We start from the raw sequence: 57671 nt of genomic DNA, 5'->3' as shown, positions 1-57671 counted from the left end.
TCAGCTAAAACCGACATCACCACAATACGCTCGGCAATGCTGAACTGTGCATTCAAGGGCCATATATCCCTCCACCGAGGTGACACTCCACGGTCCCTGACGTTCTTTTTAAAATCAGCCATTGCCTACATAATGGCCACTGATAACGGGGCTGATATCAGTCATTATGAAGAGGCGGCGGGACTATCGGCTATTTATATGACCATTCGCCTGATTTCCCGTATTGATCCGCAGTGCAACCTGCAGACAGAAGCGCCTTTTCTCCATAGCTGGATGCCTCATTTTGATCTTATCCGATACCGCCTTGAGACTGCCAGCCTGAAAACATTGCTCTATGCCATCAAGGCTCAACGAGCTACCGAAACACTATGGACTCACAGCTGGTTTACCTACGCCTACAGCAAAACAGCCACACTGATGGGGCATACACTGCCTGAGTCTTTTGAGACGTTTAAGTCGTTAATGGATCACCAGACAAAATTCCTGTTTGATCATGGCAGCCCCATTCAGGAACTCCCGACCCACAATGCCAGGCAAAAACCCGATACGACAGACACAACCTCTCTCGTCGCCAGAAACAGTAAGGAATACAGACTGGCCAGCTCTGCCAGTGGTAATAAAACCCAGTGTCCAGACCCGGTATTGCAGGCAAAGTACAAAATCAGCGAGAAACTGGAAGCAAAAAAACAAACCAGAAAAGCGGTAGAGATTGTTCGAACCCTGAAACAACGTGTTGACACTTTGTCAGCTGACTTTATTAAGTTATATCAGGATGCCAATCCCAGAAAAGCAAGAAACGCTACCAATATTTATGTCCGGGCCATTCTGTTACTTGACCAGAGCATTGAACTGGCCACCCGGGATATCCCCATCATTACCCGCGAACTCGAAAACGCCTCCAAAAACAGGGCAAAAAACAATTTTCTGGAAAAAACCAAAATGCAAGAAGCCATGTTAACCTACAACACGCTGTTCGGTTTTGCTGCACTGGCTCATATTAAAGAAGAGCTACTGTTTGAACAGGAGGTGACGCAGAAATTAGTAGAATTTCACAATACCCTGCTTACCAAAGAGTCAACAGAATACATTACCGTCAAAGAACATCATAAGCTGGAAAAACTGGTAGCCAACTTCATCGAATTGCTGGACCCATTACAGCACGCCGATATATCAGAACAATTCTTAAAAAACATGGTATTGATATTGGTTTCCTGTAAGCGCCTTGTTGCAAACTTTATAAGCGATAGAAATGTCGCCCCCATACAAGCTCTGATCAAACAGTGGATAGCCCATTGCCACGATGAAAGCAATCTGCTGGAGACACTGGAGCTGATCATTACACTGGACTTGAGAGACTATGAATTCATCACACAGTTTAACCCTCTTATTGATACAATATTGCTGAAAATTCAGTACTTAACTGCAAAACAAGACGATAGTTATGATCAAGAGGATCAACTGATTCTCTACCAAAATGTTGAAAAAATATTGAAAAAATTTAATTCAACCGAGCAAATCAATTTTTACCAGTCCATCTGGTCACCCCAATTAGAAAGACTCAAAAAAATGACCAGTCAGGAGCTGGAGATTAAAAATGCCAAAGCAGAAAAGTATTGGAATATTTTAATCAAAGAAGAGCAGGAAAATAATGCCAGGGAACAGAAAAAATTAGAATCCATTATCAATCGCAAACTGTCAACAATAGCCTCAGGACAAAAGAACCAAAACACTGTGGAACCCGATGAATCTGACAGCGAAGAATCCACCTCAGGGGAAAATCATCAACCACCCTGCAGTGCCAGTAGTGATCACGTTGATGAAGACATCGCTTCTCTGGACATCGAAATTGGCTCACAGGATTCACTGAACATGGCATGGCGACATTTTGGGAGTGGTCAGCTATCACAGGCCAATACCCTTGTATTGGAGATGCTTAATAACCCGCCGGACGACTCACTATTGATTGTTCAGATAAAGTCGTTACGATCCGAGATACTGATTAAGCAATTTTTTGATGTCGTACTTCAGGGTATGCAGAGAAGCCGGGGTATTTTAGTGTGCTCCACTGACTATCTGAAAAAAGTGGAAGCCGATCTGGCCAGACAAAAAGAGCGGTCAAAAATCGATAAAAATACAAAAATCACTGTACAAAAACAGCCGATACGGAATCTCAGTGATAAAGTCTTTGAACTGGCAACATTATTCTCAACACATCAACAAATACTGCAAGATGCGTTTACGCTACAAAAAGAGATCATCGATGTACTGCAACTATTCACCTTCGACAGTGATCAGGAAACACAGGATTTATCACTGATCAAATGTGACCTTGAACTGATTATCCAGGCACAGGATCGTATTACCTGCTTTGTATCCAATATAAAAACAGCCAGTGAAAATCTGATAGAGCTCCTTAACTGCCGAAGGCAACTGCTGGCGCTTATCAAGGAAGTAATGGCCAGGAAATCAATTTCAGGTCAGCCCGGTTTGCCAGCCACCGGCTATGACGCCTCGAAAAACAGGCCATCTGGTGCGAAAAGTCTTAATGCAGCCCCGGAAGAAACCCTGCCCGAAAATTCCATCACTGAAATCCGCAACAAAATGGAAACGCTTGCCCAGGCGATGGAAAATTTCAAAGGTCGCCTGCTTAGGCCGCAACAGAGAAATTTTGTACAAAGGCTAATCGGAGCATCATGACAAAGAGCCGCATAGCGGCTCTTTGGATCAGAAACGGGCTACTTAACCACTTTTAAATGAGAACGCCCCGGCTTTTTCGGTGGTTGAGGAGGCTCATCATCCGGCACTTCTGCCTGAATCTCTTCCACCTCTTCCTCAATGGGTTCCGCCTCAAAGACCATTCCCTGACCATTCTCCTGGGCATAAATAGCCATCAATGCCGAAACAGGTACGGTAATCGTCAGGGCGCGACCACCGAAACGGCCGTCAAACATGATGTAATCATTACCAATATTCAGAGCCCGTACCGCGGTTGGCGAGATGTTCAGAACGATCTGACCATCCTTGACGAACTCCTGGGGCACCTCAACGCCACGGCGATAGGCATCCACCAGAATATAGGGTGTGCAATCATTATCAAGAATCCATTCATACAGTGCTCTGGCAATATACGAACGGCTACTGGTCATTGTCATAACAGCCTCCGGACAAACACTTCACGCCGCCAGCCAGGTTACTCACGCATTTCCTTTTCGATTTCAGAAAGGCTTTCCTGGAACGACTCACGCTCAAATAAACGCTCAGCATAGTCCAGAATAGACTTACCCTGTTTCGGCAGCTCAACACCCAGCAACGGCAGACGCCAGAGAATCGGTGCCACACAGCAGTCCACCAGGGTAAACTCTTCGCTCATGAAGAACGGCATTTCAGCAAAAACAGGCTCAACCGCCAACAGACTCTCCCGCAACTCTTTACGAGCACGGGCCGCAGGTGTCTCCTTGGTTTTGGGATCCAGAATAGTATCCACCAGGACACACCAGTCTTTCTGAATGCGGTGCATGATCAGTCGGCTCTGGGCGCGGCTGACTGGATAAACCGGCAGCAGCGGTGGATGTGGGAAACGTTCGTCCAGATATTCCATCATGACGTTTGGTTCATAAAGAACCAGTTCCCGGTCAACCAGCGTAGGAACGTTGTTGTAGGGGTTCAGATCGGAAAGCTCCCGAGGAAGGTTTTCCGGATTTACATTCTGAACGTCAACCGCAACGCCCTTTTCTGCCAGCACAATACGAACCCGGTGACAGTAATGGTCAGCTGGATCCGAGAAAAAAATCATGGATGACTTTTTGGCAACTACAGCCATGAAGTACCCCCGCCTTCATGCAAAGGATGAGAGAGTTCGGCAACAATCCCGGCCATGACAATAGCCGGAGAATGACCACAGGCTACCGCATAACGGGTAAAACAGCCGCCCGCGAAATAACGCACTATCATAGCAAACTTTGTACCTGCCATAATAGTCCCAGCAACGCAAATACTTACTTTATTCCTGTTGTTATTTTGGCAGAGTGTCACTGACAAGCACATAACCGCGATGGACATTGCCATCCCTGGCTGCCATTGCCTGAAATAATAGATCACTGGAAACCCATACCCAATTATAAGTAGCTGGCCATATGGAATCATATATTTCTGGCTACTTGGGCAGGTGCTATGCGAGGCACAACGGAGGGAGCATAGCCGTAGCTATGTGACCGGAGTTGTAACGAAGCAGAGTGCCTGAACAAGGAGTCAGAAATATATGATTTCATATGGTTAGCTACTTACTTTGCCGGGGCTACATCAATGACCAGAAAAGAATCCGATGGTTTGTGATAAGCACCTGCAGGAGAGATATGGCCACCGGGCTCCTGACCGAAAACCTCACGGGCATAATTGATAATGATGTATTGGTCAGTTTTTTTTCAAAGCTTCAATTAACTTCTGTTCAGAATTCCGAGAAAAACAACCTGATCTTTCGCCACAGGAAATTATCTTTTAGTGTGGTAATTCATAAGAAACTTTTTGGGAATAATTAAGTCAGATATTTTGTCTGCCCGCAGCCAAAATTATTGCTAATAAAAATTATGGATCGTAAGTAACAAATAATCTGAGGATAATAAGGTATATGAATGTCTCTCATGCTAGGTCTTTTACGGTGACAACAGAACCTGAGGCTCACCGGTTATGTGACTACACCCTTAATTGTGAGCGAATTAAACAAGATCGCTTTGCGTGTGGCATCACTACACCGTTGGCTGCCGGTGGAGGTGCTGCTATTGGTGGTGTTGTAGGCTATAATACTGCAGGCACAATTGCCAGCACTGTCATTGGTGTCTTCGGCGGCCTGTCTGTTGGCGTTTGCTTTTCTTTCTCCGTGTGTCTTTGTGTAAATTGCTGCTCCGATGACTGCGATTACATTAAGCTTCGTGATCGAGAAATCACCACCTCCACCGAACTGGCCCCTCTTGCAGTTGGGCAGCAACATAAACAGGAACCACTATCGGCTGAACCTCCGCATTACCCGGGAATTGGTTGCAACCCTACAGAGTCTGTTCGGTTCCTGTCAGAACCACCTCCGCCTTACTCGGGAACTGGTTCCATCCGCACAGCACCAGTTCAGTCACAGCCAGGACTGTACTCTTCTCCTCCATCGCCAAGCATCGGTAATGTTTGCTCCATTCACCCCACTACTTATGCTATCTCTGAAATCGTTAGTGGTAGATCAACCTCGGAAGTAGCGTCCGGTGCCTACAGGCTGACTTCTGGCGGCTCAACCTCTCTGGGTTTACCGGGCTTCGGCTTTTGGTAATTAATAATGGGGGCTTTCGCAGGTTGGCTGATGAAAAGTGAGGGGCTAATAACAGTGTCGAGTAATCTATGATTATCTTGGTTAATTTGAACAGATCAAAAAAAACCAGTGTCAAAAATCAGGGTCAGGTCCTTCATTATGGACAACAATTGACGTTTTAGTGATAAGTAAAGATATCCGCACAATGAAAGACTTGGCCCCAGCTTACTATGACAAAAAGTAAATATTAAAACGGCTTCAGCACTCGAATAACTGAAATTGTTGACCCGGCGATTAAGTCAGGTCACAGCCATTTAAAACAAGCTTCGTGAATGATAAGGAGGATAAAAGCGGCCAATTATGATAGTTCGATACCAAGAGCTGCTTTGAATAAGGCTTCTATTCTCGCTTTAGCCTGATTATCCCCGCAACGAAAAGAAGGAATATCTAAATCATCCATTAATAGTTCTTTTGCATTCTTTGGGTTATCCGCTGCTCGATAATCATCAACATTCAGACATGCGTTAGAAGCGTACGGATCAAGATCCTTAAAACGGTCACATTTGTTGTTTACGTTAATTAACTCCTGCTGAACATATGTTTCAACAAGATTACGCAAAAAGATCAAGTTTCTTCGTGTAACCTCTTTCAACACGTCCCTACCATGGGATATACAACTTGAAATTTCAGCAATTTTGCTATCCATATCTGGATATTTCTGTTGTATTTTCTGTCGCGTCTTCTCTGCAACTGATACACTGCCAGAAGAAGTCTCTTGAGTCACTGATCCGCGAGATAAGCAGTAGTTTTGACTGTGCCGAGCATTATGTGCCTTGATCAAATAATCGAGCAAATTTTTGCTCTGTAATTCCGTGGCATATCCACCTTTGGATTCAATAAATCGGCTAACCTCTGGACCTAATGTCTCTGCCATAACAGCTTCATAGGCAGGCGGTAAGCTTGAAGCGTTACTTAAATTAGATACATTCATAATTTACCGCTTTAAATTAAATATTCGATTTATAGGACAGGGTATGCTAGGAATAGTTCCTCATACATAAGCACTAAATCATATGCTTTCGAATAGAATAACTAACCAATTGATAACTGCTTCCTGAACCTCCTGATGTACTTCTGCCTGACTGCGGCTGCTGCCATCATCCGTGGTCATGGTCTGGCTCAGGATCACTTTGCTGATGGCCTTGTCCATTCGCTGGCGAAGGGCATCATAGTCAGCGGTGCCCGATCTGGCCGCTTCGATCAACTCAATAATGACGTTATCGGGAATCACTACACCGCTGTCGCTTTGTATGGGATCCAGTGCCTGCAGTGCTTTCTCTCGCTCAATGGGGTCTTGAGCCTGCCCGGGAGTGAGGTAGAGAAAAAGCTTGTCCAAAATTGTTTGATATTGGAAAAATTTTCGGGCAACTTGTTACGCAGCCTCGGAAAGTTGTTGTGCAAGAATATAGAGCACCTTTTCTGACTGGGTTAGCTGCTGCGAGAGTGGTCAAAAAACAGTCGATATCAGTAAAGCTGTCTGACCTGATGCTCTCCCTGATCACCTAACGGCTTATCCACAACATTGTCCACATAAAATCTGGATGATTGCTAGGAGCCTGTCCGAGAATAGACTACCCTACTGCGGTGGCAGCAAATTAGTCTAAAAAGTCGGAAATTTTTAGCAAATAGAACCACTATTCACTAAAAATTTCCGACTTTTTATCCTCAATTTTCTGCCATCCTCGCTACGGGCGCTATTCTCGGACAGGCTCCTAGGCAGCAATACTCCCACAATTTATCATCAGGCATCTTGTGCAATGACAGCATCTTGTATAGGCAAACTATCCACACCGGCAAGAAGGGCGAAAACTTCGGACTCTGATAGATCGTGCCAAGCACCCTTCGACTCCGCTCAGCGTGAACGAAGATTGTGCACGTCAAACTCATTGAAACCATGTACCGGGAGCCTGAAGGGAGTAGCAAGACAAATCAGGAAGTATGATCACCTATTTCATTTGCTCCGTACACTATCGTTTAACAGCAATAAGTCATGGATATGCTGTTTCTCTTTAATGAAGCACACCATACTGTTTAGTGCTGGTTCTGCTGACGGCTAACTGATTGCTCAACGCCCCACACACCAACATTCAGGAGAGGAAACGTGGCTGAGAATACTGCGAGTCAAATAGACCACAGTGTCACCCCGGACGATCATCCAAAAAAAATAACACGAACTATAGTTCTAAATGACGGCAGCCCTGAGAACAAACGACAGGAGTTATTAAATTATTTCCACCAGACGTTTGATCAATATGAGCTGCTGTTTGCAACCCTGGCCTGCCAGGAAGCCTGGTACAAAAAGGCAATACCCCTTCGTCACCCGTTGATTTTCTATTACGGGCACACTGCCGCTTTTTTTGTGAACAAACTGATAACCGCAAAACTGATCTCGGAACGAGTTGACCCTTATATTGAGTCCACCGTTGCCATTGGTGTGGATGAAATGTCCTGGGATGATCTGGACGACAACAATTACCAATGGCCAACCGTGCAACAGGTCCGCGACTACCGCAGTAAAGTCAGGGCACTGGTTTCCGGTTTTATCCGGAACATGCCACTGGAGATACCCATCAACTGGGAGAGTCAGGCCTGGATCATTCTGATGGGCATTGAACATGAACGCATTCACCTGGAAACCTCATCAGTACTGATTCGCCAGCTGCCAATCGCCTGCGTCAAGCCACACAGTTACTGGCAACACTGTCCAGACACAGGGTCAGCACCGGACAACCGCCTGATTGAGATGCCCGGAGGATCACTTCGCCTGGGTAAAGATTACGATGCTTCGCTCTACGGCTGGGACAATGAATATGGCCGCTGCGAGGTTGAGGTGGCCCCCTTCAAAGCCAGCGAATACCTGGTGAGCAATCAGGAGTTTAAAGCCTTTATTGATGCCGGTGGTTATGACAATGAACGCTGGTGGACGGATGAAGGCTGGGCCTGGAACACGTTCAGCAACACGGATGGTAAAGTGCGCCACCCCGAATTCTGGATCCCCGATGGGGACAGTTATCGCTACCGCACCATGCTGGCAGAGATCGATATGCCCTGGAACTGGCCGGTAGACGTCAACTGTCATGAAGCCCAGGCCTTTTGTCGCTGGAAGTCAGAAGTGACCGGCAAACAGATTCAGCTGCCCAGTGAAGCCGAATGGTACCACCTAAGGGAGACCATCAGTACTGACCAGCCCTGGTGGGATAAAGCCCCCGGAAATATCAATCTCGAATACTGGTCTTCATCTTGCCCGGTTGACCACTTCAGAACCGGAGAACTATATGACATTATCGGGAATGTCTGGCAATGGACCACCACCCCCATTGACGGTTATGAAGGCTTCCGTGTCCACCCCTGCTACGATGATTTCTCAACCCCGACCTTTGATGGACGACACAACCTGATTAAAGGAGGTTGCTGGATATCAACCGGCAACTACGCTATTAAAGAATCCCGCTACGCCTTTCGCCGCCACTTCTTCCAGCATGCCGGTTTCCGTTACGTAGAGTCCAGTGCCATGACCAATACCTCCAGCAACCCTTATGAGAGCGATGCCCTGGTTGCCCAATATCTGTCGTTCCATTTTGGGGAGTCTTACTTTGATGTACCCAACTACCCCAAAGCCTGTGCCCGCCTCTGCCATGAAGTCAGTGGCGAGACACCCCGAACACGGGCACTGGACCTGGGCTGTTCAGTGGGACGCACCAGCTTTGAACTGGCCCGCTGGTTTCAACATGTGGACGGCATCGACTTCTCTGCCCGATTCATTTCTGCGGCGGCCGAGTTGCAGGAGCGGGGGAAAATACGCTACCACCTGACCACAGAAGGCGAACTGGGTGATTACTTTATTGCCGATACCACGGAGATGGGGCTGGATGATATCGATACCAGCCGTATCCGCTTTACCCAGGGGGATGCCTGCAACCTGAAACCCATGTTTAACGACTATGATCTTGTTTTTGCCGGTAACCTGATTGATCGCCTGAATAACCCCGCGCAATTTCTGGACATGATCCATGAGCGCATACGCCCCGGCGGCATCCTCGTGATCACTTCGCCCTATACCTGGCTGGAAGAGTATACGCCCCGGCAGAACTGGCTTGGAGGCATCCGTGAAAATGGTGAAGCCCTGGACACCTATACCGGACTGCAAAGAGCGTTGAGCAAACATTTTGAAGAGGTACGCCCCCCCCTCGATCTCCCGTTTGTGATCAGGGAAACAGCCCGGAAATATCAGCATTCGGTTGCCCAGTGCACAGTGTGGCGGCATAAAACGCTGTAATCCGGCCCCGCGCCTCACTTGAAGGCCGGTTGTGTAAGTTTGCTCACTACCGCTACTACAAACTTGCTCAAACCGCCTTCAACGTCAGGCCATGCAGGTAACATTCCCCTTTGAAGCGCGCTATCATAATCTTGCCATCCGGACAATCCGTGTAAGCCTTGACCACCGCATCCGGTGTCACCGGCTCGCCATACAACGGCAGGCCCCTCAGGCAACATCCCTCTATGAAGCCCGCTCTCCTCACCTTGCCTTTCGGAGTATTCGGGAAAGCCTCAACCACTTCTTCCGGGGTGACCGGCTGGCCATAAAGCGACTCCTCTCTCAGGCAGCATTTTACTTTGTAGTGCACCAGCTCCAGCTGGCCTTCCGGAGTATCCGGGAAAGCCTCCACCACCATTTCCCGGGTGACCGGCTGGCCATACAGCGACAACTCCATCTTGCGACAGTCCACTTTAAAGAGGGCCAGCGCCAGATGGCCTTCCGGAGTGTCCGGAAAAGCCTCAACCACTGCTTCCGGGGTGACCGGCCGACCATCCAACAGCGTGCCTCTCAGGCAGCATTTTGCCTTGAAGTGCAGTATCCCCATCTTGCTTTGTGGACAATCCGGAAAAGCCTCGATCACTGCCTCCGGTGTGAGCCGCTGATCATTCCATCGCTGGCAGCCCAGGTAACATTTCGCTTTGTTGTTCGCCCTTTCCACAAGCAGCAATGTCATGGATGTATCGCGGTCAAAAATTTCTTTAATCAGGGAATCTGACCGGAGGCACGACACATGGCGTGTATGCGTCGCACTGAAATTGACGAAATCAGAAAAACTCAACTGCCGGGCAATGAGTTCCAGTGCTTTGTCAGGAAGTGCCGCCAAATGACAGGTATCCGGTTGGTTACGTACTTCCTGCACATGCACCTTCCTGAAACCGAAAAAAGCAAATGGAATATCTGAATCCTCTATTTGAGGATTAAGAATAAATGATTTTAGCTGGAGCGAAACATCAGCGGCTTGATGCATAAGTCAACCTTTGTCTTTTATTCCGGGTTGTTTTGAGCCCGGGCCCAGAAAAAAGTTCCACTTCCGAAAATTTCTGGTTACGCAAGATGATTGCCATGCAATCAGGAACGGGTCTTGTCCCATGTTTCCGGCTTGCCCTGATACACCGTAAACGGAACCTAACCGCTATTTTGAAGTCCAATGATGGTATTTATTGTCTTGTTGTGAAGGGTTTATTTTGCCAGCCACAGCATCAACCAGATCCCACCCAAAACCTGCGGGCCTTTATAACCGACCTGTTGGCTCAAGCCGGTTTAGTGACCACCCCGGAAGGGCCTTTAACGGTAAAAAAGTTGAAAACCATCCATCTTACAGTAGAGGCACAGCTCCCCCCCCGGATCATGGCAAATGTACTGAAGATGCCTTCTGGGAAAAAAAAACATTACAAGGACGCCAAATCACCCCGGCTGATGTGCTCACAGCCTATGGAAGAGACACCACATCGCTTAGAGGTGGTTTCTTCCTGCTAAAACTCTGCTTAAAGAACATTCTTTATGATGATAAAAAAGTCACCCCGGACCAGGTCATTCGGGAATTCAACCGCAAGCCAGGTCGAAATCATAAGTACAAACTAGCGATAGCACGCTTCAAATCGGAATGTTGCCTGAACGGCCTGCTGTTGAATGGTCAGCGGGTAACACCGGAAACGGTGGTTCAGAATTTTCGGGCAATCGGGGCAGCATTGGAGCTGGCACGCTTCAGGCAACATTGCTGTCTGCAGGACCTGGCATTGTTCGGCCAGAAGGTCACGCCGGATTCGGTGGTCAAGGCTTTTCCGGACAGTCCGGAAGGCAGGCTCGGGATAGCGCGCTTCAAAGCAGAATGTTGCCTGAGGGGCCTGCCGTTGTGCGGACAGCAAGTCACACCGGATGCGGTGGCCAGGGATTATCAGGCAATCAGGGCAAAACTGGAGCTGGCGCGCTTCAAGGGGGAATGTTGCCTGAGGGACCTTCCGTTAAATGGCCAGCAGGTCACACCAGCTGAGGTGGTTAAGGATTTTCAGGCGATCAGGGCAATACTGGAACTAGCGCACTTTAAGCAACACTGCTGCCTTAAAGGTCTGGCATTGAATGGCCAGCAGATCACACCGGATGCAGTGGTTAAGGATTTTCTGGCAGCCGGTACACCACTGGAGCTGGCCCGCTTCAAAGCGGAATGTTGCCTGCAAAAACTGCCGCTAAATGGCCAGCTGGTGACACCGGATGAGGTGGTTATGGATTATCAGGCGGCGGGGGCTCCACTGGAGCTGGCGCGCTTCAAAGCGGAATGTTGCCTGAAAGGCCTTCCGTTAAACCACCAGCAGGTCCCACCAGATACGGTGGTCAGGGAATATCTGGCTGTCGGGGCAACACTGGAGCTGGCGCGCTTCAAAGCAGACTGTTGTCTGAAAAACCTGGCGTTGAATGGCCAGCAGATCTCACCGGATGCGGTGGTCAAGGGTTTCCCGGATAGTCCGGAAGGCAGGCTGGGGATAGCGCGCTTCAAAGAGGAATGTTGCCTGGAGGGGCTGCCATTGAATGGCCAGCAGGTGACACCGGATACGGTAGCCAGGGATTATCGTGCAACCAGAGCAATATTGGAGCCCGCACGCTTCAAAGCGGAATGTTGCCTCAGGGGCCTTTCGTTAAATGGTCAGCCGATCACGCCGGATGAGGTAGTCAATGATTATCAGGCAGTTAAAGCAATACTGGAGCTCGCGCTCTTCAAAAAACAATGTTGTCTGAGGGGCCTGTTGCTCAATGGCCTGCCGGTCACGCCGGATGAAGTGGCCGGGGCTTACCCTGATAGCCCGAAAGGCAAACTGGGAATAGCTCGCTTCAAAGCGGAATGTTGCCTGAAAAACCTTTCGTTGAATGGCCAGCCGGTCACGCCGGAAACGGTAGTCAAGGATTATCAGGCAGCCAGAGCAACCCTGGAGCTCGCGCGCTTTCAGGAACAATGTTGTCTGGCAGGCCTGCAGTTGAATGGTCGACAGGTCACTCCGGACCTGGTGCTTAAGGGTTTCCCGGATACTCAGGAAGGCAAATTGGCAAGAGCACGCTTCAAAACCACATGCTGCCTGAAGAACCTGTTGTTGAATGGCCGACAGGTCACGCCGGATGAGGCGGCCAGGGATTTCCCCGATAGTCCGAAAAGCACACTGGGGCTGGCATTCTTCAAAGCGGAATGTTGCCTGAGGGGCCTGATGCTCAATGGCCTGCCAGTCACACCGGAGGCGGTAGTTCAAGATTATCAGACCGCCAGAGCAACAATGGCGCTGGCGCGCTTTAAAGAGCAATGTTGCCTGAAGGGGCTGACGCTAAATGGTCGGCTGGTCTCCCCGGAGGCAGTGGTTAAGGCTTTCCCGGATAGCCCGGAAGGCAAACTTGAGATAGCACGCTTTAGCGCAGAATGTTGCCTGAAGGGTCTGGCGTTAAGTGGTCGGCGGGTTACACCGGAGGCGGTGGTCAAGAAGTTCCCGGATAGCCCGGAAGGCAAACTGGGGTTAACGCACTTTAAAGCAGAATGCTGCCTGAGAGGCGTGCCGTTGAATGGCAGGCAGGTCACACCGGATGAGGTGGTTCAGGGTTTCCCGAATAGCCCGGAAGGTAAACTGGGCATAGCGCGCTTCAAAGCAGATTGCTGTCTCAGGAGCCTGCCGTTAAATGGCGAGCAGCTCACACCGGATCTGGTCGTTACGGCTTTCCCGGATAATCCGGAAGGCAAACTGGGGTTAGTGCGCTTCAAAGCGGAATGCTGCCTGAAAGGCCTTCCATTAGCTGGCCAGCCGGTTACACCGGATGCGGTGGTCAAGGACTTTCAACGCGGTGGCTGGTTGTTCGAAAGCGCTATTTTTTATGCTCTGCTGGCATTGAATGAAAGAGCATTGAATGGCAGCTATCTGGATAACCAGAAAGTATTATCAGCGTTTAATAAAGCCCTCGGGAATTATTCGTTAAAGCAAGCCGAATACCTGATACAAAGGTTGGTTCAATCTCAACGGTACAATGCCATCAAAGAGGCTCAGGAGATCATTCACCAGGCCTGGCAAATCTTAAACAGCGTACCGGTCAAAGAAGAGCAACGTCGCCTGCAATGTATTCTGCAATTCATAGCTATGCAGCTTGAACTACCAATTGACCATCAAAAAGTGTCGGCAGCACAGGTATGGCAATCCATCCAAACCCTCAGGTGCTCATTTCAGAAATCTCAAATCCATTTTTTCTTCCTGGCACACTGCTGTATCACCGGCCAGCCTGTTAATGAACGACAGATCCATAAAGATCAGGTACTGGAATACCTTAAGAATTTTCCTGAAGGCAGCAATCTGCGTAAGGCTTTAGGCTCATGGTTTGAACAATGCCGCTCCGAAGACAGTGTACTGGATTGTTTACTGTTTAAACGAGAAAATGCCTTTATCAGTGATTCTCCTGATGGATGCGCAGTCTTTGCAAGTCAATATATAAGCTTCAGCTCACCCTGACACACCATGAGTGGAACCTGATAATCATTTTCAGGTCAAATCGCAGTATTTATTGGCCAATGTCTTGAGGATGCTTTTTGGGGCAACAAGCCATTGCAGGGACGAAAAGTTACCCCTGCTGCGGTGCTTGCAGCATATAGCAATGGTACATCATCTCTGAGAAGTGGCTTCTTCCTGCAAAAACTCAGCCGGAACTAATTAATGTCTGACTGGTCATACTCACAGCATTGTTCTGCATGCAAACAATCAAATAGAAATTCTCGCACCAATTAATGCCATATATTTGAGGAGAACCAACAATGATTTCATCTTCTGCGCAACTCATACCAACTCCATTAACAGGGGCGAAATCACCTGTCAGTACCACAGAAAATACCCAGACTGAGAAAGCCGCCGTAAACCCGGAACTTCAAACACTCCAGGATGTTTTTTCAGACCGATTAAAAAAGGCAGAGAGCCTGTTAAGCGATAACCTTTACGTGATAGATGCAATCTTTGATCTTTTCAGGGGTATTGCCCCTTCTCATAACGCTGACGACAGTGACCGCTGCATAGAGCAGGATAATCGTAATTTCGCGGCTCTTGCTCTGGCCCAGTGTAATCTTGCCAGTATTGAGGGTATTTCAAAACTTCAGCAAGTTTGTAACATTCAAAATAATATTTTCAAAAAAGTCCTTCTGCTTGAGGATCCATCAGGTGCAACAAGTGAAGAACCCACACTAGAAGCACTGGAAAGAGATCTGGGAGCCATTTCAAGGGAAGATAATCAGATCAAGTCCGAGTCAGGTTCTTATTGCATGGGCATTGAACGGCAGGGCTTTGCAGAACAGCAAATCGAAGCGTGGTTTCAGGAAGATAAGCAGCAACGCGTTAAAGATGCACTGATGCTGTTAAAGAATCAGATAACATCAGGTGGCGATATAGGCCGTATCGAGGCACAAATTATGAAGCTGAAGCTTGAAACAGCTGGAGACCTGGCCACTTTTTCTGCTCATTTCAAATACCCTAATCCTGAGATTTTCAGCCAGGCAAGAGAAGAACTTCTGAATAAATCCAGTGATTTAGAACAGCATTTCACCAATAAGGAAAACCTGACCCGCGCTTTACAGGGCAACGTTCCAGAAGACCAAATGGAGCAATTAATTCAGGCGTTATCCCACCCTGTATCTGAGATGACCACAAAAGCAATGGTGCTGGCTTCAATCATCACGCACCACACGGAGAAACACCTGAAGTCTTACTTGAAAGCTGCCCAGATTTTGTCACTGAAAACACAGGCGCAGGCAGACAATCCAGCACTCTCAGACAGCACTGCCCTTGCAATGGGTCTGGAGCGCAGTGATGCAATGGTTAGAGAGCATTATCAAGGCGGCGCAAAATCCGCCGCCAGCAGTGCTGCTGACGCGCTGATTAATAGCCTGGCACCATTGCCTGAAGATCTGACGGCAATGGCTTAAGCCTATCCGATTCCGTGGTGCCCTTTGATATTTTCAAGGGGCACTTAAACCAGTTCCACCTTTTTCTTTCTGATCCAGTAAGAAAAAACAGCATCCGTCTCTTGATGCTGAAGAAGCTGGTGCTCCAGGAAATTACAGAACTTGGGGATATCACGTTTCGTGGAAGGGTCAGTCGCCAATACCCGAACCACCTCACCGGAAGCCATATCCCTGATTTTATTATGCAGCAGCATAACCGGCTCCGGACAGAACAGGCCACAGGTATCCAGCTCATGCTGCACTTCAATAGTGCCAGCGTTCTCTTCAAGCAACATGTCTGACATCAAACGTTAAACCAGTCTTTCAAACCAGCTCCTCATAAAAGGTCATGTCGGGCTGCAAACCAGACATCGTTGTTACTAAAATGGCGATACACCCAGATCAGTCCCAGGCCCCGGGCGGCCATAAAAACCGTGTAAGCAAGCCACAGGCCCTGATTTCCCATATCACGAAACAGGAACCAGACCGGGAGAAACACCAGAACCGTGGCGATCAGCATCGTGCTCTGCATCATATCGGTTCTGACCGCGCCAATAAAGACGCCATCCAACCAGAAACACCAAACGGCAATCAGCGGCATGGCTACCAGCCAGGGCAGGTAAACAGACGCTTGTTCTGCAACCTCCGGGATATTGGTCAACCAACCCAGCAAAGCCTTCCCCCCAAGGCCAAGCAACAGACAGAACAGCCCGCCACAGATCAGGGAACACCAGCCGGTTACCCGCACTACCTGATGAAACTGTCGGCGATCACCTTTGCCAATGGACTCACCGGTCAGGGCTTCAGCTGCGTGCGCGAATCCATCCAGGCCATTGGAAATCAGCACCATCAGATTCAGCAACAGCGCATTGGCAGCAAGCACTTCATCCCCCAGGCGAGCGCCCCGGGCGGTAAAAAATGCCTGTACTGATAACAGACACAATGTACGGACAAACAGGTGGCGATTGAGCATGATCAGCCGACGAAACGCAGCCATATCAAACACCATGTCAGCACTGAACCGGCCATCATCACCGGCCAGAATTTGCCTCACCAGCAACAACCCAAGAGCCAGCGCCAGATAATCAGCAATCACCGTTGCCAACGCGGCACCCTGGGTTGCCCAGCCCAGACCAAGGACCAGCAACAGGTCCAGCACAATATTGACGGCATTACCCACAACCAGGATAAACAACGGCCCCTTCGGCATTTGCATTCCTATCAGCCAACCAATCAACGCATAGTTAACCAATACGGCTGGTGCTGAAAATATCCGGATCTGAAAGTAGATTTCAGCCTGCCTAGCCACCACATCACTGGCTGCAAATAAAGGCAACGCCAATTGTAAAATCAACGGGGAGCAGAGAATCAGCAGCAAGCCTGTGAGAACCGCAAAAACCACCGACTGTAACAGCCACTTTCTCAGGGCATAACGGTCATTGCGGCCCTTTGCCTGGGCAACCAGCCCGGTGGTCCCCATTCTCAGAAAACCGAAAGCCCAGAAAAGCATGCTGAACAGGGTTGCCGCAACGGCAACACCACCCAGATATTCCGGTGCAGAGAGATGACCAAGAACAGCCGCATCCACCAGCCCCAGCAGCGGTACCGAAATATTGGAAATAATGGCAGGCCAGGCAAAATGCCACACCCGCCGATAAGTTGCCGAAGCCGATAGCAAGGGGTCAACTCCTTCTGCGCCTTAATCACAAGGGAGTATTTTATAGAGCGTCTTTATGAACAGAAATAAGTAATCATTCACGTTCATCACTTACACCATTTTCTCCTATAGCAGTAAGAATAAGAACTTTTTCATTCTAAAGCTGTCTAACTGTTAAGTAATTTGCAACTGCAAGAATCAATTCATGAACCTGAAAAGTCTTTTTTCACATTGTCTGCCGTTTTGGCCAAAGCGTTTGCCAGATATCCCTTCTCAAACCAGTCCACCGGCCTCAGCAGAACATAACCACCGACAGGAAACAGTGTCTCCCTGCCGACAACAGGCAGCAACCGGAAACACCCGGGAAGGAAGGAGTGTCAGGCAAATGGTTCCATTGCCCAAGTGCAGCCCCACAGGCATGCGTCTGGAAGGCATGAAAAGAAATAAGTATACCTGCGTCTCTATCTGCACCACCTGGGATCCGAACAAAAGCAGTCACAATATTCGCATCAACGATGGGGTGCCATCAAAATTACATCGTGAGCCTGTTTTCCAGAGTACCGACCTTGCCATGTCAGATACCGGCTTTTCAAAAGGCATACATATTCTGGATGTTGAATGGCCGACAAAGATGCGAGGATCTTATGCAGTGATTGGGGTTGCACTGGCAGGAACCCCTAAAAATGAAATCTTTTATACCAATCTTCTTGGTAGCACAGAGTCCTCCTGGGGCTGGGACATAAAAAACAATAAACTGATTCATAACGGCCAAACCATGGGCAATTACCCCAAAGACAAAGCGGATGGGGTATTTACTGCACCCAGCAAAATAAGCTGCATAATAGATATGAATACAGGAACAATCGGCTTCAAAACCAACGAGAAATATTTGGGAGACGCGTTTTCTGGGCTAAAACATAAAACCGTTTTCCTGGCTGTCTCCTCTGTTTGGGGGGACGCAGAAATCTCAGTCGCCTATAACAAAGGCTGTAACCCCACTCCTCTCTTGCTGCAAGACCTGTCAAAACTGGCATTAAGAAACCGGCTGGAATTTGCAGAGCAGATCGACCACCTTCCTACCTCTCCGGGACTGAAAAGACTCATTGCTGACAAATCAATAACTGACCTTGATAGCATTGATGAAAATACTCACCCGCAGAGTGAATAATCTTCACTGGTTGCTTTCATCACCAAAATGATTCACCCCTGACGTCTATACAACATTGATCCCTGACAGTAACAAATGCTCCGTGGTGGTAAGTAGTTAACCAAATGAAATCATATATTTCTGACTAAGTTGTCAGTCACTCCCGGCAACTGCTCCTGCGTTGCTCTATCTCCTGCATCCATGCAGTCGTGCGGCGTTGCAACTCCGGTCACATAGCTACGGCTATGCTCCCTACGTTGCGCCTTGCATAGCAACTGCCCACTTAGCCAGAAATATACGATTCCATTTGGCCAACTACTTAATATAATGATCAGACCACCACAACCAGACACCGATTTTATTCGATACATAGACTTTCAAGGTTCAAGACCATGCCAACGCCTCAGTCCGGCATCACTCCGGATGCCAATACCAACGCTCAATTTCTGATACTGACGATCAAAGAAAACGACAGCGATAGTCTATTGAAAATCCGCCAGACGCTCTCCGGCATTCCAGAGCTTACTGAAACTCTGGCGAGGCAATACCCCGATGCCAGGCTCAGCTCAACCATCAGTATTGGCAGTGCTGCCTGGGACCGGCTTTATTCCGGCAGCAAACCCGGGGCTCTGCGCCCTTTTATGGCCATCAAAGACGCTGATCGGGAAGCGCCTGCAACTCCCGGCGACTTGCTGCTGCACATTCGCTCAGACCGAAAGGATATTAATTTTCTGCTGATGAGCCAGGTGCTTCGTCTGCTGGGCAATAACGTGCAGGTTCAGGAAGACATCAGCGGTTTCCGGTATCTGGACAGCCGTGATCTGACCGGATTTGTCGATGGCACAGAAAACCCTGAAGGTGAGCACCGTGCAGATGTCGCGCTTGTGGGGGAAGAGGATAGCCCGTTTGCAGGGGGCAGCTATATCCACACCCAGCGCTATGTTCACCATTTAAAAGAGTGGGAACAGTGTCCGCTGAAAGATCAGGAAACCATTATGGGGCGCACCAAGGAGGATAATATTGAGTTCAGTGCTGAACAGAAGGCTCCCATAGCCCATATCAAACGGGTCAACCTGAAAGACGAACACGGCAACAGTATGGAGATTCTCCGCCATAGTATGCCTTATGGTGACGCCAGGGAGTCAGGCCTGTTCTTTATTGCCTATGGCAAGACACCAAAACATTTTAATCTGATGCTGAAAGCGATGATTAAAGCCGATGCCCATGGTCACTATGATCATTTGATGAATTTTTCAACGCCAGTCACTGGCTGTGCTTTCTTTGCGCCCTCTCGTGAATTTTTGGCATTGAATAATTGAGCGAAAATCAGTAACCACTGTCAGCACCTCTTCTGAGGTGCTTTCTGATGAATTTTTTCATACCCGTTACGCTTTCTAAATATGATAACGAACAAACCATTCCAGGCATCTGGGCAAGGCGGAATGAGGAGTAATAATCGAATGTTAAGCAGTTAACCCAATGAAATCCATTTAGAGTCAATCCATTGGTTAATCTTTAACGGATGGGAGTCGAACCCACTGGATTTCAACGAATGATTTCAGTTTATAAAACTTCCCACATTCTCAGGCTCGCCTGTCGCAATCAGGATTTAACCAAATTTATTGGACGGTAATTAAGCCTGAAATCCTGTGGAGCACGGGATACAGTGACAATATAACAGGTTTTATGAGTACTAATGTTCTACATAATTGCAGGTATCACATTGTTACCATAACTGACTTACTGGTTAGTGATTTATGCGAAAGAAAATCGTTAACTACTCAGGTTAAATAACCAGTCACGAATCGTTAGTCGCTTACAAGCATATTCATTTGGAGTTAAAAAAAATGATTTCACTCTCTTCTGACGTTAATTTCCAGCGATCAATGGCTGTTCCTGCAACGAAAGAGGCCTCTACTTCAACTGCAACGGTGGATGTTAAATTCGGGGATAAATTCTGGACTGTACATAAGGTTGTCGGTGAGGAAACGTTTAAAAATGCCAACGAGGCTATAAAGAAAGATTCTGCTTATTTTATTGAAAATTCCTCTTCTTCATCTATGAAATCCAAATATTGCTCACAAGTGGTAAGAGGAATTAATAATTCACAATACGCTCTTCCTTTAGTTCGGATTGATGGTAAAACCAAAACAACAGTGAAATTTGATCATCAATGTCAGATTATTGATCAGAAAAGCTTTGAACATCAATTACAGACCAGTCATCCGGCATTGATTAAACTGGCAAGAGAAGGTGTAGAGACTTTGGCCAGGCAATTCTCATTGCATAATCAGCCAATGGACATATCCCGGGTGTCGATATTACGGAATTACATTTCCAGAAAAGGTATATCTGGAGGTAGATGGCATCGTGACGGGGGGGATTATAGCCTCGTGATGTTGATGAATGATGATTCGGTTATTAAAAAGAATGCTCCGTATTACACAGGAGGAGGATTGCAAACAGCAAAAATTAAAACGGGTTCTATTTTTTCATTCTTTGCTGATGAGGGGACTGATGAAGAGCACGAATACCCACTTAACGGTGGTGGTTTTGCTTTCACAAACAATCAGGGTCATCTTGTTCATCGAGGTGCTGATTGTAAGTATGTTCCGGTTGAAACTGGAGAGCATCTGGCTACACCTCTGGAGAAAAGGTTACTGCTTGTCGTTATGTCTCATCCAAAGCCAAAGTGAGGAGTGCCACTCTCTCCAGACAGCTTAATGAAACTAATTCGGTAGTCAATGGTCTACGATAGTGTCCGGATTGCTGCAACGCAGGCAGATGGACACAAAGACCAACCGGTTTATACCCAAAACATTGCCAGTTTTGACAATAAACCATAACAACAAAACTCCTACGAAACAGGTGGTTACATGCACGTTGAATCTGCAAAAGTCCCATTACCCTTATCAACTCAATCAACCGAACAACCGGCCCCAGCAGCACAATCAGTCCCTCAGTTTACGGCTGACAGCTTCGACAATCAGCCGGGAGCCGAAATGCTGGCAACCCGATTGAACGCATTCAACGAGAATATATCGGTCATCCTGAATGCTAAAAAGTCTGAAACTGAAAAGACAGGTACTGAAAAGCCAGATACTGGAGGGCTTGACGCTAGCGATATTGCACTAATGTGCCAAAATTTCACCAGTGCTTTTAATCTGGATAATATCCTGGTTCAAGAGTCCACCCAGCTCAAAGCCATTCAAATCCTCCTGACCCTCACCAACTGCCATGATATTGATTCCCTCAAAGCGTTTGCTAACAGCAAACTGCATGAGAATCCTGACAATCAGGATGACTGCCAGAAGTTAAAGGATAGCGCCGACATGGACAACGATAATCCGATTACCCTGCCTCCGGGCTATGGCATGACATCGCAAAATTTCAGTTTTTTTCGGGATAAGTTAATGAATAGTTTTATTGACTCCCAATTCTCGGAAGCAAACTTTGAAACGAAAGAAATGGATCAACTGAAAGATGCACTAAGGATGGCCAAAATGCAGATCGCTGGCAATACCGGAATCGGTAACTTCAAAGAGTCAATAACTTTTGACCAATTCGACCGGGAACAAGTCAGCAAGCTAACTGGAAGCCTGATCTACCCACGGCAGAAGCTGTGTGCAGATAATTTGGCAAAAGAGATCATGGCGTTACAACAACAGCTGTTCGACTCCGACTCAGAGCTGATCGACATGCTGGGCAATAATGAAGACATCACTAAACTGCTGCAGGGTAATCAACCGTATCACCTGAAACAATTACTGGCCAGACAGGGTGCAGACAACCGCGCTACCCTGACCAATGATGCAGCCTTGCTGGTTTCATTTGTCGCAAGAAATTCAATATTTGCAGACAAATTTGCCAAACTTGGTATCAATCCGGAGAATCTTACACATTTAGCCAAAGCACACAGCATACTGAACCATGGCCAGGCTGACGAGCAGAAAGAACTCAGCAACGAGATTGCCGCTAAGGGCCTGAAAGGTAGTGATGATTTCACCAGAACGTTCTTCAAAAGCGAGACTGCCAATAAGTACAAGGCTGAGCCACCGTTTGCCAGAATTGCCTTATGGCTGGCGGAGTCCAATCAATCCGGTTGAACCAGGCGTTTACGGATCAGATAGACAAACTGACGTTTGGGTCAATCTGATCCATTAGCTTGGGAGGCTATCCGGAAAATTGCAGAACCCGGGGATATCTCACTGGGTGGAAGGTTCCGTTGCCAGCCCCCTGCCCCGTGACATATCCCTGACTGGCTGTCCGTCATCATCACCGGTTCCGGGCAATCCAGCCAGGTACCCGGCTCTTAAAAAAGCTGACAGAACACACCAGTAAAGACCGAAAAAGCATTAGCAGCCACTCTTATATTTCTGTATGATTGCCGCGGGATCGGCGGAGTATATGCTCCCGATAACCAGATGAGGACATAAGAAAGTCAGAACTGTCGGTACAGCAAAGCCTGTTTAGAAGGTTGGCAAGGGGAAAGCAGGGGTGCTTTTGATTTTCCAATGGAGTTGTGCACTCAAGTGCTCTGGCAACGGGGCCAGGGTAGTTAACTAAACAAGCACTATCATAAGGAAAAAACGCTAAAAAACAGCACACACATTCCGCTTTTTCCTGGAAAAAGTCTGCAACTCCCGGGGCGTAACCCCCTACCTTTGAACAGAAGCAACTGGCTCATTTTTTGACCGGATATTGATCCGTATCAATACAATCCCATTTCGGTTTACCCACAATAACCATCAAATCTTATAAGCATAACCCGAAGGTAACATGGAGCATGAGCACTGCAACGTTACAGCCGACCTATAACTACAAAGTAGTTCGGCAGTTTGCCATCATGGCCGTGGTCTGGGGAGTTGTTGGTATGGCGGTAGGCCTGCTGATTGCCTCTCAGATGGTCTTTCCCGAACTCAACCTGGGCTTACCCTGGACCAGCTTTGGACGCTTGCGGCCACTGCACACCAATGCGGTGATTTTTGCGTTTGGCGGCTGTGTCCTGTTTGCAACGTCCTATTACATCGTCCAGCGAACCTGTCAGGCGACACTGGCCATGCCGCGGCTGGCCGCTTTCACCTTTTGGGGATGGCAACTGGTGATTGTTGCGGCAGCCATTACTCTGCCCCTGGGTATTACCTCTTCCAAAGAGTACGCCGAACTGGAATGGCCCATTGATATTCTGATCGCCGTTGTCTGGGTCAGTTACGCGCTGGTCTTCTTTGGCACCATCATAAAGCGCAAGAGTAAGCACATCTATGTGGCTAACTGGTTCTTTGGTGCCTTCATTATTACGGTTGCCGTGCTCCATATCGTTAACAGTGCTTCGTTACCTGTTAGCCTGACCAAGTCCTACTCTGCCTATGCGGGTGCCATGGATGCCGTGATCCAGTGGTGGTATGGCCACAATGCGGTAGGCTTTTTCCTGACCGCTGGTTTCCTGGGCATGATGTATTACTTCGTGCCCAAACAGGCGGAGCGTCCGGTTTACTCTTATCGTCTGTCCATCGTGCATTTCTGGGCGCTGGTTGCCATCTACATCTGGGCCGGCCCGCACCATCTGCACTACACCGCACTGCCGGACTGGGCCCAGAGCCTGGGCATGGTTATGTCACTGGTGCTGCTGGCACCGTCCTGGGGTGGCATGATCAATGGGGTCATGACCCTCTCCGGTGCCTGGCATAAGCTGCGGACCGATCCGATCCTGCGTTTTCTGGTGGTTTCCCTCTCTTTCTATGGCATGTCCACCTTCGAAGGCCCGATGATGGCCATCAAGACCGTTAACGCCCTGTCCCACTACACCGACTGGACCATTGGTCATGTGCATTCAGGTGCCCTGGGCTGGGTAGCCATGGTGTCATTCGGTTCGCTCTATCACCTGATTCCAAGGCTGTACGGCAAGGAACAGATGTACAGCGTTGGCCTGATCAATATGCACTTCTGGCTGGCCACCATCGGCACCGTTCTTTACATCGTTGCCATGTGGGTAAACGGTATCACCCAGGGCCTGATGTGGCGTGCAGTGAACGAAGACGGCACGTTAACCTACAGCTTTATTGAGTCCGTAGAAGCCAGCGGCGTCGGCTACATTGTCCGTGCTATTGGTGGTGCCTTCTTTGTTCTTGGCATGCTGACAATGGCTTATAACGTATACCGCACTGCCAGAGAGTCGGAGGAGCCCTCTTCCGATAAAGAGTCCCTCGAACTCAACCCGACCACTGCGCCGGTTGAAGGGAGATAATAATAATGGCGAGCAAACACGATATTGTTGAAAAGAACCTGGGCCTGATGGTGATACTGGTGGTCGTTGCCATCAGTTTTGGCTCCCTGGTGGAAATCGTCCCGCTGTTTTTCCAGAAAGAGACCTCTCAGCCCGTGGAGGGCCTGAAACCTTACACCGCCATGCAGCTGGAAGGCCGTGATATCTATATCCGTGAGGGCTGCGCAGGCTGCCACTCCCAGATGATTCGTCCGCTGCGTGCCGAGGTGGAGCGTTATGGCCACTACTCGGTGGCTGGCGAATCCGTTTATGACTACCCATTCCTCTGGGGTTCCAAGCGTACCGGTCCGGACCTTGCCCGGGTTGGCGGCCGTTACTCCGATGACTGGCACCGTGCCCACCTGATTAACCCACGTGATCTGGTGCCTCAGTCCATTATGCCCGCCTACCCATTCCTGGCAGAGAACACGCTGGATGGCAAGCTGACCGCAAGAAAGATGGAAACGTTGCGGACACTGGGTGTTCCCTACACCGATGAAGATATTGCCGGTGCCCGGGATGCCGTCAAAGGACAAACCGAGCTGGACGCCCTGGTGGCTTATCTCCAGGGACTGGGCACAGTTATTTCGGGTAAGCGCTGATGGATATCAATACGATTCGAGGACTGGCGACACTGGTCGCCCTGGTCGCATTTCTATCGGTGGTCTTCTGGGCCTACGGCAGCCGACGTAAAGGCGACTTTGATGAAGCCGCCGCCCTGCCATTTGCTGATGACCAGCAGGAGGGTGCTGAGAATACCGATGCCACAGGCAGCCACCGGGAAACCCATAAGAACTCCCAGAAAAGAGGAGCTGTATAACGATGAGTAATTTCTGGCACTGGTGGATTGTTCTGCTGACCACCGCCTGCCTTGTACTGGTCACCTGGGTTCTGTTTGCAACTCGCAAGGGCCAGCGCAGGGATATGACCGATGAGACCACCGGTCACGCCTATGATGGCATTGAGGAGTATGATAACCCACTGCCGCAGTGGTGGTTTATCATGTTCATCGCCACCCTGGTATTCACTGTCGGCTATCTGATTCTCTACCCGGGTATGGGTAAGTGGACAGGCGTCCTTGGCTGGACTCAGGTGAATGAGCTGGAACAGGATCAACTCAAGCATGACCGCAAATATGCCCCTGAATTTGCCCGTTACGCCGCCACTCCGGTTGAACAGCTGATTAACAACCCCAGGGCTCTGAAAATGGGTGAGCGGGTCTATATCAACAACTGTGCCCTCTGTCACGGTATGGATGCCGGTGGCAACTTCGGTTTCCCGAATCTCACTGACAACGACTGGCTCTACGGTGGCACTCCGGACGCCATCAAGGCCACCATTGCCCACGGTCGTCAGGGACAAATGCCCGCCTGGGGTGCCGTGATCGGTGATACCGGCGTGAAGCAGGTTGCCAGCTATACCCGTGAACTGTCTGGTATTGACAGCGGTGCCAGCGAAGCGGACCTGGCCGCTGGCGAAAAGATCTTCAGTACGACGTGTGCCGTCTGTCATAACGCCGATGGTACCGGTAACCATGCCCTGGGCGCTCCGAACCTGACCAACAATATCTGGCTGTACGGATCAAGTCAGGCGCAAGTGGAATACACCATCCGCAAGGGACGAAACGGCGTTATGCCACCCTGGAACGATATTCTTGGTGAAGAGAAGGTTCATCTGGTGACGGCTTACGTTTACAGCCTGACCCACAAGGCTGAATGATTTGCTCAGGCGCAGGGACAAAAAACTATGAACCACAAAGGAACAAAGACACAAAGGGCGCTTTTTTTGCTAAGCCCAGCTCAGGCAAGCCTGAAAAAACTTTGTGCCTTTGTGCCTTTGTGGTTCCAATAAAACCTTAACGGTATATTTGGGCTCTATGAACACAGACAATGCCAACCAGGAACCGGAACTGATCGACCTGTATCAGAAGCCTGACAAGATTTACACCAGAAGCTTTTCGGGCCACTTCCGAACGCTTCGTCTGGCTGGCGGTACATTTCTCTTCTTGCTTTTTTTTGGCACCTGCTGGATCAATCTGAATGGCCGTCAGGCCGTGCTCTTTGACCTGCCCGCCCGGCAGTTTCATATCCTTGGCACCACCTACTGGCCCCAGGACTTTATCCTGCTGTCCTGGCTACTGATTATCTGCGCCTTTGGCCTGTTTGCACTGACGGTGTTTGCCGGACGAATCTGGTGCGGCTACACCTGCCCCCAGAGCGTCTTCACCTGGGTATTCATGTGGACAGAACGCATCACGGAAGGTGAACGCAACCGCCGGATGAAGATGGACAAAGAGCCCATGTCCCTCGGGAAATTTCTGCGCAAAAGTGCCAAACACACACTCTGGCTGAGTATCGCTTTTGCTACGGCGCTCACCTTTGTCGGTTACTTCATTCCCATCCGGCAACTGGTGTTGGACATCGCCGCCTTCGATGTTGCCCCCTGGGGTATTTTCTGGCTCGGCTTCTTCACCCTGGCAACCTATGGCAATGCGGGTTATCTGCGGGAGCAGGTTTGTATTCACATGTGCCCGTACGCCCGTTTCCAGAGCGTCATGTTCGATAACGATACCCTGGTGGTTGCTTACGACAAGCATCGCGGTGAGCAGCGTGGCCCACGCAAGAAAAGCGCTGATCACAAAACCATGGGGCTGGGGGACTGTGTGGACTGCAGTGTCTGCGTACAAGTCTGCCCTACGGGTATCGACATCCGTGATGGGCTGCAATATCAGTGTATAGGCTGTGCCGCCTGTATCGATGCCTGCGACACCATCATGGACAAAATGGGCTACGACAAAGGCCTGATTCGCTACACCACCGATAACGAACTTTCCGGCCAAACGACCCATTGGCTTCGTCCCCGCCTGATCGGGTATAGTTCAGCACTGTTCATTATGATCTGCCTGTTTATGTTCAGCCTTGGCCATCGAATTCCGCTGGAGCTGGAAGTACTCAGGGATAGAAATGTCCTTTTCCGGGTCATCAATGATGAGCAGGTAGAAAATATCTACACACTGAAAGTCGCTAACAAAGACCAGCAACCTCATCTCATCAAAATACAGGTGGCTGGTATCGAGAATCTGAAAATAGCGGGCAGAACCGCCATTGTGGCAGAGCCGGGCAGTGTGCAGCAGGAAATCATCAGGGTTATCGCGCCGTTAATTGATGGAGCCCCCAGCACCCGGCCGGTTCGCTTCAGCATCAGTTCCAGCCAGCCCGGACTGGAAGCCATTACCGCTGAAAGCCGATTTATGGTGCCCGGACCAGAGAGGAAACCCTGAACCATGACGCAATCAACAACCAGCAGAGATAACCCGGCAGGAGGCCAGCCTGCCACCAACAGGGAACCTTTTACCCCCTGGTACCGGGAACCCTGGGCCTGGTACATCGTGGGTATTTTGCTGGTCACCTTTGCCTGGGGCGGCTTTCAGGTCTACACCGCCTTTACCCATCAGGACAGCGTGGTGATTGATGACTATTACAAAAACGGCAAAACCATCAACCAGGACATGACCCGGATTGAAAATGCCCGAAGCCTGGCCGTTGCCGGTACACTGACCATTGATGAACTGATTGGCGAAGTCCGGGTGACGATGCAGGGAAATCCGGAGGTGTGGCCCGGGCAGCTAAAACTCAGCTTTCTTTCTCCGGTATTTAAAGACAAAGACAGAACCATTGTGCTGAACCGCTCCTTTGGCATCAGCGCCAAATCAGCCGCAGATTCTAACCCGGCACAACCCGGGCAAAACCCAATGTATGTTGGCCAGCTGGACGCCCTGGTTACCGGTCGTTACTACCTGCAACTGGAAACCCTGGATGAGCTGATTCCGGAAGTGGGCTATGAGACCGGCTGGAAGATCACCCTGGAGGCCGTCGTCTCACCGGGAACCCCAACTACCCTGAAAAACCCGGATGCCTGATGACCGATACCCGTTGCTTTCATTGCACACTGCCGGTCAGCCAGCCGGTGGTATTTTTTGCAGACGTTGAAGGCACACTGCAGCCCATGTGTTGCCCGGGCTGCAAGGCAGTGACCGAGGCCATCGTGGCCGTCGGTCTGGAGAATTATTACCGGCACCGTACCGAAAGCGCCAACCAGGTCACTGACCTGAATCAGCGACTTCAGGAAGAACTGCAGATCTATGACCGTGCAGAGGTGCAAAAGGATTTTGTCAGACCCGCAGGCCCGGCTTCCCAAAGCCAGGATAACCACCTCACTGCCAGTCTGTTGATAGACGGCATCACCTGCGCCGCCTGTATCTGGTTATTGGAAAACCATCTGGAATCATTGACGGGTGTTGCCCGGGCCAGTGTCAACCTCAGCACCCATGAGGCACAGATCACCTGGGATAACAGCGAAATCCCCTTAAGTACCATTCTGCTGGAAATTCACAAAATCGGTTACAAAGCGTTCCCCTGGCGTGCCGACCAGCAGGAAGCCCTGCTGAAAAACGAAAACCGCACCTTTATACGACGGCTTGCCATTGCCGGTATTGGTGCCATGCAGGTGATGATGTATGCCATCGCCCTCTATTCCGGTGCCATCAGTGACGATATGCCGGACATTTACCGGGACCTGATCCGGATCTTCAGCGCCGTGATTGCCACGCCTGTGGTGTTGTACTCTGCTGCGCCCTTCTTCAAGGCGGCCTGGCGGGATATCAAAATACGGCATCTCGGCATGGATGTTCCGGTATCCATTGCCATTGGTGGCGCTTATCTGGCCAGCCTGTGGGCAACCTTCTCCGTTTATTTCCTTGCTGATGGCTCTATTTATTCCATCGCTGATGGCTCTATTTATTCCACCGCTGAGGGCTCTGGCGAAGTCTACTACGACTCCGTTTCCATGTTTACCTTCTTCCTGCTGACCGGTCGCTACCTTGAGCTTCGTGCCCGCCATGCAACCGCCAGGGCTGCACGGGCGCTGACCAATCTGCTGCCGCCCAGCTGCCTGAAAGAAGTCAACGGTCACTATCAGCGCGTCCCGGTGGCCGATCTGCAACCAGACGACAAGGTTAGAATTCTTCCCGGCGATGCCATTCCCGCAGATGGCATTCTGATCAGTGGCTCCACCAGCGTGAATGAAGCCATGTTGACCGGAGAGTACCTGCCCATCGAAAAGCAGCGTGGTGACACACTGCTGTGCAGCAGTATCAATGTGGACCATCCCATTGAGCTTAAGGTAAGCAAAGTAGGCGAAGAGACCCGGGTAGCCGGCATTATCCAGCTGCTGCAACGGGCACAGCAGGATAAGCCCGCCATCGCGAAAATTGCCGATAAGGTGGCCGGCTGGTTTGTTGCCTGTGTGTTGCTGGTGGCCATTTGTGTGTACTGGGGCTGGTCCGGCATTGCGCCACAAGACGCGTTCTGGATTACCCTGTCGGTTCTGGTGGTGACCTGCCCCTGCGCCCTGTCCCTGGCCACCCCTGCCGCCCTGACTGCGGCTACCGGCTATCTGCACCGCCTTGGCCTGCTGGTGACCCGTGGTCATGTTCTGGAAGGCCTGAAAACCATCGACCATGTGATCTTTGATAAAACCGGCACCTTAACCAAAGGGGAACTGTCGTTAAGCCAGGTGGTTTCTCTTGATAACGGCAACAGTTCAAAAGAAGCGTTGCTTCAGCGGGCAGCAGCCCTGGAAGCACACTCTGAACACCCTATCGCCAGAGCCTTTTTCTACACCGTTGAGTCATTGCATGAGCAGGCTCGCGAGGTGAAAAACCATCTTGGCCAGGGGATAGAAGGCACCATTGGCAACCGCCTTTACCGCATCGGACGACCCGACTTTGTCTGTCCATCCGGCAATGTGGCAACGCCAGAACAGGATGGACAGTGGTTGCTGATGTCAGAAAGTACTGACCAGAAACTCTGGCAACCGCTCTGCTGGTTCAGGATTACCGACAGCCTGCGCCCTGAGGCCGCCCACACAATCCAACGGCTGCAACAGATGGGCAAAACCGTAACCCTGCTCAGTGGTGATGCCGAGCCGGTGGTGGCGGCAACCGCTGAATCCCTGGGTATACGGCAATGGAAGTCTGAAAGCAGCCCGGATGACAAGCTGCGCTATATCCAGACGCTGCAGAGTCAGGGCCACAAAGTCTTGATGGTTGGTGATGGCATCAATGATGTTCCCGTTCTGGCGGGGGCGGATATCTCCATGGCCATGGGCAACGCCTCAGACCTGGCGCGCACCAGTGCAGATGCAGTATTGATTTCCGGCAACCTTGAGCGACTGGCCGATGCCTTTAACCTGACCATAAGAACCCGGAAAATTATCCGGCAAAACCTGGCATGGTCCCTTGGCTACAACCTTGCCGCCCTGCCCCTGGCCGCAGCAGGCATGATTGCCCCATGGATGGCCGCTACCGGCATGGCGCTCAGCTCACTGATCGTGGTGGCCAACGCCCTGCGACTGAACCGCCCGGGAAAACTGCCCAAAGCACCGACCGAGTCAGAAGAAGTTTACGCCCACCTTGAACCCAGAGGAGCTGCCTGACCATGGAAAGCCTGATTATTCTGATCCCTCTGGCCCTGATCCTGATCGCTGTAGCGATCAAACTCTTTTTCTGGGCAGTAGACGACGGTCAGTTTGACGACCTTGAAGGGCCAGCCCACAGCATTCTTTTTGATGAGCCTCAACAGATACCAAAAGCTGATTCACATGACCATAAATGAAGTCCCCACCTTACTTTCCGCATTAACCCTGGGCATACTGGGCAGCGCCCACTGTATCGGCATGTGTGGCGGCATTACTTCCGCCCTCAGCCTCTCCCTGGCAGGCAAGTCCCGTGCACAGATCTTCTGGCTGATGCTGACCTATCATCTCGGACGAATTACCAGCTACGCCATCGCTGGTCTCCTTCTGGCCAGCATTGGCTGGTACCTGGGCGGTATCAGCCCGGAAGTAAAGATGGGACTGCGCTATTTTGCGGCCATTATGCTGATCGCCATGGGGCTTTATCTGACCGGTTGGTGGCGTGGTCTGACACATCTGGAAAAGATCGGACATAAGCTCTGGCAACATATCCAGCCCAAGGCCAAAGCACTGCTGCCCATCAAAAACTTTCCCAATGCCCTCGCCATTGGCATGCTCTGGGGGTGGTTACCCTGCGGCCTGGTCTACAGCACCCTGGCCTGGAGCGCCACTCAGGGAAAACCGGTACAGGGTGCGCTGTTAATGGCCTCATTTGGTATAGGCACCATACCCTCAGTGTTCCTGCTTGGTGCGTTCTCAAGACAGCTCAGCGGCATTATCCAAGCCAGTATCACCCGCAACCTGGCGGGGTTGCTGATTATCCTTTTTGGCTTGTGGTCTATGCCCGGCGCACACCAGAGGTGGTTGATGTCCATGCTGCACCATCACCATATGTGATAAAAGGAAAAAAAAAGTTCTGCCTCCTAGGAGGCTCTTAAAGTTTTGAATCAGAAATCAAACCAAAAGACGAGGCGCTCCGCTTTTTGCTTCTGCAACTCAGCCAACTCCAAAAAATACTTTTCCCCCAACGATTCCCTGATCGTAAGCTTGACAAACTCTTCGGGAACATCAACGCCCCTTTCTCTTAAAGGCTTGTTGTAGTCGTAAGAAACCAATTCATCAACAGACAGCCAGGAGTGGCCAGATCCACCCGTTCCCCATTCATCAGACTTGGCCTTGATGGAAAGACTGACATCTCCGGGCAGCCCCCGAGCCTCCTCAATAATGGGATACGGAGTAACATGCCAGGAGCCCCAGTCATAATCGCTTCTGACAAAACCCTCGGAAAAAAATGAAAAGACATGACGATTGCGATCTGAAAAAGGTTCGTAACCCGGGATTTCTTCCCATTGCCCGACACTATTTCTGAATTCAGCATACATATGTATGTCTGCACCCATAATTACTCCTCCTGTCTGATCAGTGACCAGGACATATTTGTGAATTTTTATGATCTAGCAGCAAAAATAGCACATTCAATGAACCCACCAATCACTATCAATCAGACCCTTTTCAGCACAACCCTGCCAGCCAAAGCATTATTTGCTCGATTAATAACCAGATGGCAGATACAATAGCCAACCTCAACAACTTCACGCCACGTTGGACACAATCCTCATCACATGCCCTAAAGACGAACCACTAAGGCATGCCAGTTCGGTTCATACCTATTGACACCGATCAAAGAACAACCTTGAAAATCTTTCTAAACTAGCCAAAAACATCATGACGTAATACCGACTGTTTTTGCCTTACCCTTTCCGGCACAAAAAGACCGACCAGAAGGCGAACACACTGACTAATAAGACATGAAGATTACCGAGAGCAATAATGAATACCGCACCAGTTTGGGATAAAGACCTGATTCACCGATACAACCACTCAGGCCCGCGTTATACCTCCTATCCCACGGCGGTGCAGTTTGATGGCAGCTTTGATATTGAGAAATATCATCACAATGCCCACTCCAGTGCCAGGGCCATCAATCCCCTGTCACTCTACTTTCATATCCCGTTCTGCTCCCATGTCTGTTATTACTGCGCCTGTAATAAAATTGTCACCAAACACCGTGGGCGCGCCAATAGTTATCTGGAATACCTGTTTCGTGAAATAGAGATGCAGGCAGCACTCTACAGTCAGGAACAGCGGGTCGAGCAACTGCACTTTGGCGGCGGCACACCGACCTTTCTGAGCAGAGATCAGATGAGGGATCTGATGGGCCATATCCGTCAGCACTTCCAACTGACCCAAAGCGATACCGCAGACTACTCCATTGAACTGGATCCCAGGGAAGTAGACTGGCCCATGATGGGCACCCTGAGGGACCTTGGCTTCAACCGAATCAGCATGGGCGTTCAGGACCTGAACCCCAAAGTTCAGCAAGCCGTTAACCGGGTTCAACCTGAAAGCATGATTCAATCCATTCTTGATGCTTCCAGGGTCATGGCATTCCGCTCGGTACACATGGACCTGATTTACGGCCTGCCTTTCCAGACCACCAACAGTTTTATGGAAACCATCGATCGTGTGGCTGATATGGCCCCGGACAGGCTATCCCTGTTTAACTACGCCCACCTGCCCCACCGCTTCAAACCACAGCGCCGAATTAATGAGCAGGATCTGCCTGCGCCGGAAGTGAAGCTGGACATTCTGCATCAGGCCACGGAAAAACTGCTGGATCAGGGCTACATCTACATCGGTATGGATCACTTTGCCCTGCCAGACGATGAACTGGCCATTGCCCGGGAAGAAGGCACGCTGCACCGGAATTTCCAGGGTTATACCACCCATGGTCATTGCGACCTGATCGGCATGGGCGTGTCTGCCATCAGCCAGGTAGGCGACACTTATATCCAGAACAGCACCGATGAAGCCCGGTACTGTGCAATGATCAATGAACAGCAGTTGCCAGTGGTTCGCGGCCTGAAGATGACCGCTGATGACAAAGTCCGCCAGGCAGTGATTACCCAGCTGATCTGCCACTTCAAACTGAACTTCAGCGATATTGAACAGCGGTTTGATATTCAATTCAGGGATTACTTCCGGGATGAGCTGGCAAGGCTGGAGCCGATGAGGGCAGACGGCCTGATCAGTCTCAATAGCGATGGCTTGCTGGAAGTACTGCCAAAGGGAACACTGCTGATCCGTAACATCTGTATGCAGTTCGACCACTATCTCCATCAACCGGAGATGAAAGAGAAGACGCTCTTCTCAAAGGTTATCTGAGTAACACTCCGGAGCAATCACCAGGCTCCGGAGCCCCTCTCCCGCCAGTACCGACAACGACTGATCATCCCGCACAGAACCGAAACCTCTCTGCAGCTCACCGGTTTATCAGAAAAAAACTGAAACTGACGACGACTTGCCACCACTATCACATTGATTTACTTGAAACATAAGTGCAAAATCTGCCATGTCCGTTAAATACCACGAACGAAAATTTAATCCTGTGACATAAGACAATGTCAGATTGATTTTCAGGGATAAAGACACACAACCACCAGGAGCCATGACCATACCATGATCAGGGTCAGCCCTGAGCTTGATAGATGACACGGCAGATGAGAGCTCACCGGAACCACCGCAGTTTATGACGCATTGCTGAAGCAGCACCAAACCCCTACCCTGGGTCTGCCCGGTTGCGTACATACCTGATTTACACTCCGGTAACACTTTTCATACACTTGGTTTTCCATAAACAGTGTCGAATTTCGCCAAATACGACTTTGAGGCCTCTCAATGACGTCAAAGCCCAACGTCCGACAGCCGAGCCATGTGGCCTGCAGAGACTGCAGCCTCAGCTCACTGTGCCTGCCACTGGCACTGAGCATTAAGGATATCGATCAGCTGGATCACATTATCAAGCGTGGGCGTCCTTTGAAAAAAGGCGAACACCTGTTTCTGGAAGGTGACCCCTTTACCAGTGTCTTTGCTGTTCGCTCAGGGGCTCTCAAAACCTACACAGCGACCAATGAAGGTGAGGAACAAATCACCGGATTTTACCTGCCCAGCGAAATTCTTGGCCTGAGCGGTATGGATACGGATACCTATCCGGTGTCGGCCCAGGCGATGGAAACCACCATGATCTGCGAGATTCCTTTTGAGCAACTGGAAACCCTTTCCGATCAATTCCCGGAATTGCGCCGACATCTGATGCGCCTGATGAGCAAGCGTATCCGTGAAGACCAGCAAATGATGATGCTGCTGTCCAAGAAAAACGCCGATGAACGTATTGCCACCTTCCTGATTAACCTGGCCAGCCGTTTTCGTCGCCGGGGTTTTTCTTCCCAGTCGTTCCGTCTGTCCATGTCGAGAAATGAGATGGGGAACTACCTGGGTCTGGCGGTAGAAACGGTTAGTCGTGTATTTACCCGATTCCAGAAAAACGGCCTGATCTCCGCCGTGGGCAAGGAAATCGAAATTCGCAACTCGGTTGAACTCTGTGCCCTGGCCGGGGGAAAAACACTGGAACCGATTGCTACCAACGCCTGACTTTATCCTCTAAAGAAGCTACCCTTTGAGGTGGCTTCTTCCTTTTTATCCATTGACTGACAGCGGCATGCTCCCTCCCATGCATACAAACGAATGTTCATCCGTTCAGGAATATCTGCGAACGCAAATCAGAACCATCGCGGACTGGCCCCATGAAGGCATCCTGTTTCGGGATATCACCACACTGTTTGAAAACCCGGAAGCCTGGCGTAAGGCCGTGGATGTCATGGTTCAGCGTTATGAGAACCAGACTTTTGATCGCATTGGCGCGCTTGATGCCCGCGGTTTCCTGCTTGGCTCGACACTGTCCTATATCATGAACAAGCCGCTGGCACTGTTTCGCAAGAAAGGCAAACTGCCAGGCAAAACCCTCAGTGTCGAGTATGACCTTGAATATGGCAAAGCCGTACTGGAAATGCATGAAGACACCATTAAGGCCGGTGAAAAAATTCTGTTAGTGGATGACCTTATCGCCACCGGAGGCACACTGCTGGCTGGGGATCAGTTGATTCGACAAGCAGGAGCCAGCACACTGGAAGCTGCAGCTATCATCAATCTGCCAGACCTCAAGGGCGCTGACAGACTCAATGCGGCGGGCATTCCAACCTATGCCCTGTGCAATTTTGCCGGTGAGTAAAACCACCCTCAGTTCAGAATTTCAGGGATGATACGATATGTCTCTTAGATCCAGGGTTAATGTCTGGATCTGAGAGCCCCTCCCGCAGTTACAGGACGCACAGACCGGGATCTACCCGGGAAAAGGACTTTGCAAATGGGAATATGCGCCAAGGAACTAAGGCACTATGTTGTTCGCCCCGCACTCAAGCATCTGGGTATGTGGAGCCCTACTGCTGAGAACCTGCTGCTTGGTACCGCAGCCAGAGAGTCCGGGCTTGGTTTTCATCTGAAACAGGCCAATCACCAGGCACTCGGTATCTATCAGATTTCTCCTCGCATGCACCGCAATATCTGGGACCTGTTTCTGGCACCAAACGCTGACTTATCCAGCAAAGTTCGGGGACTGGCCAGCCAGCGGGAGTTTCTTTCCCACCCCCATCATGAACTGGCGACCAACCTGGTTTACGCCACCGCCATTGCCTGGCTTATCTATCACCGCTGCGGTATTCAGATCGAAGATATTGATAAAGAAGACATCACTGCCATGGCCAGATTATGGCAAAAGCACTTCCACAGCAGAAACCCCGGAACACTCCAGAGCTTCTGCGAAAGCTATCAAAAGATGATTATTGAATCAGGCTGCTCCACAGAGGAGTCAACGTACTTTAACCAGGCTGCAGCCAAACCGGCATAACAGGATTCAGCCTGCCTGCTCCCTTATCGCCTTGATGATGCTCCCCTACAACCCCTTGGCCTCAGCACATTGAACACAAAGGTCAGCATAAGGCATAACCTCAAGGCGCTGAACCGGAATTTCCTTACCGCAGGACAGGCAGAAACCGTAATCGCCCTCATTTATACGATCAAGGGCGCGGTTAATTTTACCCAGTTCAATCACCGCCTCGTTACCCAGTGCATCAATAACCTCATCATTCTCCCGTTCCTGCGCCTGCTCAGACCAGTCTGCACTGTTTTTTCGGGAAGCATCCTTTTTAATTTTACCCAGACGCGTATTCAGCTCATCCCTGCGAGCCATCAACCATTTCTGCCACTTATCATGATCTGTCATTTTGCTACCCCTGCACAAAAATACTGTAGAATCCTGCTGTTTATTCTATAAAGAATGGTTGTGTCAAAAGGTCACTCTTTACCATAAAACAACGCCGAAGAACCTTATCCCCACTCACAAAAACGGATAAGGTAATTACCAACCTGCGGCGTACTGATTCTTTCCAAAATCATGAATTCAAATAGTAGATCATTGATACCGTAAACGTAATATTCAGTTTCAATCCGGAAAAACATTTTCCCACCTGGTACATCAATTCAATGAGTTTGATGTGAACAATCTCCGTTCAGCCTGAAGCGGAGTCCAGGAGGCTGACAAAGTCCCTCCTCTTGATCTCGTAACCATTAACAGGCTGAGTGGTCGATAACCAGGCATTACATCACATAAGGCAGTCGTTTCAGCCTGTCGATGCAGGATGTGTGATTGAGCTGTCTGGCAAGTACCAGGGGAGTCCTGCCATGTCTGTTTCTCACCCGATGATCTGCGCCGGCATTCAACAGCATCCTGACAACTTTCAGGTTGCCATTGAATGCCGCCATATGCAGAACGGTATTGCCGTCTTGATCGGGAATATTCAGATCCGCCTTCGCCCGAATCAGCAGGCTGAGGGAAGCATCAAATGAGAAATGAATAAAGGACATATCAACGGCATAGTGCATGGCAGTACGGCCGGAATTATCTTTAACATCAAGCTGAGCACCTACCTGGATCAGGGCTTTCAGGCTATTGCAACGGTGTTTAAGCACAGCCAGATGCAGTGCGGTCTTACCCTCTGCGTTGGTCATGTCAAGGTCGGCATCGGAGCGAATAAACATGCGCAGGCACACATAACTGCCGTAGGTGACGGCGTCGTGTAACACCGTGTTGCCAGCCGAGTCCCTTGCCGAAAAATCCACGTTAGCCTCAACAATGACCCTGACGCACCCAAGATGGTTGCATCTGGTGGCTATGTGCAGTGCTGTCATAACGCTATTGCCGTTGGTAAAGGCCTGGATATTGGCCCCCCTTCGGATCAGGGTTTGCACGCTTTCAAGGTGCCCATGATAAGCAGCAAGGTGCAGGGCATTCCAGCCACAATTGACAAACGCCTCAACGTTGGCGTTGTTATCAATCAGGATTTCCAGACACTCACTATGGTTTCGCATGGCAGCGTAGTGTATCGCCGCTCTGCCAACGGGGGTCACTGCGTCAAGGTTCGCACCTTTATCGGCAAGTAATCGCAGGCAGTGGCCATGACCACCGGTGGCCGCATGGTGAACTGCCACCCGGCCATGCCGACTGGCTATGGTCATGTTACACCCATTGCTGATGAGAATATCCATTACCGCCCTGTGGCCGGCCTTGGTCGCCAGAATCAGGGGGGTCCTGCCACGGCTGTCCACGGTATCAATAATGCCCGGGTTCCGGGCCAGTATCCTGACACACTCACAACGGCCTTCCAGGGCAGCAATATGCAGTGCTGTTCGGTCATGACTGTCCCTGGTGGCAGGGTTTGCCCCTCCCAGAATCAATGCTTCGGCAAACTGACCGTCTTCCTGCCTGGCTGCCAGATGAAGGGCGGTATGACCATCCCGGTTAGTCAGATTGAGACCCGCACCGGACTGAATCAGAAAATTAACCACATCAAGGTGGCCATTGACCAGGGCAACGTGCAGTGGGGTCATGCCGTTATTGATGGCCGGGACATCCAGCGAAGCCCCCGCTGCCACCAAAGCCCTGACGCAACCCATTTGCCCATTGCTGGCGGCCATGTACAGCAGACGGACATGATGACCTGTATCACCGGTACGAAACAGGGCAAAGACAACACTCGGGTCGAGGGTCAGCAACTGCTGAAGCTGTGCCAGGTTTCCGGAGCGACAGCAACTCAGGGGCATTGACTCGCTGTAAGCTGAGTACTCATAGAGCTTCGCCCCACCCTCTCGCATCAGTGGCAGGGCCCAATTAAGACAGACCGGGCAAGTTCGTCTGGACAACTGTCGGCTGTTAAGCCAGGGGGTCACACATTGCTCGTGATAGCGATGGCGACAAGGGGTAACCACTACCCTGCTGTGTCCAAACAATCCAACCAGACAAATCGGACAGACATCGTTTAATGGTTGCCCTGTCGGGTTGGAAACCGGAGAAATTGAATTTTCCATCAGTATTCAGGTCACCGTGTACCCGGTTGAATTCATGGACAACCGGTGATTTCATAAACACTATTGACAGAAAAATTGTGGACTGGTTCCTGAAAGGCAGCACAGAAGCTGACCTGCCTGCTATTGGCGCACCTTGGCAATCTGATCTGAATTGAACGTTCGCATAGCCTGGCTGCACAGCCTCTCAGCTTGAGAGGCCGGGAAATTAAATAGTAATAATTTTTACCATGTCAATATCGGTATCGATTGGATCAGGAATATTCCCGGAAAAGATCGTTTGATTGTCCTCATGCTCATAGGACTTGCGCTCGCCAGAACGATCCATTTTAAGATCCTTGAAATTGAACAGCTCAGTATCAGCCATCTGGGATGGCGCTATATTTTGCATAGCCGTAAAAATTGACTCGATCCTGCTCGGATTCTTTTTTTCCCACTCAGCCAGCATGGCTTTGATATTCTGACGCTGCAGGTTCTTTTGTGAGCCACACAGGTTGCATGGAATAATCGGGAACGCCATTTGCTCAGCAAACCGTTTGATATCCTTCTCGCGGCAATAAGCCAAAGGGCGAATCACCACGTTCCGTCCATCGTCTGATAGTAACTTGGGTGGCATGGCGGCCAGCCGGGAGCCATAGAACATATTAAGAAACATGGTCTCTACGATGTCGTCCTTATGGTGGCCAAGGGCAATTTTGGTTGCGCCGATATCTTCGGCAAAGGCGTACAAAGTGCCACGGCGCAAGCGCGAGCATAAACCACAGGTGGTTTTACCCTCCGGTATCTTCGACTTAACCACCGAATAGGTATCCCTGTTAATAATATGATAAGGAACATTCAGGCCATCCAGGTATTCCGGCAGGATATGCTCAGGAAAGCCCGGTTGTTTCTGATCCAGATTCACCGCCACTAAATCAAAGGTTATCGGTGCACTTTTCTGGAGACTCTGCAAAATATGAAGCATCGTGTAGCTATCAGCGCCACCCGATAAACAGACCATCACTTTGTCGCCATCCTCGATCATATTGAACTCTTCAATAGCCTGACCTGCGTGGCGGCGCAACCTTTTTTGCAGCTTGTTAAATTCTGTCTTTGCAGTTCCGGAAAGAGAAGTCGTCATATTATCCTGAGGGAGTCTAAGGAAAAATTTGATTATAACTATCTGTCAATCTTTCACCAATCAGACCGATTGCTATCCCGTTACGGACTTTCACTACAGGGGATTCTGAAACCAGCTCAAATGGAATAAGTTATGGGATATCCCCGCCCCGGAAAGGTATCCACCGAGCCATTCAAGACCCACAACTTAAAACGGCTCAACGCCAGCAGCCACTGAAAATGGATAAAACCCGGTATTGATTAACAAAAGCAAAATCAATATATTTAAAATCAAATTCTGCATAGCAGAATAATAAGGAAATGATAACATGCCCGATGCCTATATCTACGACGGTGGTCGTAGACCTTTCGGCCGAGACGGTGGGGCGCTCTCATCGATCCGTCCGGATGACCTGTTGGGTGACATCATCAGGACTCTCATTCAGCGCAATGCTTTCGACCTGAATCAATACGAAGACGTTATCGCAGGTGGCACACAGCGGGTTCCCCGTCTGGCCGGGGTAAAAAACGCACTGAATCTGATGACGTCAGGTCAACCCCTGGAAAAATTGGCAGGCACAAGGCAGTTAACTATCCAATATGAATGACCAATATGCCACTCTGAAAGGAATAATCTTTGCCCTGCTCTCAGCACTGGCATCCACTACCGCGGGTGTTGCCACCAAGGTGGTAGCCGATGCAGTTCCCATCTCTATGGTTGTTTTGTTTCAGTACGGCATCTGCCTGCTTATTCTTATCCCTTTGCTGTTGAAACACCCTCTTCGCAACTGGTATACAAAACACCCGGTTATTCATGCTGTCCGGGGGATTTCCGGCTGGCTGTGTTTTTTTACCTACTATCTGGCGATTCAACATACCCCCCTGGTGGACGCCTCTCTGCTGCGTAACACGGCACCGTTATTTGTGCCATTATTTGTCTGGGCCTGGATAAAAATAACCATTCCGGGGGGGCAGTGGCTGCCTATTATTGTTGGCTTCCTGGGTATTCTGCTGATCTTGCGACCGGACGCAGAAGGCATTGAATACTGGCATATCGTCGGGTTGCTGTCCGGCGTGTTTCTGGCGCTTTCCATGGTCAGCCCCCGGGTCCTTTCAGGCACGGAATCGACCCATGTGATTTTGTCTTACTATTTTTTGATATCGTTTCTTAGCAGCATCCCGTTAGCTATCCTTGACTGGCAGCCTATTCCTTACTGGACACTGCCCTATTTGCTCTTTATTGGTGGTTCTATCTCGTTGACCATGTGGTGTTATACCCGGGCATTGACACTTGCCAGTGCCGTCATCGTGGCACCTATAAACTACTCCGGTGTTGTATTTTCAGGAATTATGGGCTGGCTGATCTGGAGCCATATTCCTGACGGGTTTGCGCTGACAGGAATTGTGCTGGTCATCGCAGCCGGGCTGATTACGGCGTTCTGGAACAGCGGCAGCGCCAGGCAACAATAGATGGATGTTAACCGACAAACCCCGGAGATTTACCCGATACTTCTGATTTACCTATGTTATAAATGTTTAATCCTTTAACCAGTATTGATAATGGCCTTTAATTTGCGGGGAGCGGAACTCCACCCCCTGCAGAGCGTACACAATAGTAGAAGACACACCACATATGAATGAAATTATTGACCTGCCAAGAGAGAAAGGGGGGGAGAAAGACAGGAAATTCGTTGAGGCGCTGGCACGTGGCCTGGATTTGCTGCGGGCTTTCAACCAACAGGGCGGCGTTCTCGGCAATCAGGACCTTGCCAGAATTACCGGGCTTCCCAAACCAACCATCTCCCGCTTGACTTACACATTGACCCAGCTGGGCTATCTCACCTACTCGAAGCACCTGGAAAAATATCAACTGGACGTCGGTGTGCTGGCACTGGGTTACGCCTACACCTCCAACCTCAACGTACGTAAAATTGCCAAGCCTTATATGGAAAAAATGGCCACTCAAGCCAATATCTCTGTAGGACTGACCGTACGTGAGCGTCTGTCGATGATTTATGTTGAAAATTGCCGCAATGAAAAAACGCAGGCTCTGCGCATGGATGTTGGCTCAAGATTGCCACTGGCAACATCATCCTCCGGGCGCGCCTTTCTGGCCGGCCTGTCAGACGGTGAAAGACATCAGATCCTGTCACTGATGGAGCAGCACTCAGGTGATCACTGGCCAGCCTGGCAAGAAAGCATCAGCAAGGCTATTGATGAGTATCAGGAAAAAGGCTTCTGTACATCCCTTGGCGACTGGAGCAAAGATGTTAATGCCGTTGCTGTCCCGCTCAAACTTCTGGACGGCCGGGTTATGGCAATCAACTGCGGTGGTCCGAAATACCTTATCTCCGATGAGATGATCATGCAGTCATTGGGGCCACAGCTGGTTCATGTGGTGCGGGATATTGAGGCTACCGGGGTATAACCCATAAATAACACGGCTTGAATACTGTCCTATCCTCGTTTCCATGCTCCACGTGGGAACGAGCACATAGCACTTAATTGAGATAAAATAAAAAATCGAACACACATTTCGCTGTGCAGTATTGCATATTGATTTCAACCATATCCTCAGGCTAAGATCACAAAGCACTGAAATCTTCGATACAAGAATTCAATAACAACAAAAACCTGAAACCGACTACTGAGGGCAGTAGTGGCAAGAAGGAGCAGGAGACCTTAGCAACATGCAAAAAAATCACCGTGCTTCCAGGCAGATGGAACGGCCTGTTGGAATCAGAAAATCAACTTATCTACTCACACTGGCTATTCTGGGCACCATGCCCGGTGTCAGTCAGGCCGTCAGCTGGACCACAGAAAATGATGTCAATATCTCGCTGGATACTCAGGTGAAATACAGCACCATGTGGCGAGTAGAAGACAGGGATGATGACAACCTCAATATCAATACCAATGACGGTAATTATAATTTTGATACCGGGTTAGTCTCGAACATCTTCAGCATTACCTCAGACCTGGAAGTGAGCAAAGATGATTACGGTCTGTTTTTGCGGGCCAACGCCTGGTATGACAGCCAACTGAAAGATAAAGACCCGACCGGAGATGGCAATATTTATTCCAACTCCGGCAGCGAAACCAAATTTTCTGATGACCTTAAAGACTCTGCCTCAGGAGCAAGACTTCTTGATGCCTATGCCTATCGGGATGGTTATGTTGCGGACCAACCGCTGTCCTTCCGACTGGGCCGTCAGGTGATTAACTGGGGTGAAGCCCTCTTCTTTACCAGCGGTATAAACTCTGCCAACCCTTACGATATTGCCGGGCTGCGCCTTCCGGGGGCAGAACTGCGTAACCATACATTGCCGGTGAATATGGCGTATGTGCAGGCGGGAATTACCGACAATCTCAGTATGGAAGCGTTTTATAAGTTTGAATGGGAATCTCATGAGTTGATACCCAATGGGGCTTATATGAGTACGGAGGATCTGTTTGGTGATGGGTCTTTGGGGGTTATTGAAGATTTTAGGAATTCACTTCCGGTACCGGCTGATATTTCAATCCCAGGCTTGAATGGCACTGATCGGATTTTACCTATTGCCAGACAGGGGCAGAAAATCGATGCTTCAGATGATGGTCAGTTTGGTCTTGCGCTGCGTTATGAATTTTCTGGAGTCGAAGCTTCGTTATTCTTTATGAACTATCACAGTCGTGCTCCTTATGCTGCTCTTGAAACTGGAGATCAGGCTGGTTGTTCCTCTCAGGCACCGGGTTTTCTTTCAGCAGGAAGCCCGATTACAGGCCAATATGCAGCGTTGTGTCAAGCTGGCATAACTGGGTCAAACTCAACGTTAACAGCTCTTGCAGATGGACTGTATTACCTCAATAACACCTACTATGACCTTGCATACCCTGAAGATATCCGTCTCTACGGCTTAAGCCTGTCCGGTAATATTGGTGAAACCAGTATTGGAATGGAAGTCACCTACCGGCCTAACATGCCGTTTTCTACCAATCGGGAAGAATTTGCAACCTTAGCCAGCAATGCTATTTTGGCAGGTAGAGGATCAGTGGGTACTATAGACTTGGGTGCCGCAGGAATCGTTGCCTCAGGTACAAAAACCAACCTTTACCAGCGTGACGAGCTATACACCTGGACGGTCAACGCCACCCACAATTTCGGACCAAACCTTGGTGCCGATGATGTCAACCTTATCTCAGAGGTTTCCGGTAAAATCATACCCGGCAGCATTACCGATGTGCCCAACTTTTCCAACTTAAGCAAAAACTCTTATGAGTACACACTGGTTCTGAGCGGCTCATACGACAACGTGCTGCCCGGGTTGGACTTATCCCCATCATTGACCCTCAATGATAAACTCCACGGAGACGATCAGGGGGCCATAAGCTACAGCGCCAGGGTTGCTGCAGACTACGGCAGCAATATCTCTGCCGAACTGAGCTATAACGCCTGGAACAGCCAAAGCGACCAGAGAGACCGGGACAATGTCGCCTTTAGCGTGGCGTACTCCTTTTAATCACCAGAAAAATAAAAGGCTTCGTTTTGGCAATCCGAACGAAGCCATTTTAAAAAAATAACAAAAATAATGAGGTGAACAGATGAAAACAAGACCCTTATTTTCAACGCTGGCCATAGCGGTCGGCATTACCTTTTCAAGTTTGTCGCTGGCAGCCGTTGATAACATGGAAGCCAGGCGATTAACCAGCGAACTCACCCCTTTTGGTGCAGAAAGAGCGGGCAATGAAGAGGGCACTATTCCAGCCTGGACCGGCAAACTGGTTTCTGTTGACAATGGTTACGACCCGGAAAGAGTGACACGCGTCGACCCATTCGCGGATGAAAAACCCCTGTTCGAAATCACGGCAGAAAATTATAAGGAGCATCAGGATAAGCTAAGTACTGGTATTATCGCCATGCTCGAAGCCTATCCAGATACATTCCGTATTCCGGTATATAAAACACACCGGACGTTTACAGCACCGGAGCGCATCGTAAACAATACGCTGAATAACGCCACCAGCGCCCAGCTGGCCAACGACGGTAATGGTTTTAGTGGCGCTATTGCCGGAATACCTTTCCCTATCCCGCAAAATGCCAATGAAATTATCTGGAATCATATTACCCGGTGGCAGGGCATTAACGTGGAAGGCGTGAATGAAGCGGCACTGGTTCAGCCTTCCGGACAAGTGAAGCGTGAGGTCTCCAAGTATGACGCCTACTTCAAGTATTATGATCCAAACGTAACAGCCGAGGAGCTGGACAACACGCTGTTTTTCTATCTCAGGGAGCAGATTACACCGGTACGTGATGCTGGTGAGCTGACACTGGTTAAAGAGACCGTTGATCAATTGGCAGAGCCCAGAAAAGCCTGGATTTATCTGCCAGGGCAGCGCCGGGTGAAGAAAGCGCCCACCACCGCTTATGACACACCTACCGGCTTTATACTCACCGATGAAGTCGATCTTTATAACGGTTCCCCGGACCGCTTTGACTGGCAGATCGTGGGCAAGCAGGAAATGTATATTCCCTATAATAGCTATGCGCTTGCCAGTAAAGACCTTTCGAGTGAGACGCTGCTGACTCCTCACCACCTGAATCCTGACTATACCCGTTGGGAACTGCATCGTGTCTGGGTGATAGAGGGCAACCTGAAAGAAGGTAACCGACATATATACAGCAAGCGCCGTATGTATCTGGATGAAGACAGCTGGGCGGGTGCCATTATGGAAGCCTATGATAGCCGGGGAGGATTATGGAAAGTAAATACAGCTCACCTGAAAATGGCTTATGAGATCCCCTCCATGATGTCATCGCCTACTGTCTATCATGACCTTGCTAATGCCACTTATTCCGTATCCAATATGGAAAATGGCGATGTCGGCATGCGTAATATACTGGCAGAGCAGAAGCCACTTTCCTTCTGGAAATCAGCCAACCTGCGTCGACTGGGCAAACGTTAAACTCACTGATAACCTCATCATTTCGATGAGTTTGATGTGTACAATCTCCGTGCACCCTGAGCGTCCTTCGGCTCCGCTCAGGGTGCACGGACGAAGGGTGATGGGCACAGTCTTTATTCAGGGTATGGTGTGTACGCCCTTCGACTCCGCTCAGGACGAACGGAATTTGGGCGTCATTGATAGAGGGACCCCATCAAATACATTGAAACCGTGTACCAGTGCAGCAAAGCCCTGTTGAACTTGTTCCCACGGATGAGATGTATAACATGATTATCTAACTCAGTAAGACAAGCTTGCCTTCAGGCACGCGAATGATTGCAGACTGTCGGCAGACGGCCACCAGTTTGCCGGTACTGTCCCACATCTCCCCCTCAGAACGCCATCCGCTAACATACGACTGCTGAATTTAGTGGCAATATAGCCGGGCGCAGGCTTTGCCAGACAACTCTATTTTATTACGGCCTGTATTCATTAAGCTTCCAGTTGTAACGATAACTGATCCGCCCTCTGTAGTTTTCCAATTGATGCTTTAAGTCACCGCTGGCAAATGACTTTATCTCGTTCAATACCCCATCTTTATCAATAAAGTCATCTTCATACCAATCAAAAATACTGGACAGCACCAGGCGACCATTGACCAGGGTTGCGCCTTTTTTCTGATTAATAAAGCGTCGGGCGGCTGCCTCCAGCTGTTGATCAATCCTTTTTCCCCGAAACGCATCAGGCAATAAATCAGGGCAGCCAATGCTGGCGCAGTTCAGTGCATAGTGAATCCGGGGATTGTTCCAGATGGGGCGGAGAATTCGATGCTCAATATCGTGCAGGGAGATAGTCTGACCAGCAATCATGATAAGTTCATCTCGCCAGGGCCCCATACGGAACCATCCCTTACCCAACTTGGTAATGGACTTGACCGGGTAGTAATCAAGGATCAGGTCAACGGTTAATGCGTTATACAGGTTGATCCAATAAGCCAACTGCTCGGTACGATTCAGCTTTCTGGGGTCCAGCCCGGCAAGACTGTTCAGATAAGCATCCAGACTGCCTTTTTCAGTTTTGGTAACACGCCCATACTCAACCATATACATTCCGGTTGATTCAGAGAGTATTACGTAGCGATCCAGAAAGTTCTGCCATTGTGAGTGATCAACCACCTGCTCACTACTCTGGTCAGCCTTATCCCAGTATGACCAGAGATCCGGGGATGGAACCGCCTGGACCGCAATACTGAACAATAAGAGCAAAGCTGAAACGACGTATCTGGCCATACATGGCACCTTTTTTTAGCGTTATTTCAGAGCCATCCTTTGGTGAAGCGCCTGATTAAGATCGGCAAAGAAACGGGCTACTTCAGCTCATTCAATCGCCAGTCATACTGGTACTGAATCGTACCGGTATATTTTTTCAGCCGCCGGGCATTTGCCTGAGAAGCAAACTGGCGCAGATGCAAAACAACCCCCGCCTGATCAACAAAGTCCTGTTCATACCATTCATAGATACGCGACAGCGTCAGTTTGCCTTCCACCCAGCTCATGCCTTTTTCCTGCCGGATAAAGCGCCTGGCAAGTTCATCCAGCATTGGCTCAGTATTGTCTGCGGTAAACACCGTTGGGGACAAATCCGGGCAACCGATGCTGGCACAGTTCACCGCATAATGAATACGGCTATCGTCCCATAGTGGTCTGAGAATCCGGTGCTCAATATCATTCAACGTCAGGTTTTGCCCCGCTACCTGGGTGATATCCATATCCCATGGGCCAAACTGGTACCATGGGCCAATCCTGGTAATGGATTTAACCGGATAGTGTTCCAGCACCAGATCAACCGTTAACGCGTTATAAACGTTGATCCAGTACGCTTTTTGCTCCGCCAAAGAGTATGTCCTTGGGTCCAGGGAGACCATATCCCTCAGGTATTTATCAAGCTTGTCCCGATCTTCCTGACTGACCAACCCATATCGAAAACGATTGCCACCCGGGCGAAGTGCCAGATAGGTATCCAGTATCTCCTGCCAGAGATGGTGATTGATCACCGCAGAAGACTCTGGATTGCTTTTGTCCCAAAATGCCCAGTAGGTGCTGGCAGGCGCTGCCATCACCAGGCCCGGAAGGATGAGCAGCAAGGCACCGAGAGACAATGCCTTTACTGCTCGCTTCCATAGATTGGCAAAGCAAAAACGGAGCGAGGCAGAATTGCTGAATGATACGGTCACGGGAATTCCTTCTTTTAATTATTTAGCCTTGATTATTTAAATCATACCGCAGCAATTGATTGCTGTTGATCATGGAAAGCAGTTCTTCAATATATTCTTCACCCCGGATGGAATATGCCCGCAAACCATGGGCCAGATCAGCGCCTGTGACTGGCTCCTGACTGACTCTTTTCTGCTCCCGCAGCTGTCGCAAAGCCCTGTATTGATGATTGGTGTTCAGGTTGTGCATATAAGCACGGACCGACGCCGCAACATCCTTAAACTTCTGAACTTCGTAGCTCTCTCCTGCCGGGCGAGCCCCGGGTACAATGCCGCATCCCGGTCGGAAACACCACTGACCAAAGAAGTTGTTACCCTGTCGGGCAAATCGTGAAGTCCCCCACGCGGTTTCATTGGCCGACTGAGCCAGGGCAAGAGAAGCAGGGATCATATCGACAGACGCCAGCAACCTGGCAAAAAACGGTTCATCAAAAGCTGACACATCACCAATACGGTACTTTTTACCCATATCAGCCAGCCACAATTGATCGTTCTCCGTCAGCTCTGACTGGGAAGATAACGCCATAATCCGAAGACGGTTTTGTAAAATCGTATCATTCTCTTCTTGCACCATCGGCAATAAGAAGCCAAAGAAAGCACTTTTCTTGGCCTTGACATCAACCATGCTGCTGAAATCCGGTATGGTCACAACCGGCAACGCTTCTGTCTTTTCAACCGCCACCGGTTCCGGTATTTCAGGCCCTGACGCAAACTTACCCTGCCAGTGAATCACCAAAGACAGCACAATTAACGCCAGAAAAACACCCAACATAATTTTATCAATCTTATTGAGCATGAGTACCTCAGTAAAACATCTTGATTAGCAACAGAATAAAGGCTGATGGCCAAAAAAGGCAGAAAATCCACTAAAAAACGTTCAGTTTCTTTACAAACCGGGCGAAACATGACAACACTTGAGGAGCGGCTTAACGCGGTTCTGCGATGGAAAACCTCTGCAGAGAGCCAATAATAATAACAAAGGTTAAGCGCCGGTCAGTATCAGTATCCACCACTTCAGTGGAAGAAGCGGCCTGATATCCTGCCGAACACACGGAGGCACTGTTATGATCCTAAGCCATTTCTGGGGCTTGCTTACTGAGCCCGACAACGAATGGGTCAGCATTCGCAAGAACCCGCCCGGACTGATCCAGCTCTACCTTGGCCAAATCATCTGGCTGGCAGCCCTGCCCGCCATCTGCACTTACATTGGTACTACGATGTCTGGCTGGAGCCTTCCCGGCAGCACCAATGTGGTAAGACTCACACCTGAGAGTGCCCTGTGGATGTCCATCCTTGCCTGGATGGCGATGGTCTGTGGCGTTGCGGTCATGAGTTGGTTTATCCACTGGATGAGCGGTAACTTCAACAGCGACCCGTCATTGGCAGACTGTACAGCCTTTACATGCTATACCGCCTATCCTCTGTTTCTCATTGGTATCTGCGGTCTCTATCCATCCCTGTGGCTGGCTATTATTGCCGGTACTGTGGCGGTATCTGCCACGGCCTACCTGCTGTACAGCGGTCTCCATATTTTTATGAAGATTCCTCAGGAACAGGGCTTTATCTATGCCAGCTCGGTTCTCTGTATTGGCCTGGTGGTTCTGGTTGCCATCATGATCACCACCGTGATTTTCTGGGGTATGGGCATTGGGCCTGAGTATGTGCAGAGTTATTAGTCCCAATCTTAATGATTAATTATCCTTAAATGATTCCAACATTTAGAACTCGCTCTCCGTTCACCCTGAGCGGAGTCGAAGGGTCCCGGGCACGACCTATCATGCTTGGGAGTTTACGCCCTTCGACAGCCTCAGGACGAACGGAGTTTGGAGGCTCCAAAATGTGAAATTATTCAAGGACTATTCCCAAGGCCGTTTTACACGGCTTTTTTTGTGCCTTACGGATTTTACAATCCTGAGCAATCCACTATGATTTGCGGGCAAACTCAGGGAGCAGACAAACCATTGCCGAACGACCTTCACCAAATTGAACAGCGGATTATTGAGCTTTATCAGGAAGCGGAACGCTTTTTTCAACAACCGTTTAAAAAACCTTATATTCGACTGGATCTCACCGGGGAGACAGCGGGTCAGGCGTGGATTGAAAAACATCAACTGCGCTTCAATAAAGTGCTGCTTCAGGAAAACCGTGAGCACTTTATCCAACAAACCGTCGCCCACGAGGTGGCCCACCTGCTGGCCTATGAACTGTTTGGCCGAAACATCCGGGCCCATGGCAGAGAGTGGCAGGGGATCATGACCAGGGTATTCAGACTTCCTGCCGATCGTTGTCACCGGTACGACACCGGAAGAAGCAGCCGGAAGCAGTGGCTGTATCGATGCCACTGTCAGGGCAAGACGATTCACCTGAGCACCATACGACACAACCGCTCACAACGGGGAACGGTCTATCTGTGCACCGCCTGTAAAGGGCCATTAACATTCCTCGGTAACGCCCTGGCTGCCCCCCAAAACTGCTAATAAGTCATCGCCGTATTTCTCCAGCTTGAATTGCCCTATTCCGGTGATTCTCGACAATTCAAGATGGGATTGAGGACGAGCCTTTATCAGCTCCATCAGGGTCTTGTCGTTCAGGATGACATAAGCGGGGACATTCTGTTCCTCAGCATGGCTACGGCGCCATTGGCGCAAAGCCTCCCACAATTGCTGATCATGGGCTTCCACCACAACACGACCAACTTCCCGGTATTCCTGCTCATACTTCCGGGAAGGCTCATATCGATCACGGCGTAACTGAATACGCTCATCACCTTTTAACAGTGAACGGCAACGCTCATTCAATTTAAGGGCTCCGTGACTGTCATGATCCACATTCACATACCCTCTGGCCACCAGCTGACGATAGACCGACCGCCAGCTGCTCTGATCCAGCTCGGTGCCGATACCGAAGGTGCTAAGCCGGTTATGACCAAAACGGCGGGTTTTATCAGTGCTTTTCCCCAGCAGAATATCCACAAGATGAGCTACCCCAAAGCTCTGCCCACTGCGGTAAATACAGGACAACGCCTTGCGGGTAACTTCGGTCCCATCCCATATTTCCGGTGGCTCAAGACACAAGTCACAATAGCCGCAGGGTTTATCCAGAGGCTCATCAAAGTAATTCAACAACACCTGTCGTCGACATCCGGTCACCTCACAAAGCGCCAGCATGGCATCCAGCTTTTGCTGCTCTATCTGTTGAATATGCACACTGGCACTGGAGCGGGCCTGCAGCTGTTTGAGCAGCACCACATCCTGTAAACCATAAACCATCCAGGCGGTAGCAGGCAGGCCATCCCGCCCCGCACGCCCGGTCTCCTGATAATAGGCTTCAATGCTTCTTGGCAGGTCGAGGTGGGCAACAAACCGCACATCCGGTTTATCAATCCCCATACCAAAGGCAATGGTCGCGACAATAATGATCCCTTCTTCGACGATAAACCTGTGCTGGTTTGCCCGCCGTTCTTCCGGTGAAAGCCCGGCATGGTAGGGCAGCGCCTTTCGCCCTGACTGCGTCAACCACTGGGCAGTCTGCTCCACTTTCTTACGGGAAAGACAATAAACAATTCCGGAATCTTCGGGATGCTCTTTATTAAGAAAGTTCAGTAGCTGTTGCTTACCCTGCTTCTTCTGGCTGATCCGGTAGAAAATATTGGGTCGGTTAAAGCTGTCGATAAATACCCGGGCTGCTCCAAGTCCCAGTCGTTCACGGATTTCCTGGCGGGTTCTCTGATCGGCCGTCGCTGTCAGGGCAATTCTGGGAACCCTGGGAAACCGTGTTTGCAAACAGGAGAGCTGCAGGTATTCCGGCCGGAAATCGTGCCCCCACTGAGAGACACAGTGAGCCTCATCAATGGCAAACAAAGCCACCTGAATCTGATCCAGCAGCCGCTGCATCGACTCAGTCAGCAGTCTTTCCGGCGCTACATACAATAAATCCAGATCACCGATCAGCAGTTCCCGTTCAACCTGAAGCCGGTCTTCCGGCAGCATGGCGGAGTGCAGACAGTCGGCACGAATACCCAGCTCCCGAAGACTGTTAATCTGGTCATCCATCAAGGCAATCAAAGGAGAAACGACAACTGCCGTACCACCTCTTAATAATGCGGGGATCTGGTAACAGAGCGATTTCCCTCCCCCTGTAGGCATCAATACCAGGGCATCACGGCCAGCAACGATTTCATTAATTACCTCTTGCTGGAATCCTCGAAAGGACTGGTAACCAAATGTATTTTTTAAAATATCCAGAGCAGGATCAGGCATTGAACAGAATCGCATCTGATAAAAGGGCAAGTATACGGATACTCGCCAGCATCTTCATCAAATCCTGATAGGTTCCAACAAATCAGACTATCGCCATATGTCGCCCATCTGTTTCAATACATAACTTTAAATCTCTGGATAAGTTATTGACAAATTCATCATTCTCATGGGGATTATTGTGCACCTCTATAGCGGTCAAATAATGACCAACCCATGAAGCCTTACACATCACCTTTAGTCTGTTCATGTTCTCATAAAGAAGAATGCTGACCAGCTTCTGGCCTGCGGTTGAGAATCGGTTAAAGTACGGCACCAGTTCACGAGCTGGCTTGTGTTTTAATGGGGAACACCCTCGATAACTGGCAACAATTGAAAAGCTGCCCGCCTTGGCTTTTCCCAGTTTGAGAAGATACTCGGCACATACGCTATTGGACAATGATTTTGCCGCCATTAATTCCTGACGAATGTCATTCAACGCTTTCACCCAAGCCACTACGCTTGATGTATTTTCCTGACTTTTATAAATGGCAACGGCGAGCTCTAAAAATTCACTCCCATTAGCCTGTATACTTAATTCTGGAAATACCTGACCGGCATAATCCTGGTAATTGAAATTTAAATATTTATCTAGATACTCTTGAAACTGAGCATTCCATAAACACCTGCATTCAGCTAGAACCGCTTGTTTAAGAGCACTCAAATAAGGAACACCATAATTCTTCAGCGTATCAATATGATCCTCAAGCCAAAAATCAAAAAACTGTTTTTTTCCTGAAGGATACCAGCGCAGTAAATTTGAGCATCGCACCACAATCTCTTCCATGTCAGCATGACTACCATCAGAATGGATACCTCTTATTATTAAACTTTCATTATAATCGGACACCCAGTTAAATTTACTCAACTGCCACCGCACATCATACTTACTCAAAGTAGTATCACATAAAAACACCTTATTATCTTTTAACAAAAAACCTTTTTTAAAATAGGTTTTTCTGTTTTTTGGCTTTTCTGACATAGAAGATAATAAGCTATCTTCACTGTTACAACGCCTCAACCCGCCATCATTCAGTGCCCGGGCAGCAAGCATTCCTCCGGCATTCCCGGCTATCGCTTCGATGTCCAGGAGTAGACGCTTTGAAGCTGTTGGCTTGATTTGTCTCTCTACCTGTCGTGCCACCTTACCATGAAAGTTCAGATTTATTTTTGCTTCATTCAGGCGCCAATGACCACTTTTACTCAAAGAACCAAGACTGATCATCACAGAAAAAGAACAAGGTAATTTCAGTCTTTTTGCCTTACCATCTGCACTGATATACTCATTGTAAGTCACTGTTGATGTCAAAACACACCGCCAGTCGTTTAGTTCCAAAGTATGAGTGCAGCTTGAAGATCCTGAGCAACTCATTTTCACCCCCATTTCAGAGAAGTACGCATATAGCTGATTCAACAAGCCTTGCCCAAGAAGAATTTTCAAGGAATCCGACAGTTCAGGACCCTGACCCTCAAGATATGAAGCCAACATCCTCTCAACCTCGTGATTACTGACAGATTCATCTGCAAGATTCAAACTGCACTTGTAGTCTTTAGTGTTGAACTTGTGTGGTTGAGCACCATTCGTACCTTCTTTAATAATGGTTAAATCAACCCTGCCTGCGTCATTCTGATACGATTCTTCATATTTCCTTAATCTTACTTTTTCGGTTCCCCCATTTGCCAGATAAGCCGCACAATCCCGGATGGCATCGTTATCACAAATCTTACGTGCCATTTCATGGGGAAGTGTCTCCTCAACATCGTTGAGCTTGCAGGAGAAGGTTACCGGAAAAAAAAACGCAGAAAAGCAATCTTTTGCTTTTGCCGACTGGCTTGGGATCCCTCTCATCACATCCAGTGCAGACCCGAATTCAGTACTACCCATAGGAGACCTTGCACTGGTCGACGCTGCCCCATGACCAACTCTTGGCCGGGATATCCTGCCACGTATTTCTGAACTGACTTTTCCGGCAAGTTGCTTATCACAATGCACAACATCACGTCGATTTTTAGCATACACCGGTTCCTCAGCAGGCCTTTGACGCATTAACATCGACCTCAAAGACTTAAATGGCCCTACTGATTTGCCATCCTTCATGCGCCCTTCTCTGACAGGCTTATCCCTTTTATCATCAGATCGCAAGCTATATGTTTTGCAAGGTCTACCTACAGGCTTCGGATTATCCATGCTCAATCTCCAAAGATTCGCCATACATATGAACGACATTTGATGTTTTTTGTTATACGTCCAACCCTTATCAGAGACTGTTTGGACGGCTTATGGGCTGATCACTCCACTCAATCAGACGTTAACAACCAACATTTAGTTCTATAAAAAGAAAAAAACAGTGATGCTCATTATCAGGTAACCCATCATGATAAAGGCTTCACCGGACAGACTTTTATCTCCACCAAAGCCAGAGTAAAATCCCCCCCTCAAACTTTCAGGATACCCTCTATGTCCAATACCCGTGCTTCTGTGGAGGCGCTGTTACAGCCTTTTACGGAACAAAATGAAGGAACTCTTGACTACCATGGTCTCCACGGTTTCCTGACAGCCCTGACCATCTGCCCGATAGACCTGACCGAGCAGGTACGGAACGAGAGTATTTTTGATGGTAAGGTAGAGCTTCCAGCAGCCATTGCCATTGAGTTGAATGAACTTATTGCCAGAATGCAAACGACCATCGACCGGGGATTTAACGACGAAGATGAGGGTTTTTCCCTCTCCTGCGAATCCGAAGAGCTGGAAGACCACGACGATGAAGCCCTTGCCAACTGGTGCATCGGTTTTATGGTGGCTCACTTCCTCGATGAAGACATCTGGTTCGGGACCAATGAACAGGAGGTCTGTGAACTCCTGCTGCCGATCATGCTGGCCTCAGGCCTGTTTGATGATGAACAGGAGTTTCAGGATATTCGCAGGGACAGTAAGCTCACAGAAGATATGTGCAGCCAGATTCCTGAAGTGTTGATGGAGCTTTACCTGATCTTCAACGCACCGGAAGAGAAAAAGCCTCACCCATCTGGAAAACGACGTTCATAGTTTAGTTTGACTGGCAACCAGCGATGCTTCTGGTTGCCCCTGGCTACTTCAACTATCACACATTTTACTTTTAAGAAAAGCAGCCTGGTCTTCAGAAAGGCCTGAGTGTCCGGGAAGTTTACTATGGTACCACGATAAATGGCTTTCTTTTGCCGCAGCATTGGCAAACATTTCGTACATCCGGGATCCCTTGCGAATCGTATGATCGTTTTCCCGTGAGAGAATGATTGTGTTCACCTTTTGGTATTCCACCAACTGTTTCATGGGGGTGGCTGCATCAATGTGAGCACCGAACAACCAACCCAGGGTATCGGCAAATTCGGGTAATTGTGGAATGACGACTCTTGAAGTGGTGCTGTAGGAGTCATGGTTAACCAGTGTAAGGCGTTTTTTGGTCCGTATTGCCTCATCTTCACCCAGATTACTGAGATAGCGTTCCAGAGCAACTGTGGCAACGCCGCCACCCAATGAACTTCCCATCAGTGTGATGTTGTCAATACCGGGTTGGTTCAGTGCCGTGTGCAAGACTGCCATGGCATCCTTGATTACGGTTTCGCCGGTGGCCGCAGGAGCATAGCGTAAAAGTCCTGCCCTTTTGTTGATTCCGGTGCCCGTGTAATCGTAAAGAAGAACTGGACAGCCCAGAATCTGCTGAATATTGCCCGGTGTTTCTGTGGGTTTGCCATCTGGCAGTCCATGGGATGTGCTGGCAAGCCTGTCTTTGTCAAAGAAGTTTGAGATGGTTGTACCATTCATATTGTTAAAAATGATCAGGTCTGACAATGGTGTGGACTGTCGCTCTGCGGGGTAGCAAATGACTCCGCAAAGGGTTGTGGCGTCATGGGAGAGGGTAATTTTTTCTGTCCTGAAACCGTCCTCATGGGTGGCGTTACAGGCAGAATCTATAATCGCCTGACTCTTGGCGGGGAAGTGGGCTTTAGCGGAAAACAGGTAGCAGTATTGTGCTGAAACAAGGCGGCAGCCCAACAGTTTGGATAGGCCAAGCCGGTTTTCAATCATCCATCCGGCAACTGATGTGCATTGGGATATCCCATAACTGGACAATGATGGGGAGGTCGGTTCAGCAAGTGTCAGGTGTCCACTTAAGAGGGAAGTACTCACTAAATGTGATGCCACAGGGCGGTTGCCAAAGTGTGCATTCGTGATGGGTTGTTTTTCTGGCATCTGCCAGCTTGCGGGAAATGAGGGACTCATTGTTTTACTGGTGGATTGTGCGACGGTATTCATCTGGTGCCTGATATATTGTAAGCAGGTACTCGTTAGCCTTCGTATACTTCCGACCATATAATCAGTAATTAGTTCCATCCCTTGCTAGGCATAAGACTGACGACATCCCCATGATTTGATAGAGGCAAATATTTAAAACCAAACGTCCACCTACTTATTAGTGATTTTTTTCGGGCGACTGGATGATTTGTTATGGATGTATCGTAGTACAGATGTTGGTATTTCCAACCTCAGTGATGGGTAGTGAGGGGCCTGATGGCAGTTTGTTACAGGCAGGGTGGGCTCAGTACTGTTGGAGCGAAGAAAACGATTTCATCTGGATGCA

Annotated in this window: 48 protein-coding genes (1 of these 48 running past the window's edge); 29 read left to right on the top strand and 19 right to left on the bottom strand. The window is 49.4% G+C overall.

Features of this window, described 5'->3' with window-relative positions; translation table 11 throughout:
- A protein-coding gene (locus ACO6UX_RS24200; RefSeq protein WP_422450898.1) for a hypothetical protein crosses the window boundary here: on the top strand, window positions 1-2697 show its 3' end. Its footprint begins 2751 nt before the window's first position; the window shows 2697 of its 5448 coding nt (coding positions 2752-5448); its start codon lies off the left edge, out of view; its stop codon occupies window positions 2695-2697.
- Between the two features lie 38 nt (window positions 2698-2735).
- Here ACO6UX_RS24200 and ACO6UX_RS24195 read toward each other — a convergent pair whose 3' ends face one another.
- From ACO6UX_RS24195 to ACO6UX_RS24170, 6 genes are all read right to left on the bottom strand, one after another.
- Window positions 2736-3152 carry a ClpXP protease specificity-enhancing factor gene (locus ACO6UX_RS24195; RefSeq protein WP_422450896.1) on the bottom strand — a complete coding sequence of 139 codons (417 nt, stop codon included), beginning with the start codon at window positions 3150-3152 and terminating at the stop codon, window positions 2736-2738.
- A gap of 38 nt (window positions 3153-3190) precedes the next feature.
- Window positions 3191-3820, bottom strand: a complete 630-nt coding sequence (locus ACO6UX_RS24190; RefSeq protein ID WP_422450894.1) for a glutathione S-transferase N-terminal domain-containing protein — start codon at window positions 3818-3820, stop codon at window positions 3191-3193.
- Complete coding sequence (locus ACO6UX_RS24185) at window positions 3811-3972, bottom strand: hypothetical protein (RefSeq protein ID WP_422450892.1); 162 nt, start codon at window positions 3970-3972, stop codon at window positions 3811-3813. Before ACO6UX_RS24185 ends, ACO6UX_RS24190 begins: the two co-directional genes overlap by 10 nt.
- Before the next feature lie 308 nt (window positions 3973-4280).
- Complete coding sequence (locus ACO6UX_RS24180) at window positions 4281-4403, bottom strand: phytochelatin synthase family protein (protein WP_422451121.1); 123 nt, start codon at window positions 4401-4403, stop codon at window positions 4281-4283.
- Window positions 4404-5645: 1242 nt separating this feature from the next.
- Complete coding sequence (locus ACO6UX_RS24175) at window positions 5646-6278, bottom strand: hypothetical protein (RefSeq protein ID WP_422450891.1); 633 nt, start codon at window positions 6276-6278, stop codon at window positions 5646-5648.
- A 78-nt stretch (window positions 6279-6356) separates the two neighbouring features.
- Window positions 6357-6683: a phage portal protein family protein gene (locus ACO6UX_RS24170; RefSeq protein ID WP_422450890.1), complete on the bottom strand. Its 327-nt coding sequence runs from the start codon at window positions 6681-6683 to the stop codon at window positions 6357-6359.
- Window positions 6684-7448: 765 nt separating this feature from the next.
- Between ACO6UX_RS24170 and ovoA the strand changes: the two genes are divergently transcribed.
- On the top strand, window positions 7449-9623 hold the full coding sequence (ovoA, locus tag ACO6UX_RS24165; RefSeq protein WP_422450889.1) for a 5-histidylcysteine sulfoxide synthase: 2175 nt from the start codon (window positions 7449-7451) through the stop codon (window positions 9621-9623).
- 67 nt (window positions 9624-9690) lie between these two features.
- Here the strand turns inward: ovoA and ACO6UX_RS24160 are convergent, their stop codons facing one another.
- Entirely contained in the window at window positions 9691-10632 is a 942-nt protein-coding gene (locus ACO6UX_RS24160) for a hypothetical protein (RefSeq protein ID WP_422450888.1), read from the bottom strand.
- Between the two features lie 217 nt (window positions 10633-10849).
- On the opposite strand from ACO6UX_RS24160, the gene ACO6UX_RS24155 reads away from it, so the two are divergent.
- Both ACO6UX_RS24155 and ACO6UX_RS24150 read left to right on the top strand, forming a co-directional pair.
- A complete protein-coding gene (locus tag ACO6UX_RS24155) occupies window positions 10850-14134 on the top strand; it encodes a hypothetical protein (protein ID WP_422450886.1) in 3285 nt (1094 codons plus the stop codon).
- 299 nt (window positions 14135-14433) lie between these two features.
- Window positions 14434-15591 (top strand): hypothetical protein, encoded by a 1158-nt coding sequence (locus tag ACO6UX_RS24150; RefSeq protein WP_422450885.1) that lies wholly within the window; start codon window positions 14434-14436, stop codon window positions 15589-15591.
- Window positions 15592-15635: 44 nt separating this feature from the next.
- Here ACO6UX_RS24150 and tusA read toward each other — a convergent pair whose 3' ends face one another.
- Both tusA and ACO6UX_RS24140 read right to left on the bottom strand, forming a co-directional pair.
- Window positions 15636-15914 (bottom strand): sulfurtransferase TusA, encoded by a 279-nt coding sequence (gene tusA, locus ACO6UX_RS24145; RefSeq protein WP_422450883.1) that lies wholly within the window; start codon window positions 15912-15914, stop codon window positions 15636-15638.
- 32 nt (window positions 15915-15946) lie between these two features.
- Entirely contained in the window at window positions 15947-17287 is a 1341-nt protein-coding gene (locus ACO6UX_RS24140) for an MATE family efflux transporter (protein ID WP_422450882.1), read from the bottom strand.
- Window positions 17288-17837: 550 nt separating this feature from the next.
- Between ACO6UX_RS24140 and ACO6UX_RS24135 the strand changes: the two genes are divergently transcribed.
- The 13 genes from ACO6UX_RS24135 to ACO6UX_RS24075 all read left to right on the top strand — a co-directional run bounded on the left by ACO6UX_RS24135 (window position 17838) and on the right by ACO6UX_RS24075 (window position 32046).
- Entirely contained in the window at window positions 17838-18434 is a 597-nt protein-coding gene (locus ACO6UX_RS24135) for an SPRY domain-containing protein (protein ID WP_422450880.1), read from the top strand.
- Between the two features lie 371 nt (window positions 18435-18805).
- Window positions 18806-19732: a Dyp-type peroxidase gene (locus tag ACO6UX_RS24130; protein ID WP_422450878.1), complete on the top strand. Its 927-nt coding sequence runs from the start codon at window positions 18806-18808 to the stop codon at window positions 19730-19732.
- Window positions 19733-20260: 528 nt separating this feature from the next.
- On the top strand, window positions 20261-21109 hold the full coding sequence (locus tag ACO6UX_RS24125; protein WP_422450876.1) for a hypothetical protein: 849 nt from the start codon (window positions 20261-20263) through the stop codon (window positions 21107-21109).
- 180 nt (window positions 21110-21289) lie between these two features.
- The gene (locus tag ACO6UX_RS24120) at window positions 21290-22519 is read left to right on the top strand and encodes a hypothetical protein (RefSeq protein ID WP_422450874.1); all 1230 of its coding nucleotides are present in this window, start codon (window positions 21290-21292) and stop codon (window positions 22517-22519) included.
- Window positions 22520-23199: 680 nt separating this feature from the next.
- A complete protein-coding gene (gene ccoN / locus ACO6UX_RS24115; protein ID WP_422450873.1) occupies window positions 23200-24657 on the top strand; it encodes a cytochrome-c oxidase, cbb3-type subunit I in 1458 nt (485 codons plus the stop codon).
- Between the two features lie 5 nt (window positions 24658-24662).
- Window positions 24663-25277 carry a cytochrome-c oxidase, cbb3-type subunit II gene (gene ccoO / locus ACO6UX_RS24110; protein WP_422450872.1) on the top strand — a complete coding sequence of 205 codons (615 nt, stop codon included), beginning with the start codon at window positions 24663-24665 and terminating at the stop codon, window positions 25275-25277.
- The gene (locus ACO6UX_RS24105) at window positions 25277-25495 is read left to right on the top strand and encodes a cbb3-type cytochrome oxidase subunit 3 (protein WP_422450871.1); all 219 of its coding nucleotides are present in this window, start codon (window positions 25277-25279) and stop codon (window positions 25493-25495) included. Before ccoO ends, ACO6UX_RS24105 begins: the two co-directional genes overlap by 1 nt.
- 2 nt (window positions 25496-25497) lie before the next feature.
- Window positions 25498-26394 carry a cytochrome-c oxidase, cbb3-type subunit III gene (ccoP, locus tag ACO6UX_RS24100; protein WP_422450870.1) on the top strand — a complete coding sequence of 299 codons (897 nt, stop codon included), beginning with the start codon at window positions 25498-25500 and terminating at the stop codon, window positions 26392-26394.
- A gap of 157 nt (window positions 26395-26551) precedes the next feature.
- The gene (ccoG, locus tag ACO6UX_RS24095; RefSeq protein WP_422450869.1) at window positions 26552-27955 is read left to right on the top strand and encodes a cytochrome c oxidase accessory protein CcoG; all 1404 of its coding nucleotides are present in this window, start codon (window positions 26552-26554) and stop codon (window positions 27953-27955) included.
- 3 nt (window positions 27956-27958) lie between these two features.
- Window positions 27959-28594, top strand: coding sequence for a FixH family protein (locus ACO6UX_RS24090; protein ID WP_422450867.1), 636 nt, complete (start codon window positions 27959-27961; stop codon window positions 28592-28594).
- Entirely contained in the window at window positions 28594-31170 is a 2577-nt protein-coding gene (locus ACO6UX_RS24085; RefSeq protein WP_422450865.1) for a heavy metal translocating P-type ATPase, read from the top strand. Before ACO6UX_RS24090 ends, ACO6UX_RS24085 begins: the two co-directional genes overlap by 1 nt.
- Window positions 31171-31172: 2 nt before the next feature.
- On the top strand, window positions 31173-31349 hold the full coding sequence (gene ccoS / locus ACO6UX_RS24080) for a cbb3-type cytochrome oxidase assembly protein CcoS (RefSeq protein ID WP_422450863.1): 177 nt from the start codon (window positions 31173-31175) through the stop codon (window positions 31347-31349).
- Window positions 31336-32046, top strand: coding sequence for a sulfite exporter TauE/SafE family protein (locus ACO6UX_RS24075; protein WP_422450862.1), 711 nt, complete (start codon window positions 31336-31338; stop codon window positions 32044-32046). The genes ccoS and ACO6UX_RS24075 overlap by 14 nt, the downstream gene beginning before the upstream one ends.
- 50 nt (window positions 32047-32096) lie before the next feature.
- On the opposite strand, the gene ACO6UX_RS24070 is transcribed toward ACO6UX_RS24075, so the two are convergent.
- Entirely contained in the window at window positions 32097-32549 is a 453-nt protein-coding gene (locus ACO6UX_RS24070; protein ID WP_422450861.1) for a hypothetical protein, read from the bottom strand.
- 430 nt (window positions 32550-32979) lie between these two features.
- Between ACO6UX_RS24070 and hemN the strand changes: the two genes are divergently transcribed.
- The 4 genes from hemN (at window position 32980) to ACO6UX_RS24050 (ending at window position 36952) form a co-directional block, all read left to right on the top strand.
- Window positions 32980-34374: an oxygen-independent coproporphyrinogen III oxidase gene (gene hemN, locus ACO6UX_RS24065; RefSeq protein WP_422450860.1), complete on the top strand. Its 1395-nt coding sequence runs from the start codon at window positions 32980-32982 to the stop codon at window positions 34372-34374.
- Window positions 34375-34887: 513 nt separating this feature from the next.
- Window positions 34888-35640, top strand: a complete 753-nt coding sequence (fnr, locus tag ACO6UX_RS24060; RefSeq protein WP_422450859.1) for a fumarate/nitrate reduction transcriptional regulator Fnr — start codon at window positions 34888-34890, stop codon at window positions 35638-35640.
- 79 nt (window positions 35641-35719) lie between these two features.
- Window positions 35720-36277 (top strand): adenine phosphoribosyltransferase, encoded by a 558-nt coding sequence (locus tag ACO6UX_RS24055; RefSeq protein ID WP_422450858.1) that lies wholly within the window; start codon window positions 35720-35722, stop codon window positions 36275-36277.
- A gap of 135 nt (window positions 36278-36412) precedes the next feature.
- Entirely contained in the window at window positions 36413-36952 is a 540-nt protein-coding gene (locus ACO6UX_RS24050; protein WP_174783948.1) for a hypothetical protein, read from the top strand.
- A 45-nt stretch (window positions 36953-36997) separates the two neighbouring features.
- Here the strand turns inward: ACO6UX_RS24050 and ACO6UX_RS24045 are convergent, their stop codons facing one another.
- The 3 genes from ACO6UX_RS24045 to ttcA all read right to left on the bottom strand — a co-directional run bounded on the left by ACO6UX_RS24045 (window position 36998) and on the right by ttcA (window position 40585).
- Window positions 36998-37327, bottom strand: a complete 330-nt coding sequence (locus tag ACO6UX_RS24045; protein ID WP_101748834.1) for a TraR/DksA family transcriptional regulator — start codon at window positions 37325-37327, stop codon at window positions 36998-37000.
- Window positions 37328-37701: 374 nt separating this feature from the next.
- Entirely contained in the window at window positions 37702-39468 is a 1767-nt protein-coding gene (locus ACO6UX_RS24040; RefSeq protein WP_422450857.1) for an ankyrin repeat domain-containing protein, read from the bottom strand.
- A 205-nt stretch (window positions 39469-39673) separates the two neighbouring features.
- Entirely contained in the window at window positions 39674-40585 is a 912-nt protein-coding gene (gene ttcA, locus ACO6UX_RS24035) for a tRNA 2-thiocytidine(32) synthetase TtcA (RefSeq protein ID WP_422450856.1), read from the bottom strand.
- A gap of 307 nt (window positions 40586-40892) precedes the next feature.
- Between ttcA and ACO6UX_RS24030 the strand changes: the two genes are divergently transcribed.
- The 5 genes from ACO6UX_RS24030 to ACO6UX_RS24010 all read left to right on the top strand — a co-directional run bounded on the left by ACO6UX_RS24030 (window position 40893) and on the right by ACO6UX_RS24010 (window position 46506).
- Window positions 40893-41171, top strand: a complete 279-nt coding sequence (locus ACO6UX_RS24030; RefSeq protein ID WP_422450854.1) for a hypothetical protein — start codon at window positions 40893-40895, stop codon at window positions 41169-41171.
- Window positions 41164-42033: a DMT family transporter gene (locus ACO6UX_RS24025; protein WP_422450853.1), complete on the top strand. Its 870-nt coding sequence runs from the start codon at window positions 41164-41166 to the stop codon at window positions 42031-42033. The genes ACO6UX_RS24030 and ACO6UX_RS24025 overlap by 8 nt, the downstream gene beginning before the upstream one ends.
- Window positions 42034-42196: 163 nt before the next feature.
- On the top strand, window positions 42197-42991 hold the full coding sequence (locus ACO6UX_RS24020; RefSeq protein ID WP_422450852.1) for an IclR family transcriptional regulator: 795 nt from the start codon (window positions 42197-42199) through the stop codon (window positions 42989-42991).
- Window positions 42992-43253: 262 nt separating this feature from the next.
- Entirely contained in the window at window positions 43254-45062 is a 1809-nt protein-coding gene (locus ACO6UX_RS24015; RefSeq protein ID WP_422450851.1) for a DUF1302 domain-containing protein, read from the top strand.
- Between the two features lie 82 nt (window positions 45063-45144).
- The gene (locus ACO6UX_RS24010) at window positions 45145-46506 is read left to right on the top strand and encodes a DUF1329 domain-containing protein (protein ID WP_422450850.1); all 1362 of its coding nucleotides are present in this window, start codon (window positions 45145-45147) and stop codon (window positions 46504-46506) included.
- 455 nt (window positions 46507-46961) lie between these two features.
- Here ACO6UX_RS24010 and ACO6UX_RS24005 read toward each other — a convergent pair whose 3' ends face one another.
- The 3 genes from ACO6UX_RS24005 to ACO6UX_RS23995 all read right to left on the bottom strand — a co-directional run bounded on the left by ACO6UX_RS24005 (window position 46962) and on the right by ACO6UX_RS23995 (window position 49553).
- Window positions 46962-47774, bottom strand: coding sequence for a DUF547 domain-containing protein (locus tag ACO6UX_RS24005; protein ID WP_422450848.1), 813 nt, complete (start codon window positions 47772-47774; stop codon window positions 46962-46964).
- Between the two features lie 77 nt (window positions 47775-47851).
- Window positions 47852-48718: a DUF547 domain-containing protein gene (locus tag ACO6UX_RS24000; protein ID WP_422450847.1), complete on the bottom strand. Its 867-nt coding sequence runs from the start codon at window positions 48716-48718 to the stop codon at window positions 47852-47854.
- A 22-nt stretch (window positions 48719-48740) separates the two neighbouring features.
- On the bottom strand, window positions 48741-49553 hold the full coding sequence (locus tag ACO6UX_RS23995; RefSeq protein WP_422450845.1) for a glucosaminidase domain-containing protein: 813 nt from the start codon (window positions 49551-49553) through the stop codon (window positions 48741-48743).
- A 268-nt stretch (window positions 49554-49821) separates the two neighbouring features.
- Between ACO6UX_RS23995 and ACO6UX_RS23990 the strand changes: the two genes are divergently transcribed.
- Entirely contained in the window at window positions 49822-50433 is a 612-nt protein-coding gene (locus tag ACO6UX_RS23990) for a Yip1 family protein (RefSeq protein ID WP_422450843.1), read from the top strand.
- Between the two features lie 249 nt (window positions 50434-50682).
- Entirely contained in the window at window positions 50683-51234 is a 552-nt protein-coding gene (locus ACO6UX_RS23985) for a SprT family zinc-dependent metalloprotease (RefSeq protein WP_422450842.1), read from the top strand.
- Here the strand turns inward: ACO6UX_RS23985 and recQ are convergent.
- Both recQ and ACO6UX_RS23975 read right to left on the bottom strand, forming a co-directional pair.
- On the bottom strand, window positions 51190-53016 hold the full coding sequence (recQ, locus tag ACO6UX_RS23980) for a DNA helicase RecQ (RefSeq protein WP_422450840.1): 1827 nt from the start codon (window positions 53014-53016) through the stop codon (window positions 51190-51192). The two genes, ACO6UX_RS23985 and recQ, sit on opposite strands and share 45 nt — an antisense overlap.
- A gap of 82 nt (window positions 53017-53098) precedes the next feature.
- Window positions 53099-55240 carry a hypothetical protein gene (locus ACO6UX_RS23975; RefSeq protein WP_422450839.1) on the bottom strand — a complete coding sequence of 714 codons (2142 nt, stop codon included), beginning with the start codon at window positions 55238-55240 and terminating at the stop codon, window positions 53099-53101.
- Between the two features lie 270 nt (window positions 55241-55510).
- On the opposite strand from ACO6UX_RS23975, the gene ACO6UX_RS23970 reads away from it, so the two are divergent.
- Window positions 55511-56098 carry a YecA family protein gene (locus ACO6UX_RS23970; protein WP_422450837.1) on the top strand — a complete coding sequence of 196 codons (588 nt, stop codon included), beginning with the start codon at window positions 55511-55513 and terminating at the stop codon, window positions 56096-56098.
- Between the two features lie 48 nt (window positions 56099-56146).
- Here the strand turns inward: ACO6UX_RS23970 and ACO6UX_RS23965 are convergent, their stop codons facing one another.
- Window positions 56147-57346: an alpha/beta hydrolase family protein gene (locus ACO6UX_RS23965; protein WP_422450835.1), complete on the bottom strand. Its 1200-nt coding sequence runs from the start codon at window positions 57344-57346 to the stop codon at window positions 56147-56149.
- Between the last annotated feature and the right edge of the window lie 325 nt (window positions 57347-57671).

Origin of the sequence: Endozoicomonas sp. ALB091, from assembly GCF_049310265.1 — a bacterium.
In the GTDB taxonomy this organism is placed as follows: domain Bacteria; phylum Pseudomonadota; class Gammaproteobacteria; order Pseudomonadales; family Endozoicomonadaceae; genus Endozoicomonas.
This window is presented reverse-complemented; position numbering and strand designations above follow the sequence as displayed.

Bases quoted from the DNA above. Each gene is read 5' to 3' on its own strand.
- ACO6UX_RS24195 (WP_422450896.1), bottom strand. From the start codon at position 3,152: ATGACAATGACCAGTAGCCGTTCGTATATTGCCAGAGCACTGTATGAA.
- ACO6UX_RS24190 (WP_422450894.1), bottom strand. From the start codon at position 3,820: ATGGCTGTAGTTGCCAAAAAGTCATCCATGATTTTTTTCTCGGATCCA.
- ACO6UX_RS24185 (WP_422450892.1), bottom strand. From the start codon at position 3,972: ATGGCAGGTACAAAGTTTGCTATGATAGTGCGTTATTTCGCGGGCGGC.
- ACO6UX_RS24175 (WP_422450891.1), bottom strand. From the start codon at position 6,278: ATGAATGTATCTAATTTAAGTAACGCTTCAAGCTTACCGCCTGCCTAT.
- ACO6UX_RS24160 (WP_422450888.1), bottom strand. From the start codon at position 10,632: ATGCATCAAGCCGCTGATGTTTCGCTCCAGCTAAAATCATTTATTCTT.
- ACO6UX_RS24150 (WP_422450885.1), top strand. From the start codon at position 14,434: ATGATTTCATCTTCTGCGCAACTCATACCAACTCCATTAACAGGGGCG.
- tusA (WP_422450883.1), bottom strand. From the start codon at position 15,914: ATGTCAGACATGTTGCTTGAAGAGAACGCTGGCACTATTGAAGTGCAG.
- ACO6UX_RS24135 (WP_422450880.1), top strand. From the start codon at position 17,838: ATGTCAGATACCGGCTTTTCAAAAGGCATACATATTCTGGATGTTGAA.
- ACO6UX_RS24130 (WP_422450878.1), top strand. From the start codon at position 18,806: ATGCCAACGCCTCAGTCCGGCATCACTCCGGATGCCAATACCAACGCT.
- ACO6UX_RS24125 (WP_422450876.1), top strand. From the start codon at position 20,261: ATGATTTCACTCTCTTCTGACGTTAATTTCCAGCGATCAATGGCTGTT.
- ACO6UX_RS24120 (WP_422450874.1), top strand. From the start codon at position 21,290: ATGCACGTTGAATCTGCAAAAGTCCCATTACCCTTATCAACTCAATCA.
- ccoN (WP_422450873.1), top strand. From the start codon at position 23,200: ATGAGCACTGCAACGTTACAGCCGACCTATAACTACAAAGTAGTTCGG.
- ccoO (WP_422450872.1), top strand. From the start codon at position 24,663: ATGGCGAGCAAACACGATATTGTTGAAAAGAACCTGGGCCTGATGGTG.
- ACO6UX_RS24105 (WP_422450871.1), top strand. From the start codon at position 25,277: ATGGATATCAATACGATTCGAGGACTGGCGACACTGGTCGCCCTGGTC.
- ccoP (WP_422450870.1), top strand. From the start codon at position 25,498: ATGAGTAATTTCTGGCACTGGTGGATTGTTCTGCTGACCACCGCCTGC.
- ccoG (WP_422450869.1), top strand. From the start codon at position 26,552: ATGAACACAGACAATGCCAACCAGGAACCGGAACTGATCGACCTGTAT.
- ACO6UX_RS24090 (WP_422450867.1), top strand. From the start codon at position 27,959: ATGACGCAATCAACAACCAGCAGAGATAACCCGGCAGGAGGCCAGCCT.
- ACO6UX_RS24085 (WP_422450865.1), top strand. From the start codon at position 28,594: ATGACCGATACCCGTTGCTTTCATTGCACACTGCCGGTCAGCCAGCCG.
- ccoS (WP_422450863.1), top strand. From the start codon at position 31,173: ATGGAAAGCCTGATTATTCTGATCCCTCTGGCCCTGATCCTGATCGCT.
- ACO6UX_RS24075 (WP_422450862.1), top strand. From the start codon at position 31,336: ATGACCATAAATGAAGTCCCCACCTTACTTTCCGCATTAACCCTGGGC.
- ACO6UX_RS24070 (WP_422450861.1), bottom strand. From the start codon at position 32,549: ATGGGTGCAGACATACATATGTATGCTGAATTCAGAAATAGTGTCGGG.
- hemN (WP_422450860.1), top strand. From the start codon at position 32,980: ATGAATACCGCACCAGTTTGGGATAAAGACCTGATTCACCGATACAAC.
- fnr (WP_422450859.1), top strand. From the start codon at position 34,888: ATGACGTCAAAGCCCAACGTCCGACAGCCGAGCCATGTGGCCTGCAGA.
- ACO6UX_RS24055 (WP_422450858.1), top strand. From the start codon at position 35,720: ATGCATACAAACGAATGTTCATCCGTTCAGGAATATCTGCGAACGCAA.
- ACO6UX_RS24050 (WP_174783948.1), top strand. From the start codon at position 36,413: ATGGGAATATGCGCCAAGGAACTAAGGCACTATGTTGTTCGCCCCGCA.
- ACO6UX_RS24045 (WP_101748834.1), bottom strand. From the start codon at position 37,327: ATGACAGATCATGATAAGTGGCAGAAATGGTTGATGGCTCGCAGGGAT.
- ACO6UX_RS24040 (WP_422450857.1), bottom strand. From the start codon at position 39,468: ATGGAAAATTCAATTTCTCCGGTTTCCAACCCGACAGGGCAACCATTA.
- ttcA (WP_422450856.1), bottom strand. From the start codon at position 40,585: ATGACGACTTCTCTTTCCGGAACTGCAAAGACAGAATTTAACAAGCTG.
- ACO6UX_RS24030 (WP_422450854.1), top strand. From the start codon at position 40,893: ATGCCCGATGCCTATATCTACGACGGTGGTCGTAGACCTTTCGGCCGA.
- ACO6UX_RS24025 (WP_422450853.1), top strand. From the start codon at position 41,164: ATGAATGACCAATATGCCACTCTGAAAGGAATAATCTTTGCCCTGCTC.
- ACO6UX_RS24020 (WP_422450852.1), top strand. From the start codon at position 42,197: ATGAATGAAATTATTGACCTGCCAAGAGAGAAAGGGGGGGAGAAAGAC.
- ACO6UX_RS24015 (WP_422450851.1), top strand. From the start codon at position 43,254: ATGCAAAAAAATCACCGTGCTTCCAGGCAGATGGAACGGCCTGTTGGA.
- ACO6UX_RS24010 (WP_422450850.1), top strand. From the start codon at position 45,145: ATGAAAACAAGACCCTTATTTTCAACGCTGGCCATAGCGGTCGGCATT.
- ACO6UX_RS24005 (WP_422450848.1), bottom strand. From the start codon at position 47,774: ATGGCCAGATACGTCGTTTCAGCTTTGCTCTTATTGTTCAGTATTGCG.
- ACO6UX_RS23995 (WP_422450845.1), bottom strand. From the start codon at position 49,553: ATGCTCAATAAGATTGATAAAATTATGTTGGGTGTTTTTCTGGCGTTA.
- ACO6UX_RS23990 (WP_422450843.1), top strand. From the start codon at position 49,822: ATGATCCTAAGCCATTTCTGGGGCTTGCTTACTGAGCCCGACAACGAA.
- ACO6UX_RS23985 (WP_422450842.1), top strand. From the start codon at position 50,683: ATGATTTGCGGGCAAACTCAGGGAGCAGACAAACCATTGCCGAACGAC.
- recQ (WP_422450840.1), bottom strand. From the start codon at position 53,016: ATGCCTGATCCTGCTCTGGATATTTTAAAAAATACATTTGGTTACCAG.
- ACO6UX_RS23975 (WP_422450839.1), bottom strand. From the start codon at position 55,240: ATGGATAATCCGAAGCCTGTAGGTAGACCTTGCAAAACATATAGCTTG.
- ACO6UX_RS23970 (WP_422450837.1), top strand. From the start codon at position 55,511: ATGTCCAATACCCGTGCTTCTGTGGAGGCGCTGTTACAGCCTTTTACG.
- ACO6UX_RS23965 (WP_422450835.1), bottom strand. From the start codon at position 57,346: ATGAATACCGTCGCACAATCCACCAGTAAAACAATGAGTCCCTCATTT.